The following is a 57,671-nucleotide window of genomic DNA, read 5'->3' as shown; positions in this document are numbered from 1 at the left end:
TTACTTCGGAAAATTCGGTTTCAGTCACCTTTTTGCCTGCCTTCAGGGCAGTCATTCCCTCACCGATTTCAACGTTTACGTTCGGCATGATTCTGATGATTTTGGCTGCCGGAAAATGCAGTGCATCAGCCAGCTCTGCAATGCTGACGCCCGTAACCATCGAAACGAGCACTGGATTTTTTCTTTCAAATTCAGTGCTTACTTCTTCCAAAACGTCTTTGGAAACGATTGGTTTGACTGCCAAAAAAACAATCTCTGCGTTTTTGACGACGTCTGAGTTGCTTTCGCAAGGATTGAGCCCTTTTTCTTTCGCATAGCTTTCATAGCTGCTTTTGTGAGCACTGTGTATGTACACGTCCTCACCGGAAATCTTTTGTTCAGCAATCAAGCCGTTGATAATCGCCCTGGCCATGTTGCCTGCACCAATAAAGCCTAATTTCATCTAAATCACCTCTTGCTTACATTTTACAACCTTTTGCGAAACTATACCAGTGAACAAGCTCTTCATGATTTTTCAAAACACATAAGCCGTGTCTTTTGAGAAATTGAAACCGAAACAGAATTTTACTTTGATATGGAAAAAAAGACAAGGGTCATAAAACCCTTGTCTCAAAGCGATATATAATTGGGGTAACTGGATTCGAACCAGTGCATGACGGTACCAAAAACCGTTGCCTTACCGCTTGGCTATACCCCAATGGTGGTGGAAGGGAGTGGATTCGAACCACCGAACCCGAAGGAGCGGATTTACAGTCCGCCGCGTTTAGCCAGACTTCGCTACCCTTCCATTACCTTGAACATCTGATGCCTTATCGCACCCGACTTAAATATAATAACGTGTTTGAAAGCTTAATGCAAGTCTTTTTTCGATTTTTTTGAATATTATTTTAAAAAAACGCCTGAAAACGTGAGATAACCGACTTTTTCGCCCCAAACTCTTTTTTGAAAAAGCCGTTTCTTTACTGAATTTAGCAAAAAAGCCGGGAAAATTCCCGGCTGAAAACTAGTTTATTTTACATCCAGCATCAATTTCCTGATTCTTGGTGCAAGAATCAGCAGCAAGATTCCAAAGACAATCGTAATGATGCCGACAACGCCGAAGTACATGACTTCCGTTTCGTGAGAATATAAACGCACGATCTGCGCGTTAAGTGCTTGCGCAACTGCATCGCTTAAGAACCAGATGCTCATCATTTGTGCCTTGAATGCATTCGGAGCAAGTTTTGAAGTTACCGAAAGCCCGATCGGTGAAATCAGCATTTCACCACAAATTACGAGTGCCCAGCTCATGATCAGCCAAAACGGACTGACCTTTGCGGACGTCCCGAAAGCCATTCCCGGAATCATCATCCAAACAAACGAAATTCCGGCAAAGAACAGTCCATATGCAAACTTGACCGGAGATGACGGTTGTCTTTTGCCGAGTTTCGTCCACAGTTTGGCAAAGAACGGAACATAAATCATGATGAACAAAGGATTCATGCTTTGGAACAAACTTGAAGGAAAAGCATGTCCGAAAATCGTCAGACGAGTTTGTTCGTTTGCAAATAATGCCAAAACGACCGATCCTTGTTCTTCAATTGACCAAAAGAGAATCGAAGCCAAGAAAAGAGGAATGTAGGCGAAAACACGCGAACGTTCTGCTTTGGTCGTTTTCTTGCTTCCAAGCATCATGATGAAGTAGTAGACCGGAATAAGAACAGCGATAACGGTAATCAAGTTGATGATGTTCGTGATATTCAAAGCATCAAAAAGTTGCATTATGATCAGGATCAAGATAAGCAAAACGACACCCGAACCTGATTTGACTGCGACTTTTTTCAACTCTTCGCCTTCAATCGGATCGCTTGGGTAAAGACTGTTGTTTGAAAGATACTTCTTGCCGTCCATCACGTATTGAACAAGCCCAAAAAACATTCCGATTGCTGCAAGCGAAAATCCAAGGTGGAAGTTGACGTTTTGTCCTAAATATCCGACTGCAATCGGCGCAATGAAAGCGCCCATATTAATGCCGAAGACAAAAATACTGAAGCCGGCATCGCGTCTCGGATCGGTATCGCTGTATAAGTCGCCGACCATTCCTGAAACGTTTGGCTTGAGCAGCCCCGTACCGATAACGATCAATGCGATCGAAACAAACAGCGCAACTCTGCCAAAAGGCGTTGCTAAAGCAATATGGCCAAACATGATCAAAACTCCACCGATAAAGACCGTTTTTCTGCTTCCCAAGACACGGTCGCTCAAAAAACCTCCAATAACGCTTGAAAGATAAACAAGCGATCCGTAAATCGACATGATTGACGCAGCCGTGGTCTTGTCAAATCCAAGTCCGCCTTCTGCGACCGAGTAGTACATGTAGAACAAAAGGATGGCGCGCATTCCATAGTAACTGAATCTTTCCCACATTTCCGTGAAAAAAAGCGTGGCCAATCCACGTGGGTGACCAAAGAATGAGACATCCTGTGGTTTATTATCCATAAAAATTCCTCCAGACGAATAACTGCTGTCTAAAACCACTTTAAATGATTGAGTTTTTACTCAATGCTTATAATTATATTAATCATACAACATAGGGTCAAGCTAATTCATATTTTATCTTTTATAAATTGAGTCTTATTTAACGTTTTTTTCATTTCAATTTAACCGCAATTAACGCGGATGCAATTTTTTATTGCTCGATTTAACGTTCATTTAATTCCAAAGGTTGATTTTAATCATTTTGACTTCATCGTCTGAATTTAATAAAAATCTTCTAAATTATTACTAATTTTGCATTATAGAAGACATCATTTAAGGTAATATGAGTAAGGTAATATGAGATTGTTAAGAATCAAACCAGTCGATGATCACTATCTCAAGACAAGGTTCATCCATGTTATCTCATCGACCGACAAGAAAGGAGAAGGCGAGGTATTGTGAAATGATGCCACAATATTCGAAAATATTGGAAACTCGCCCAAAAGCAAATGAAAAAATTATCGTAATTGCTACCGGTGGCACGATTGCCGGAAGCGGAGAAGATGGTCGCACAACAGAATATCGTGCAGGTACGATTGACGTCAGCGATATTCTGGAAACCATTCCTCAGATTAATAATCTGGCTGAAATTGAAATGGTTCCGCTCATTTCGGTCGATTCAAACGAAATGAACGAACGATACTGGATAAAACTGCGCAATACCATCAACGAGCAGGCAAAACGTCCTGACGTTGACGGAATCGTCATTACTCACGGAACCGACACGATTGAAGAAACCGCTTATTTTCTTAATCTGACGATTGCGACTGAAAAACCCGTTGTTTTGACCGGGGCAATGCGTCCTGCCACCGCAACGAGTCCCGATGGTCCGTTCAATCTTTTTCAGGCAATTGCTCTTGCGGCAAATGAAAAGGCCCACGATTGCGGCGTCATGTGTCTGTTTTCAAGCACGATCTATTCTGCACGCAACATTGCAAAAACAAACAATCATAAAATAGATGCTTTTGGTCTGAATGAACAGGCAGCATTGGGATATATGCGCGATGCCGATGTCTTCATCACGAATCATCCAACGACAAAACACACGCTGCGTTCCAAGTTTTGCAACCAACAATTTGACGCTTTTCCTAAAGTTAAGATGGCAACGTATTATGCAGGAGCCGACACCGATATTCTGGATGCGCTAAAACACGATTGCGACGGGATTGTCGTCATCGGAACCGGCAGCGGCAATTATTCTCAGGCATGGATGCAAAAACTTGATGAATTAGCGGAAAGCGGCATAGTCATCGTCAGAAGTTCCCGCGTTCCGCACTCGATCGTTTTTGATGAGCAAATTTTTGACCCGAAGAACCACTTTATCGGCTCCAATACTTTAACCCCGTTTAAAGCCAGAATCTTACTGATGCTTTGTCTGACTCAAACACGCAACATCGAAGAAATACGCAATACTTTTTTCAGATATTGATTATTGAAGGATTGCGCATTGAGTCGTCCAAGCAATCTGATGACAAATTTGATTTACCTGATTTGTCTTTTTCTTAAAAATATCATCAAAAATAGCGATGCATGGCACGCCAACCTGAAACAAGAATAAATGCCTCAGGTTATTCGTGTACGCATCGCTATTTTAATAATCGGTTGCCAAAAATGCAAAATGATATCTGTTGTCAACCGCCACCGACTAAAGTCAGCGGCTTGTGAGCTATGAACCCTAACGGATTTCAGACCACAATTTACATAGATACAAAAAACTTGCCTGACCGTCCGAAGCCGTAATCAAGCAGCGGTCGTCTAATTACCAATGTCTTTTATGTCCACTATGTCCACAGGTTGCCATAGGGACGATACAGTCATAGATAAACTTGTACATGATGCAATTGCCTGCCTTGATTCTCAACAATGCAATTGCTAAGCTGTTCGCTGTCTATAATTAAACAAAAAAAGCCTGTAGTGATACAGACTCAAAGTACTTTGGATGCCGGTTGCTGGACTCGAACCAGTGACCCTCGGTTTACGATACCGATGCTCTACCAACTGAGCTAAACCGGCAAAATGACCCGTACGGGATTTGAACCCATGTTACCGCCGTGAAAGGGCGGTGTCTTAACCACTTGACCAACGGGCCATAAACTAATGCTCTTAGTTTAAAAAACTCCGGCAGGCGGACTCGAACCGTCGACAGCCTGATTAACAGTCAGGTGCTCTACCAACTGAGCTATGCCGGAATAATAAAGCATGGCAACGTCCTACCCTCACAGGGGGCGATCCCCCAACTACTCTCGGCGCTATGGAGCTTGACTTCTGTGTTCGGAATGGGAACAGGTATATCCTCCATGCCATCATCACCACACTATTTTCCTTGAGAAAACCTTGTTCTCTCAAAACTAGACAATATTCACTTCTCTTTTCAAGAACCTGCGTTTTTTTGGTTAAGTCCTCGACCGATTAGTAATGGTCCGCTCCATGCGTCGCCGCACTTCCACTTCCATCCTATCTACCTGATCATCTCTCAGGGGTCTTAACTCCATAAAGGAGTGGGAAATCTTATCTCGAGGTGAGTTTCGCACTTAGATGCTTTCAGCGTTTATCTCATCCATACATAGCTACCCAGCGATGCCCTTGGCAGAACAACTGGTACACCAGCGGTATGTCCATCCCGGTCCTCTCGTACTAAGGACAGATCCTCTCAAATTTCCTGCGCCCGCGACGGATAGGGACCGAACTGTCTCACGACGTTCTGAACCCAGCTCGCGTACCGCTTTAATGGGCGAACAGCCCAACCCTTGGGACCGACTACAGCCCCAGGATGCGATGAGCCGACATCGAGGTGCCAAACCTCCCCGTCGATGTGGACTCTTGGGGGAGATAAGCCTGTTATCCCCAGGGTAGCTTTTATCCGTTGAGCGATGGCCCTTCCATGCGGAACCACCGGATCACTAAGCCCGACTTTCGTCCCTGCTCGACTTGTAGGTCTCGCAGTCAAGCTCCCTTATGCCTTTACACTCTGTGAATGATTTCCAACCATTCTGAGGGAACCTTTGGGCGCCTCCGTTACCTTTTAGGAGGCGACCGCCCCAGTCAAACTGCCCACCTGACACTGTCTCCCGCCGTGATTGCCGGCGTGGGTTAGAGTGTTCATACAACGAGGGTAGTATCCCACCGATGCCTCCGTCGAAACTAGCGTCCCGACTTCTACGGCTCCTACCTATCCTGTACAAGTTGTACAAACACCCAATATCAAGCTACAGTAAAGCTCCATGGGGTCTTTCCGTCCTGTCGCGGGTAACCCGCATCTTCACGGGTATTATAATTTCACCGAGTCTCTCGTTGAGACAGTGCCCAGATCGTTACGCCTTTCGTGCGGGTCGGAACTTACCCGACAAGGAATTTCGCTACCTTAGGACCGTTATAGTTACGGCCGCCGTTTACTGGGGCTTCAATTCTGAGCTTCGCTTGCGCTAACCCATCCTCTTAACCTTCCAGCACCGGGCAGGCGTCAGCCCCTATACTTCATCTTACGATTTTGCAGAAACCTGTGTTTTTGATAAACAGTCGCCTGGGCCTATTCACTGCGGCTGATCTTGCGATCAGCACCCCTTCTCCCGAAGTTACGGGGTCATTTTGCCGAGTTCCTTAACGAGAGTTCTCTCGCTCACCTTGGTCTTCTCGACCCGACTACCTGTGTCGGTTTGCGGTACGGGCGGTCTGATTCTAACTAGAAGCTTTTCTTGGCAGTGTGACGTCACTCACTTAGAACGATAAATCGTTCATGCCCGTCACAGCTTGTCCTTGAGCCGGCAAGCATTTGACTCGCCGACAGACTTGCTGCTTGGACGCACATCCGATAGTGCGCATCGTTAGCCTCCTGCGTCCCTCCGTTGTTCAAACAAATCAGACCGGTACGGGAATATCAACCCGTTGTCCATCGCCTACGCCTCTCGGCCTCAGCTTAGGTCCCGACTAACCCTGGGAGGACGAGCCTTCCCCAGGAAACCTTAGTCATTCGGTGGACAGGATTCTCACCTGTCTTTCGCTACTCATACCGGCATTCTCACTTCTAAGCGCTCCACCGGTCCTTACGGTCCGGCTTCACCGCCCTTAGAACGCTCTCCTACCATGCAGCAAAGCTGCATCCACGATTTCGGTAATGTGTTTAGCCCCGTTACATTTTCGGCGCAGGATCACTCGACTAGTGAGCTATTACGCACTCTTTAAATGGTGGCTGCTTCTGAGCCAACATCCTAGTTGTCTGTGCAATTCCACATCCTTTTCCACTTAACACATATTTAGGGACCTTAATCGGTGGTCTGGGCTGTTTCCCTTTCGACTACGGATCTTATCACTCGCAGTCTGACTCCCGGATATAAATCAGTGGCATTCGGAGTTTATCTGAATTCAGTAACCCAAGACGGGCCCCTAGTCCAAACAGTGCTCTACCTCCACGATTCTCAACTCCGAGGCTAGCCCTAAAGCTATTTCGGAGAGAACCAGCTATCTCCAAGTTCGATTGGAATTTCACCGCTACCCACACCTCATCCCAGCATTTTTCAACATACACGGGTTCGGTCCTCCAGTGCGTTTTACCGCACCTTCAACCTGGACATGGGTAGGTCACCTGGTTTCGGGTTTACACCAACGTACTCGTTCGCCCTGTTCAGACTCGCTTTCGCTGCGGCTCCGGCCTTTCCGCCTTAACCTCGCACGTTAGCATAACTCGCCGGTTCATTCTACAAAAGGCACGCCATCACCCGTTAACGGGCTCTGACTACTTGTAGGCACATGGTTTCAGGTACTCTTTCACTCCCCTCCCGGGGTGCTTTTCACCTTTCCCTCACGGTAATGGTTCACTATCGGTCACTAGGGAGTATTTAGCCTTGGGAGATGGTCCTCCCGGATTCCGACGGAGTTTCACGTGTTCCGCCGTACTCAGGATCCTGGACTGAGGAAACAACGTTTCGTTTACAGGGCTGTTACCTTCTCTGGCTGATCTTCCCATATCATTCGACTACGTTATTTCTTGGTAACTCAGATGTCCAGTCCTACAACCCCAGAGAGCAAGCTCTCTGGTTTGGGCTGTTCCCCGTTCGCTCGCCGCTACTTAGGGAATCGAATTTTCTTTCTCTTCCTGCGGGTACTTAGATGTTTCAGTTCCCCGCGTCTACCTTCAGCTCAACTATGAATTCATTGAGCGATAACAGGCAAAGCGTGCTGGGTTTCCCCATTCGGAAATCTCCGGATCACAGTCTACTTACGACTCCCCGAAGCATATCGCAGTTAGTCACGTCCTTCATCGGCTCCTAGTGCCAAGGCATCCACCATGCGCCCTTAATAACTTAACCTATAATATTTATCTTGCGATAAACGGTTATGAGTTTTGCGATTAAGAACTAATTTCTTGTTTTAAACTCTTTAAAACGCGGTGTTCTCGGTTATAAAAATTAACAAAGAAATAAAATATTATCTAGTTTTCAAAGAACAAGTTTTGAGGAAACAAATCCCTCAAAACTAAACAAAGTTTCGAATCATGTGCAGATTCCGTAATTCATTCCTTAGAAAGGAGGTGATCCAGCCGCAGGTTCTCCTACGGCTACCTTGTTACGACTTCACCCCAATCATCTGTCCCACCTTAGGCGGCTGGCTCCAAAAGGTTACCCCACCGACTTTGGGTGTTACAAACTCTCATGGTGTGACGGGCGGTGTGTACAAGGCCCGGGAACGTATTCACCGCGACATGCTGATTCGCGATTACTAGCGATTCCGACTTCATGCAGGCGAGTTGCAGCCTGCAATCCGAACTGAGAACGGCTTTAAGAGATTAGCTTGCCCTCGCGAGTTAGCGACTCGTTGTACCGTCCATTGTAGCACGTGTGTAGCCCAGGTCATAAGGGGCATGATGATTTGACGTCATCCCCACCTTCCTCCGGTTTGTCACCGGCAGTCTCGCCAGAGTGCCCAACTTAATGATGGCAACTGACAATAAGGGTTGCGCTCGTTGCGGGACTTAACCCAACATCTCACGACACGAGCTGACGACAACCATGCACCACCTGTCATTCTGTCCCCGAAGGGAACGTTCCATCTCTGGAATTGTCAGAAGATGTCAAGACCTGGTAAGGTTCTTCGCGTTGCTTCGAATTAAACCACATGCTCCACCGCTTGTGCGGGCCCCCGTCAATTCCTTTGAGTTTCAGTCTTGCGACCGTACTCCCCAGGCGGAGTGCTTAATGCGTTAGCTGCAGCACTGAAGGGCGGAAACCCTCCAACACTTAGCACTCATCGTTTACGGCGTGGACTACCAGGGTATCTAATCCTGTTTGCTACCCACGCTTTCGAACCTCAGCGTCAGTTACAGACCAGAGAGCCGCTTTCGCCACTGGTGTTCTTCCATATATCTACGCATTTCACCGCTACACATGGAGTTCCACTCTCCTCTTCTGCACTCAAGTCTTCCAGTTTCCAATGCACTACTTCGGTTAAGCCGAAGGCTTTCACATCAGATTTAAAAGACCGCCTGCGTTCCCTTTACGCCCAATAAATCCGGACAACGCTTGCCACCTACGTATTACCGCGGCTGCTGGCACGTAGTTAGCCGTGGCTTTCTGGTCAGATACCGTCAATACGTGAACAGTTACTCTCACGCACGTTCTTCTCTGACAACAGAATTTTACGACCCGAAGGCCTTCTTCATTCACGCGGCGTTGCTCCATCAGACTTTCGTCCATTGTGGAAGATTCCCTACTGCTGCCTCCCGTAGGAGTTTGGGCCGTGTCTCAGTCCCAATGTGGCCGATCAACCTCTCAGTTCGGCTACGTATCATCACCTTGGTAGGCCATTACCCCACCAACAAGTTAATACGCCGCAGGCCCATCCAAAAGTGACAGCAAAAGCCGTCTTTTACATAAACATCATGCGGTGTTCATGGTTATGCGGTATTAGCACCTGTTTCCAAGTGTTATCCCCCTCTTTTGGGCAGGTTGCCTACGTGTTACTCACCCGTTCGCCACTAAGCTTCTTTCGGTGAATGCAAGCATTCGGTGAAAGAAAGCTTCGTTCGACTTGCATGTATTAGGCACGCCGCCAGCGTTCGTCCTGAGCCAGGATCAAACTCTCAATTTATAGTTTGTGACTCAAAATTTACTAGCGAATTGACTTCGCAAATATTGTTGCTCTCGTTTAAAACAAGAAGCCCTGCACATTTGCTTATCGAAACTTTGTTCAGTTTTCAAAGATCTGTTTCGCAAGTCACTCGTTGCGACTTCTTAAGTATATCATCAACAAATTATCTTGTCAATAACTTTTTAAAAGTTATTTTCGATTCGATTTAATAAAATCAATTTGCCGACCAAATTATTATCGCACCTTTCAAAAGGAATGTCAATAATAATTTTATTTTGTATTATCACCAAAAGTGACAACTTGATAATCATAACACGTAAAAATCAATGTGTCAACACCTTTTACGAATTTAAAATCAAGCACTCTTCATTAGCAACTCTTTAAGTATACCATGTCAAAATAAAATAGCAAGCACTTTTTTAAATGTTTTTTCCGTCAGCCACTCGACCTTTTTTTAATTGCACGCTATTTCAATAATCAACCGAACTTTATTTAAATCCGACAAAAAAACGATCATTTATTCCCCGGGAAATATTTTTGACGCAGTTTCAAAATTTCTTGGCAGCATCAACGAATGCTGCTAAAAGTTTCACCTGTTCTTCAGAATCAAACATCATTTCCGGATGCCATTGAACTGCCAGCACAAACGGATGATTCATCACCTCGATTGCCTCTGGGACTCCGTCTTCCGACTTTCCCTTGATTTCGCATCCTTTTCCCGGCAACCTGACTCCCTGATGATGATAGGAATTGACCATGACGCTGCTTTTTCCGAAGATATCCGCAAAGCGACTCCGCGGTTCAAAATCGACTCGATGCCAGCCCTCATTGCGCGGATACCTACTTCCGGAATGACTTTCAAAGCCTCCTTCCCTGACAAGATCCTGGTACAGAGTTCCGCCGCAGGCAACGTTGATGATCTGAATTTCCCGGCATATACCCAAAACCGGCCGCTTTTTTTCAAACAGAAAATAATTTGCGATCTCGATATCCTGCCTGTCTCTTTTCGGCATGACCCTGCCGCAGTATTCCTTGGGAAATTCGCCATAACAGACCGGATCAACGTCATGCCCGCCGGTGATGACGACTCCGTCCAGACAATCCAGAATCGACTTGACGTTTTGAGGATTTTCATACTGCGGAATTATGACCGGTACGGCACCGGCTTTTTCTAATATGTAAACATAGTCTCCGGCAACAAAATTCCAATCTTGCCCAGGAGTTCCTCCATTGTTTCTATCTTATGGGTCAGAAGATAATTGATAGATTTTGCAAACTCCTGTAAGTTGGAGAGATTCTTCCCTCTCCGTTTCATCTCCGCATAGAAATTTGGGAGCGGTAGTCTGTCGTGCGTTTTCCTGTCGCCTGCAGTCGTCTCAGACTGCATCTGCCTGCATACACAGGTCACTGATCATAAGGCTTTGATCAGCCGCCCATCATCGGGAGTGTCATTATGATTCCGCTTGCTTTCAGAAAAAGAAAGGTCATGGCAGAACTCCTGGTAGGCTTTCAGGGTGCACTTATCAAGTGTCAAGTTTCAGTGAAGGAACATTCCAAAACGTCCTCTAATTACTAAAGTCAAATGACTTGGCATGATGCAAAAAATTCGTGATATTTTTTACATTTTTATCATTTTTTCTTTTACTTTCGTTAGTCCCTTCATATACTCTGTATTGGGGGTGACAAAATCGGACATGATTTTGGGAATTTTTGAAAAATAACTATTCCTCTACCTATAAAGCGTTGGAAATGGTATTTACCACCCCCTTTTTGCAAGTTTTTTATGCGTAAACGAAATATTTCTTCACTAATTGCAAGTTTCAAATGGTATTTGGACGGTGCTTGTCTAAAAGAATTTATTTTTCCACTAACCACATGTGGCAGGGTGTACAATGTCAGATGCTTTTTGAAAAAAGTCAAAAAAAGAAGCATTAACTTTTTACGATTAATGCTCTTTGGGTTAATCATTAAAAATTTATTTCGTCTGCAAGATCAGATACATGTTGAAAATGCTGTTGTTTAGGTTTTTCCTCTTGCTCTTTCAAACGATTTTCTCTTTCTTTAATTTCTTGTTCTTTTTTATTTGCTTCCTCAACACACAATAGCAAAGTATCTCTATGGTAATTTTTCACTTCATCAATTGTTGTTCCGTTTAAAATAATTTTTGATCCTATAACTGAAGCAATCCCTGGTCTATGCATAGTGGTAAATCTAGGTGGACTGTTCCATATTGCGACAAATATTTGTCCCCATAATCCACTAGGTGTTTTTGATAATTGAAATGGAACTGAATACAAAGCACTTCCTCGGCTTCCGTCCATTTTCGGAATAGTCACTTCATTTGTAATTATACCTAAGATATGAATTGCTTCTTCCTGATCTAAATTTTTTTGAAAATTCCCTACTGTAGATGGTTTTTTCCCAATAGCCGGCTTCTTCTTTTTTCCAAAGATAGTAGTCAGCAAGTCATGATATTGTTCTTGAGAAAATGGTGTTTCTGACAAGTCAATACTCAATTTTCCTGCACAAAATTTAGGCAATGCCGTCTCAAAAGTACCTCTTCTTAATACAGGAATAAACTTTCTTTCGTTATGATGATTGAATAATTCATCAGAAATTATATGCCCCTCATACCCTACACCACCAGTTCTTTTATCAGCTTTTTCCTTATACAATGGTGTACAGATAATCAAAACATAATCTGCATCCGTAATAGATTGTTCCATAAATTGTGGTAAACGATCACCTAATGATAAATCATATTGATCAACTACAACATTTATCCCATCAGATAATAATTGATCAGCAAAATCTTTTACCCATCTTTTATGCTCATCACCATCCCATGAATATGATATAAACACAGTTGGACAACTGGCATCCACGGTATATCTTTGTTCCATCTTTTTATCCTCTGTTACGATATCTGAATATGAACTGTATCTTTCTAGCAAAAATTTATGTAATTCTTTTGCTTCTGGATTATTTGCAAAAAACGGAAGTTCCGCTATCTCTTTTATAATGGAGAATTGTTGTTCTCCTGAAAATGAAGATAAATTTTGGTACATAGCAGTTCTTTTATTTTTTACTTTTTTCCCAAAATCTCCCCAATCTGTTGTAGCTATCGGAATATCTACCCCATATTTAATTGCATATTTATTGCATTGTTTAACCAATTCAGCTCGATTCAATCCTTGTGTAGTATCGGCCAAAACATCAGCGGCATATGATATAAATACATCCGGTAATTTATTTGTACTAATAACGGTTCACTCCCTTATTTATTGTCAGTTCCATAGCTGTTTTTCAGAATCATTTTTACATATGTTGAAATTCTGTCGCTCGTCTGCATCTATTTTACCATTTCCGGTGTCAACATCGAATTGAAACCTGCATATGAAGAAAAGCCCAGTATATAAATAGCCATCGCAAAAGTAAGATCAGTACCTTCAATAGAACTCTCTTTTGCAATTTCACGCAATTCATCAATAACTGTATCATGCGGAACAAGATTTTCTCCTTCCGTTTCAACTTGGATTACTTCTGGTAAGGGCATGCATATCTGATAGAAAGCATCGTCCTGTCCAGTTACCAATGCGTAAAATTTATCCATACTCACACGACGAATCAGCATATGTCCCACTTTCTGATTGTCCACTGAAGTTTCCCATTTAATGTTCTGAGATTTTTTTGCAATTGCCTCAACTAAAAAAACATGCACAGTCATCATCTTTTAATCACTGGCTCTGCATTTTTATAAACGTTTTTCCAGCTGCTGCTGAGTTCATCGTATTGTGCTTATTTTTCATTTCTACATATACTCGGTGAACTACTGATCCATCTGGTAATTTAATTCCATATGGTTTTGTATGTCTTTCCTTTATCATGCGATAATAGACCTCTTACATTTTCAAATAAAAACATCTTAGACTGTAACTTTTCCAAAAATATTGCATATAGAACTCATTCAGATCACTACATTTATTTGAGATTTCTGTCATATAGTCAAAAACAACTTTTCCCTGTTTTGGCGATAACTTCCGAATTACCTTTTGCACTTTCAGTTCCAGTTCTTCATTGAATGGATCATACTGCTCTCCATCTTTTTCCTGATAAACCTGTTCCATTCTTTTTCCGATCAGATCATTCAGGAACTCTTCCATATTTTCCGTTAATTCCATCTTTTTAATCTCCCATTAATCTGATTTTGATTGTTTCCGGACATATCACCGCCCAGCCAGAAAGTACGGACAGGATATAAAGTATAAAACCTGCCAAAAGCATTTTGCCTGCTTCTGTGCCTGTTTCCTGTCCGAATCCATAGCCTAAGATTGCTGTAATGCAGATGATTCCCGACAGGGCATGAAATACAGTTGCAGACAGCTATATGCTGAACATAGGCATCAGTTGTATCAACGTCAGCATATCCGCTGACTTTAGGTAAGCAATCTGCGACTTTTGAGCATAAAAAAACACCGGTTGCATTTCTACAACCGATGTTCTAGGAAACGCCTTTTTACTCTGAAAACTGTGTTTCTATGTTTTTCTTCGCTTCCTCAAGAGAGATTTTTCCAAGCAGTAGACCAAATATCCCGATGCTTAACCTATTAAGATAGTCCGGGCAAACTATTGTCAGAAAGTCTGCTGTTTCGATAGGCGTAAGTTCATAAAAGTCATACGGGATAACCATTGTATATGTGAGATCGTCATAACCATCTTCTGTTTTATATAATCTTCCCAAATACAGATACTGTGAATCATATAGCCCCTGCCCGACTCCATCTCCGGTACGCGGAAAGAACGTTGCATTGATATAGTTCAATAGCTCATAGATCTCCATCTGTTCACTACCCTTTATGATCTTAGATGCTGACTTCGTATAATAAACCCTTGCTTCTGCACTACCATCATAAAACCAGATGCAGGATTCTACAGCCCGTTCAGGAGCGTTCTCCATTCCTTCATATCTCATAGTTAGTCTCACTGTTTCTTCATCAATATCCTACTGATACTTGATGTTGTATGAATTCAGATACTCTTTAAACTTTCTGCAAGCTTCATTCTTATTCATGTCCATAACCGCCTTCCTCACAAAACTCAAGATAATTCAAATTCGGCAATGAGTGTTGCATGATCCGGATATCCATGAAGGTAAGACCAATCAGAAAAATCCGTTCCAGCTTTTTTATAAATACCCGATGTGTCCCATTTGATAAATTTTCTGTCATAGCGGTAATTTGAGACTTCTATACCTCTACTTACGATATGATCTTCCGGGAATTCGTAGTCATCGCTCATTGCATCCTCTTTATAAATACTCTGTCCGTTAGGTGTATACACAGTGTAATCCTGCTTACCACAGTTTATACATCCAACATTCCATTCTTCAAGATCTACACCTCTTCTGTAATTATTAAAATCGCCTACAATAAGGACATGCTCACATTTATCAGTGACAGAAAGTACATACTCCATCTGTTCTCTACGCAAAGCAGCCTGCTGTTTGTATTGCTTCTGTTGCTCTGCTTTACTTGCATTGTTATCAATGCATCTTGCCATTGTGATTCTTAACCCGCAGAATAGAAATTCTTTCTCCGTATCTTTCTCCTTTAAAATCACACTGGTAAAGTTAGGCATGTTATTTTCCCATGTCACTTCTGTAGTCTGGGCACTATCTAAAACTGCTTCAAACTTTTCTTTCTTCCAAAATAAAAGTAATTCGTTTTGCTTATTATCAGTGTTGGCTGTGGGTTCCTTTGGATAATAATCGTATTCATCGCCAAATGCGTCGTCGAAGAATTGCATATAATTTTTGCAAAAAGCAAACTCTGGCAATGAGCCGAGATCAGGCTTTTCTTCGTGAATCTCTGTGACAATTACAGCTGGCAGAGAATTTTTTCCATCTTTATTTGTTGCCTGATTTACGTTGTGTTCTAAAACTTTATACTTCATCATGTTGCATCCCCTTTCAAAAGATTCATTAAGTACCTTCCTTATTTTGTATAATGTCATAACATCCGTCGTATCTGTATCTGCTATTTTTTTGATTATCTGAAGACGAATAGAATCTATACTATCTTCCGTCTCCATGAAATCTTTAGATTCAATAGAAAGGGCACAGATCAAAAGAATATCTATTATTTGAGCTGGAAAAAATGATCTTCCAGTCATCTTATCTATTATTCTTTTCATAGATTCAAGATTTGTATTGGCTTGTGCAGTTATATTAAAGTTCACGGGAGTTCCTGATCCTTCCTGCTTGACATCAGATTCTTTAATTGCTTTCTTAAGAACTTCTTCGTTATTAACGTACTGCTTATATCCTTCCAATAAAGCAGTAAGAACATATCCCTTTGTCACTCGTAGATCAGGATAGTTATTTTTGGTAATCACTTGTAAATTGTCCAGTGTTCTCTGCTGCGCCTTTATTCTAAGATACATATATACACTCTCTTTCTATACACTCTAACATTATCTATTGCACTTTATTATTATCTTTAATGTATATTATAAACTATTTTTTCTACATGTCAACACTTTAATATGCACTTTTACGCTTTGATCGCTATTCCTCCATCATCGCCACCAGCTTGATATGTTCAAGGGCAGCCTTTCTGGCTTTGTCTGTCTTCAATTCCTTCAGCAAAGCAATAGCTGCTGAGATATACGGATCTTCCTCCGCAGGATTCGTGCTTTTAATGCCTCTGTTACACCTTCCACACTTCTCATTTGTGCTTCAATCAGCTCATACCGTTCCTGTGCCTGTTCGTTAAGATCTGCCAGATAGCTGTCCAGTTTTCCGGTCAACAAAAGATAAGAATACATTCCCGATTTATGTTTTTTCAGATATTCTTTCCGAAGCATTCCCCAGTACCCAATCGGTCTGGTTTCTTCCGGTAATGATAGCACTGGCAGGTAATAATCTCCTATCAACACATAATCTAATCCATTCCTGTCATCATGTAGTATTTTCCTCTGATTGCTCATGTCCTTCTCCTCCATCAAATCTTTCTCTGCTCTCGCAAATATGCTTCAAATATACTTCTTCGAATCAGCACTTTTTTTCTGATTTTATATACCGCCCCTGCTTCATGTGCCATACAGACAACGGGTTTGATTCCCAGTCTGTAGTATTCGCACGCCATGTTATAGGTCACGTAGTCATGACTCATAAATTCCAGATCTTCATCATCAATTTCATCTGAAAACATCCATACATTACCGCTCATCTTTTATCTCCTTACCCTTTCCTGTCGCTGGTTCATGGAATCGTTCCAGATAGGCGTCAAAAATATCCCGGTTGATCAATACGGTTCCATCTATTCTGTAAATCACACCTGCATCACTGGCGAGTTCAAAAAGTTTCTTATGAGAAATGCTGTAAATAATCTCTGCCTGTTGATAACGCAGATACTGTCGGCGCAATTTTCTAAGCTGCTCCGGTACTTCTTTCATACTTTTGATTGGTTTATAATTTTTATCCATGATGTTTTCCTCCAAAATTAGATTTACTGTTTTACAGAAGTTGACTGCCGGGATATATTTTTGTACGAAAAAAAGCACTTCTCAGATTAACTCTAAGAAGTGCTCTTGTTGTCATGCATATCAATCATTGATTCAGTGAATCAATTTTGATTTCATTCTCAAACCTGTGGCCTTTCACCTGAAATTCGTCATGCTTCATAACGATTCATTATTATCCCAAATTTTGTTGTCAACTGTGGCCTGACATCATGGTTTTAAAGATTTTACATTTGATTTTAATAGAGCTTTGCACCTGCTGGGATTCTGTCATTTACCATCAGAAAGTTCCGTCCTTCGTGACCGTCTTCCTCGTGCACTGCTGAAATCAGCATACCTTCGGAATCAATTTCCATCATCCGATGGTCTTCATTGTCGGGAACAACAAGACGTCGCGAATCGACTCTGCATTTGTCAACAGCATGACCAAACGGTCGATTCCGATGCCAAGACCGCCTGTCGGAGGCATGCCGTATTCCATTGCCTCGATATAGTCTTCATCGATGCCTTCTGCTTCATCGTTTCCGGCCTTGCGCTCTTCGACCTGGGCTTCAAAACGCTGACGCTGATCGATTGGATCGTTCAATTCCGTGAAAGCATTGGCATATTCGCCGCCAAGAATATAGAGTTCGAAACGATCCGTGAAACGCGGATCATCGGCATTCTTCTTGGCAAGCGGAGAAATTTCGACAGGATGACCATAAACGAACGTCGGATCAACGATCTTGTCTTCACAGAATTCTTCAAAGAATTCGTTGATGATGTGACCGACTTTCCAATAGGATTCGTAATGAACGCCATGTTCGTCCGCAATCTTGCGAGCTTCTTCAACGGTCATTTCCTTCCAGAAATCAACACCGGTATATTCTTTGATCAGGTCAACCATATGTGCGCGCTTGAACGGCTTGTCAAAGTTGACTTCCGTTCCTTGATACGTCACGATGCTGTTATCGGAAACGACCTTTGCGGCAGCCTTGAAGATTCCTTCGGTTTCATCCATGACGTCCTTGAAGTCGAAATAAGCAGCATATGTTTCGAGCATGGTAAATTCAGGGTTGTGATGAGTATCGATGCCTTCATTACGGAAAACGCGTCCGATTTCATAAACGCGTTCCATTCCGCCGACGATCAGGCGTTTCAAATGCAGTTCAAGAGCGATGCGCAAATAAAGCTCAATATCGAGCGCATTGTGGTGAGTGATGAACGGACGAGCAGAAGCACCGCCGGCCTGTGTATGCAGGACGGGCGTTTCAACTTCAAGGAATCCGTTTCCGTCAAGATAGCGACGAATTGCCGTCACGATGCGACTGCGATTAACGAAACGATTGTAGCTTTCGCGATTCGTAATCAAATCCAGATAGCGCTGACGATAAATTTGTTCAATGTCTTGCAAACCATGATATTTGTCAGGAAGCGGACGCAACGCCTTCGAAAGGAAAGTAAGCTTTGTTACCTTTACGGTCAGTTCGCCCATGTCAGTCTTGATGACCTGACCTGTAATTCCCAGGAAATCACCGAGATCAGAACGCTTAAAGATGTGGTACATGTCTTCTCCGACTTCATCTTTGCGGATATAAAGCTGCATTCTGCCGGTTTTATCCTGAAGATCTGCAAAACCGACTTTTCCTTTGCCGCGTTTGGCAACCATGCGCCCTGCAATCGTTACGATAATGTCCTTGTCGTTCAATTCTTCCTTGTCCATGTCGCCATACTTCTCATGAAGTTCCTGGTTCATGGAATCACGTTCAAAACGATGGCCGAATGGATCAATGCTTGCGTCGCGCAATTCTTGCATCTTTTCGCGACGAACGCGCATTTGATCGTTCATGGTTTGTTCATTAGCCATTATTAGTCCTCACTTTCTTTTATTCACACTTTTTTAATTATATCACATGTTTTGCTTGCAAAGCTATGCTACTTGCTGTTCCTTGCCTGATAGTCAGCCAAAAAGCCGTCAAAAATTTCATGCATTTCTTCTTCAGTATCTGCACTGTTCAAAGCTGCTTTAGCTCTTGCAGAACGAGGGATGCCCTTTAAATAATACGCCGCCTGGGAACGAAATTCTTTTGGCCCCATTTTCTCGCCTTTGGCCAGAACAAGTCTGTGCAAATGTTCTTTTGCAACGATGATTTTTTGATCCGGCGTTGGTTCTTCCAAAAGTTCCCCCGTTTCGAGATAATGTACGGTCTGCTTTAAAATCCAGGGATTGCCCAATGCTGCGCGCCCGATCATGACGGCGTCGCATCCGACCTCATCAAGCATTTTTTTTGCATCCTGAGGCGTTCTGACGTCACCGTTTCCCATGAAAGGAATCGTCAATTTGTCGGCAACCTCATGCAGAATGTTCCAGTCCGCATGTCCTGAATATAATTGCTTTCTCGTTCTGCCGTGCATTGCTAATGCTTTGGCGCCGCCTTCTTGAGCTGCCAAGGCATTTTCAATTGCGTAAATATGATCTTCATCCCATCCGGTTCTCATTTTAACGGTTACGGGTTTGTCAATCGAGTGCGTTACCGCATCCACCATTTCATAAACCTTGTCCGGATCAAGCAGCCATCTTGAGCCGGCATCAGTTTTCGTAACCTTTGTAACCGGACATCCCATGTTGATGTCAATAATATCGGCACTTGTATTTTCAGCCACGAATTGAGCAGCTTCAACCAAGGATTCTTTGCTTCCGCCAAAAATTTGAACGCTGACGGGATGTTCCGTCGGATCGACAAACAACATCCCAAGCGTTTTTTTGTTCCTGAAGTGGATTCCCTTGTCAGAAATCATTTCACAAACAACAAGACCTGCGCCAAACTCCTTGCAGATCAGCCTGAATGCAACGTTCGTCACTCCGGCCATTGGAGCCACGACGACCTGATTAGGAATCGTGACGTCACCGATTTTCCACTCCATTTTTTCACCTCATCAGCTTTCTCTTGCTTCTTTTTCGATTTCGCGCAATTCATCTTCCGTAAAATGATATTCATCGCAGCAAAAATGACAAATTGCAGTGGCACCATGATCTTTTTCAATCATTTCATCAATGTCTTTTTTAGGAAGACTTGCCATTGCTTCGGCAAAGCGTTCCTTTGAACAGTCGCATTCAAAGGAAACAGGCATTTTTTCAAGAATTTCAAGCTCATCCCCATCAAACAGACGCTTGAGAATGTCTTCCGGTTTCAATCCGTTTTGCATCATTGTCGAAATCGGTGCGATCGTTTGAAGCGTATGTTCAAGCTTGTCCAAAATTTCATCAGGACATCCTGGCATGACTTGAATCATGAATCCGCCGGCCGTTCCGATCGTATTATCGGAATTTACAAAAACGGACAATCCGACTGATGAAGGAATCTGTTCTGATTTCGCTAAATAATAAGTGAAGTCTTCGGCAATTTCGCCGGAAACAAGCGGCACCTGCCCAGTGAACGGTTCCTTAAAGCCGTAATCTTTCGTAACGGCCAAAAAACCTTCCGTTCCGACGGCACCTTTGACGTCAATTTTGCCTTTGTCGTTTAACGGCAGATGGACGTGCGGGTTTTGAACGTAGCCCTTGACCGTTCCCTTTGAATTTCCGTCAATTACGATTCCGCCAACGGGGCCGTTGCCATTGATTTTGACGGTCATCTTCTCATCACCCTTAAGTGACGACGTTGCCAGAAGCAGCGTTCCGACCATGCTTCTGCCGAGTGCTGCCGATGCGGCACTCCATGTATCCTGACGCTTTTGAGCTTCTCTGATCGTTTCTGTCGCATCAATTGCATATGCGCGCAAATGACCGTCGCAAGCCAAGCTTTTAACTAAATAATCAGACATTCAGTATCTTCCTTTCAATGTATCCAATCAGTTATTCTAACATATAACTTATCCTCAAAACAAGATAAGCACTCATTGCTGTTTCTAACCATGATTTCCACCGATCCACATAACAAAGAGTCTGAGAAAAAAGTCCCGGCTTCCTTTTGAAATAAATTAAATGCAGTACTGCTCAACTAATTTATCCAAAATCTCATTCAAATTTACGGACAAACCCGCATTTTCCAGTGATTTGTCCGTAAATTTTTGCCCATTATCATTATGATGAGGATTTACGGACAGAAGCCTCTTTTTGGAGCATTTGTCCGTAAAACCGAGGTCTAAAACTCTAAAATCTTACGGACAATCGCCGATTTTGGTTATGCCCGTATAATGGTGTAAATTGATAAAAAAAAGAGAGCCAAGTGCTCAGCTCCCAGGTATAATTAAATCAACTAACAACAATAACACTACGAGGAGGATGAACAAATGGCCCAATTAAATATTACCTTAAATCAAGAGGAAATTCTACAACTTCTTTCAAAGGATCACAATCAGGCATTTCGCTAACTGCTGCGTAAAAGTCTCAATAGTATTCTGATGGCGGAATCCACTGCTCAACTCAAGGCTGAGCCTTACGAACGATCAGAAGAACGCACGGACAGCCGCAACGGCACTCGAGAACGCGAGCTCAAGACACGGATAGGCAAAATCACCTTAACCGTGCTGAGACATCGCAATGTTCCTTTTAAGACTCTTGTTTTCGAGAATTATTCCCGAAGCGAAGCTGCCTTGATCGTCAGTATGGCGGAGATGGTTGTCAGCGGAGTAGCGACCCGTAAAGTGTCGAATATCATGGAAACTTTGTGCGGAACGACATTTTCTAAGTCCTCAGTTTCAGAAGTATGCAAGGATCTGATTGAAAAGGTCAACGAGTTCAAGGACAGACCCTTGACCGGAGACTACCCTTTTTTAATAGTGGATGCAACCTACTTCAAGGTCAGGGACAAACACATAATTGTTTCCCAAGCGTTTATGATCGCTTATGGTACGAATCAGGAAGGACATCGCGAAATCCTTGGATTTGAAGTATATGACAACGAATCCAAAGAAACTTGGAATTCCTTTCTCCAAAAACTGAAAAAACGTGTCCTCCAAGGGCTTTTGATGATCACTTCTGATGCTCATGAAGGTATTCAGGATGCCGTCAGTAATGTATTTCCTGAGGTTCCATGGCAAAGGTGCCAGTTTCATTTTGCCAGAAACATTTTCGGGAAAATCACCAAAAAAATATCAGGCAGGCCTCAGAGCCGAACTTCAGGAAATGTGGAACTGCGAAACTATAGAAGACGCACGGAAAAAGCGGGACGAAATCATCGCTGATTACAGAGACGTTGCTGAAGCTGCCATGTCATGCCTCGATGAAGGCTTTGAAAGTTCCATGACCGTCATGGCGCTTCCTAAGAATTTGCGGAGATATTTCAGAACATCGAACCATATAGAACGACTAAACAAAGAGCTGAAGCGACGTTCTTCCGTCATTGGAATCTTCCCAAATAAAAACTCGCTGATGCGGCTGATGGGTTCCGTTCTGTTGGAAAGAAACGATGTCGTGATCTCCAAGAAAGCCATATTCAGTCCGGTAACCTACGCAAAAATGATCAAGTCCGAGACAGTTGCTGAACTCAAAAAATTGGCAGAGGAACAACAAAAACTAAGAGCTGCGTAAGGTGTATCACTCTTTCCGGAGCTGTCAAGGGAACCTCTTCGAGGTGCGCAGATGGCGCACCCTTGACAGCTCCTTCAAGAGTGATAGTGGACAGACATGGATGCATTCGCATCCCCTGCACAACTTGTGCCTGGGAAAAATATTTTACACACAAATTAGGACTTGACTGATATTTTTGTCCATTTTGTCCGTAATCGCCATTTTTCAAGCAAGCTTATTACGGACAAAGCATCCATTTTTCCCGATGTGTCCGTAAACGGCAGTCATTTTGCCAAATGCAGCGCTTGATAAATCAGCGCGCCGAGCTCTCAGTAAAATTTACCGCCAAACTTTTTTTGGTTATTTCCATCATGGAAGGCAATCGTCATGCATAAGAAAAAACCGGATCAGATTTGCAACTGATTGCAAATCATCCGGTTCTTCAATTTGAGGCAGAGTTTTTTCCAAGCCTCTTCATTTAAAGACTCAACAGACTATTCGTCCTTATCATCGTCATTCTTTGGTTCATTCGTTTCATTCTCAGATTTGTTCGAATCTTCAGAATCAGCTTGCTTAAGGTTTTCTTCTGAAGGGAACTCGTCCTCGAGTTCATCACGATGGCTTTCTTCTTGCTTGACCGCATCTTTTCTGATGAGCGCTTCTTTAGCCTCTTCAAAAGTTGCAGCTTTTTCAGAAGGAAATTCGTCTTCCGCTTGCGCAGGCATCTTGCCCGTCTTATACAAACTGAGGATTTGTCTTTCATCAAGCGTTTCATATTCAAGCAAAGCTTCCGCAATAATGCGATGCTGTTCTTTGTGTTCTTCGATGATCTTCTTGGCAGTTGCCATTCCCTCTTCACAAAGTGCTTTGACTTCAGAATCGATGGCGTTTGAAGTATCGATTGAGAACGGCTGTTGTCCCGGAACATAATCTCCGGCGAACATGCCGCTTTGCCCTTCATATTGAACAGGTCCAAGCTTTTCGCTCATTCCGTATTCAGTCACCATTGAGCGTGCAAGCTGCGTTGCTTGCTGGAAGTCGTTTGACGCACCGGAAGATTGCTGATTGAAAATCAGTTCTTCGGCTGCGCGACCGCCCATGAGCCCTGCTATTTGTTCTTTGAGATCCTTCTTTGAAAGAAGCATCTGATCTTCTTTTGGAAGCATGATTGCATAACCGCCGGCACGCCCGCGAGGAACGATCGTAACTTTGTGAACGACACGCGCATCATTCAGCACCAAGCCGACAATCGTATGTCCGGCTTCGTGGAAGGCAACCGTTTCGCGTTCTTTTTTGCTGATAACGCGATCACGTTTGGCAGGTCCTGCAATAACGCGATCTTCAGCTTCATCAACATCGGAAGCATCGATTTCTTTTTTATTTCGACGAGCGGCAAGCAAAGCTGCTTCATTCAGCAAGTTGGCAAGGTCGGCCCCGACAAATCCAGGGGTCTGCTTGGCAATGATTTTCAAATCGACATCCTTGGCCAAAGGCTTGTTCTTCGCATGCACCTTAAGAATTGCTTCACGCCCTTTAACGTCAGGACGACCAACCAAAATCTTGCGATCAAAACGTCCGGGACGAAGCAAAGCAGGATCCAAAACATCAGAACGGTTCGTGGCAGCCATGACGATAACGCCTTCGTCGCCTTCAAAACCGTCCATTTCGACCAGCAACTGATTCAAAGTCTGTTCACGTTCATCATGTCCGCCGCCCATGCCGTTTCCGCGCCGACGACCAACGGCATCGATTTCATCGATGAAAATGATTGACGGGGCGTTCTTCTTGGCATTTTCAAAAAGATCACGAACGCGACTGGCACCAACACCGACAAACATTTCAACGAAGTCAGAACCTGAAATCGAAAAGAACGGCACGCCCGCTTCACCCGCAACGGCTTTGGCCAACAAAGTCTTACCTGTTCCGGGAGGTCCTTCAAGCAAAACACCGGACGGAATCTTCGCACCCAAAGCCAAGAATTTATGCGGATCACGCAAGAATTCAACGACTTCGACCAATTCCTGTTTTTCTTCTTCGGCACCGGCAACATCAGAAAAACGTACTTTATTGTTCTTTTTGTCAACCGGTTTTGCCTTGGCCTTGCCAAAGTTCATTACGCGGCCGTTGCCGCCACCTTGACCGGCTTGTCCCATCATCATATAGAAGAAAATGATGAAGAAGAAAAGCGGGACCACATATATGAGCAACTGAATCCAGATACTGCTTGACTCTTCTTCTTTTGCCCCGTACTTGACGTTGTTTTTCTCTGCGTACTTTTTGATCTGAGCAACGGAAGAATCATTCGTCAAAACGTTCGTTGAGAAGTGATCAACCTTTGATTCAGAGCTTGGGAAACCAACCAGGCCGCTGGTTCCTTTAGATTTTTGAGCTTTTTTATAAACACCGGTAACTTTATACGTGCTGCCTGACGGCTGCATCGTAAAGCTCTTGACGTTGCCTTTCTTAAGTTCAGTAATAAACTGACTTGACTGAATCTGCTGGGATTGGGAATTGGAATGATTTCCAAACACATAGTAAAGTGCCCCCATTATCCCAAGGAAGATTACGATATAAAAAAGGCTGTTGCGGAAAAGCCCATTTTTATTGTTATTATTCTTCAAGCGACTTCCTCCTTCATCCTGTTGGATATCCAAATAAACAGATATCGTAACAGTCTCATAATATCATATTTGACCTTTGTTAACCCAAAAAAGCTTTAAATATTTTCGTAAATTTCAGGCTTTAAAATTCCAACGTAAGGAAGATTGCGATAATGCCCTTGAAAATCGAGTCCATAGCCCACGACAAACTCATTCGGAACCTCAAATCCGACGTAATCCGGTTTGACCGTCTTGACGCGACGGTCGGGCTTATCAAGCAGCGTGCAGATCTTAACCGAAGCCGCATCCCTGCCCTTCAGCAATTCGACAAGGCTTGCCAAAGTCCGCCCCGTGTCAATGATGTCTTCAACTATCAAAACGTTTCTTCCCTTGACGGAAACGTCCAGATCCTTGATGATTTTGACTTCTCCTGAAGAAACGGTATTGTTTCCGTAGCTTGAGACGTCCATGAAATCAAGTTCGCAATAAGTGTCGATTTGACGAACGATATCCGCCATAAACAGAACGGCTCCTTTTAAAACGCAAATAACAAGCGGATTTTTGCCTTCAAAATCTTTCGTGATTCGTTCACCCAAATTTCGTGCAACTTCATCAATTTGTTCCTTGCTGTACAAAACAGCTTTGATATCATTATTCATTTGAAAATTCAAACCTCTTTCCTACTCTCATTTTCGAAAGACTGCTATGTATTGAATTTTAGCATTTACACAACCTCGTGACAAATCGGATTTTTTGACTCCAATAACCCATATTGCTTGGTTTTCGCCGTTTACGACAAGCCACAGTTTTTTTCTTTCATCTAGAGCAATTTTTTTATCTATCAAAATTTTTTTAATTTTTTGCGAACCGTTTTTCGTCTTCAAGACGTCTCCGCAATGTCTGTGACGAAGCATCAAATCATTTGGAGATGCAATCTCAAGGACATCATCTTCCGGCAAAAGATCGATTTTATCGCGTCTGAAAATGCCGATTTTCTCTCTTTCATTTAAACTATACCATTTTCCCGGTTCTAATTTAAAAATTTTATTCTCGCTTTCTTGATTGTTCTTTTCGGTTTTTTTGATTCCAAAAATCCCATAGGTTCTGAAAAATGCGCAGGAATTTCCCAACGCTAAGCTACCTTGCGGCTTTGCATCGTTTTCAAGCATTTTAACGCATTGCTCTTGTTTTTTGAGCGAAAAATTTCCCGCCTGCTTTAAAATATGCTTTAAAGTCAGTCTTTTCTGTGATTCATCCTGCTTGAGCCACTTTTCAAGGCTGTACCCGCCTTCAACCTTTAAAAGCAAGCAATCCTCAACAATCTTTTTATCGGAATAATCCAACAAGTCTTTCAGCTGAAGACTTAATTCTTCAACATGAGTCAAAAAATGCCGATTTTCCTTTTCAAGAAAAGGTACGACGTGATGTCGCAGACGATTCCTCAAAACGTCATCGAGAGCATTCGTTTCGTCTTCAAAATACTTGATCTGATTTCTTTCGGCGTACTCTTTCAGCGTTTCCTTTGAAAAATGCAGCAAAGGTCTCAAAAGCTTTCCGGTGCCAAAAGTTCTTGCAGACTTGATTCCGACCAATTGTTCCAGATCACCGCCTCTGACGGCTTTCATCAAAATCGTTTCAGCCTGATCGTTTGAATGATGAGCCGTCAGCAAATATTCGATGCCTGTTTCTTCCATGATTTTCTCGAAGAAGCGGTATCTGAATTCTCTTGCTGATTCCTCGATGCCTTTTTTCGGGTGAAACTCTTTTTCCCAAACGTTCTTAAATAAGACAAGCCCGTTTTTTTGACAATACTTCGTAATAAAGTCAGTTTCCTTTTTGCTCTGCTCACGCAACTGATGATCAACGTAAGCGACTTGAACGGTCGGCCTCATTTTTTCAGGCAGTCTTTGCAAGAGACTCAAGAGAGTCATTGAATCACACCCTGTCGAAACGGCAACAAGCACCGTTTCATTTGCAGGAACGCCCATTTTTTTCCATTCGGCCTGAAACTCAACTTCCGTTTTGTCTTTCATGATCATCACCTACCTTAAAAAGACAATCAAGGAGTCTGTGAAAAACTCTGTTTCAAATTAAAAACCCGGATAATTTGCAATCAACTGCAAATCTGATCCGGTTTTTTGCGTATGCATGACAACTGCCTGCTATGATGGAAATAGCCGAAAATAGTTCAGCGGTAAATTTGACTGAGAGTCCGGCGCGCTGATTTATCAGTCGCTGCATTTGTCAAAATCACTGTCGTTTACGGCCACATCGATGAAAATAGGTGCTTTGTCCGTAATTATCTTGCTCGAAAAATGGCGATTACGGACAAAATTGTCAAAAACAACCTTTGGTCCGTAAAACCTCATCATAATAGCCAAAAATTTACGGACAAATCTGCCAAAAAGAGCACTTTGTCCGTAAATCTGGATGAAATTTTGACTGAATTGGGTAATCATTTTTAAAAAGATAATTTTTCATACGCGCAAAATTAAAAAACGCCTTACGAATTCAAGCGAAAACAGACCGCCTTCGTTCGGTACTTCATTTAATTCAAGCAAGAAACGGGACTTTTTCCCAGCCTCCTGTTTTTATGAGCGACGGCCGCCGCGGCCGCCACGTTTGCCTTCCTTATTGCGTTTCAAAGATGTCAAACGTTCGTCGCTTTCCTTTAAAAATCCTGCAAGCAATGAATCGAAGTCTTTTCTTTTAGGTTCCTGGCGGTGAGATTGCTGTGGAAATTTTCTGTTCTGCATCGGACGATTACCGTTTCCGCGTTCATGAGAGCGACCGTCATTATGTCTGTCGCCTTCTGATTTGCGATGATGGTCCTTCTTGTTTCCCTCTGGCTTGTCCTGGGCCTTGCGAATCGACAAGCTGATCTTTCCGTCATCACCAACGGAAAGCACCTTGACGGTAACCGTGTCGCCAACCGTCAAAACATCATGAATATCCTTGACGAAACCATCGGAAACTTCGCTGATGTGTACAAGTCCGGTTTTCTTGTCTCCTAAATCAACAAAAGCACCAAAATTTGTGATTCCTGAAATCTTGCCGCTAACCTTTGAACCAACTTCAATTGACATAAAAAAATTTTTCCTCCTAGAAATTCTTGTGTCCCTAGTATAACATGATTTTACTTATATTTATACACTATCGATGATTAAAGCATCATTTTAGTCATTCTGATCAGTTTGAGAATTATCTTCTGGCAAACTGAAAATAATCTCATTATTCTTTGAATACAGATATTTTTTTCTGATCAATTTTTGAACATAATCCTCATCGTTCAGCTGCTTAATTTTAAAATTCAAAAAAGAATTAGTCTGTTGAGCATTTTTCAATGCCTCTTGCGCAACCTCTTTTTGAGCTTCAAGCCGATTTTTGTAAGCTATTCCGCGGCCGATCACCAGTGACGAAAAAACGGCACACAAAACCAGAATGCCTGCACAAGTCCTTTTAAAAAGGCGATACTTGTGTACTTTTTTTCTTTTGCGTTCGTCCCTTTGTTTAATTGCCATCTGTTTTTGATAATACTCGTTATCTAAAACAGTCACTTTTCTGCTTTTCATATCGCTGCCTCACTAACCGCATTTTGAGTAGATTATATCAAAAAAACGCTTTTTTATCCATCAAAAAAACGGTTACATCCTGTAATCTTCCTTATATTCTTCGGAAACAACCTCATACATTCCTTCTGCTTCATCTTTTTTAGTCGTTTCTTTCAGTTCATTGACTCTGATCGTCAGCGTCTTGTTTCCGAAATTAATCACCAATTCGTCGCCAACGCTGACATCCGTTGATGATTTGGCAATCTTGCCGTTAATCGAAATCCTTCCTTTGTCGGCAATTTCCTTGGCAACACTGCGTCTTTTAATAACGCGTGATACTTTCAAATACTTATCTAATCTCATTTCATTTCCTCATTTCTTTAATTTTTGAATCAGTTCATATATTTTCCTTCCCTTGGGGAAGGCAAGCCACTCATCTTTTTCGAACAATTCAAGCGCCACGATGCTCAAAAAAAACACGAAGCACCCCAAGACGATGCCTGCACTTGTCGCAACAACGGCATCAAATCGAGTTCCTGCACTGAATTTTTCAAACAGAATCATCAGCGTTTTGACCGATCCGCCCATCAAAAGACATGCCGCACCAAGCTTTGTCATGAACGAATCACCCGTAAAGACGCTGCCGACGCTCTTTGGCTTGAAAAATACGATCAATGCCAACGAAACGGCCAACGCAAGCACCGTTGAAATGCTGGCCCCGATAATTCCGAATTGTTCAATCAGCCAAACGTTCGTGCAAGCCTTGACAAAAATACCGCACAAAAGCGAAAATGCCGCCTTTGAGAAAAGATTCATGCTCTGCAAAATCGAATTGTAGGTACTGATCAAAGCAATAAACACGATGCTGACTACGTATGCGGAAATCGTCGAACTTAAAAAAGCATCCCCGAACAGAAGAGTATTCAGTTCAGGCATGATCGAAATCATTCCGACCGTTGCTGCCAAAGCAATCACCGTGCTGATCCGCAAGATAATTTTTGTCGTTTCCTTGAACTCGGCAACCTTTTTTTCAGCCAATTCGCTTGAAAGAGCCGGCAGAAGCGATGCTGAAAAGCCGGTCGCAAGCGCCATTCCGAGTTGAACGAGCGGTTGCGCCCTGTCATATGCTCCCTTAAGATTTTGAGCTTTTGACAGACTCATGCCGGATAATCTCAAACCGTTCATAACGGTAAACGAATCAACCAGCTGCAGCAAGACCATCATTGCAGCAAACAGACATAATACCAAGCCTTCCGTAAACATTTTCTTGAATAAAACGCTGTAGTCTTCATGAAAATCGCCTTGTCGGGCCTTGAAAAACTTTTTAAAATAAAAAGAACTCATGCAGATCATCGCAAAAAATGCACCAAAGGTCGAGCCGAGCATCGCATTTGCGCCCATGGAATAAAGATTCCAGTCATATTTTACAAACATCGCTGCACAAACGATAATAACCAAAACTCTGACGAATTGTTCAGCTACTTGCGACAAAGCCGGAGGAATCATGTTAAAGGTTCCCTGATAATATCCTCTCGGAACGGCCAGCATCGGCATGAACAAAAACATCCAGGAAATGCTTTTGATCAACCAAAAAAGTTCTGAATCTCCCATTAAAAAAGCAATCTGTTTTGAAAAAAACTGCAGAAAGGCAAAAACGAAAATTCCAAAACAAGCCAGCACCAAAAAGATTTGGCGCGACAGCTGCAGTCTGTGAAGCTCGTTTTCCTGCTCAGCAATCAATTTTGAAATATAGACCGGGAATCCGCTTAGAGCAAACGTCATTCCGATTCCATAAATCGGGTAGACCTGCTGATAGACGTAAAAGCCGGTATTGCCGACAATGTTTTGAAACGGGATTCGGTAAAACGCGCTTAAAATTTTGGCAGCAAGACCTGCACAGGACAAAATGACTGCTCCCCGCATCGTCTTTTGTATTTGTTCATTTTTCATCTATGCTTCGGTTTCCTCTTTCTTTGGAAAATTGCCCAATGACTCGGCAATTTTTTTGGCAATCTGTTGCAATTCGTACAAAAGCTGCGTTTCCTTGGTTTTATCACCGCAAAGAAGCGTAATCAGCGTCTGATTGTTTTTCTCACCGAACGTCGACTTCAGATCGCAGTCGTCCAAACTTGCCACAAGCTCTCTCAAGCCAAGTTTTTCAGCCGTCTTCTTCGACAACAGAATTTCGATTTTCCTGTCATATTGCGTAATTCGTTCGATCATCGCATGGTCGGCATAAAACTTCAGCAGTCCGATTTCAAGCAGGTTGGCGCACTCGTCAGGATAATCACCAAAACGATCAGTCAGATCAGCCTGAACTTCTTCATATTCGGCATAGCTGTTAAGCTGATGAATTCGCTTATAGATTTCAATTTTTTGTCTCGAATCTTCAATGTATTCCGTCGGAACATATGCCTCAATATTTAGATTGATTTCGCAATCCGTTTTTTGCTCCGGCTTGATGCCGCGTTTTTTAGCCACCGCTTCGTTGAGCATTTTCGTATAAAGGTCATACCCGACGGATTCGATGAAGCCATGCTGTTGTTTTCCGAGCATGTTGCCGGCCCCGCGAATCGAAAGATCTCTCATCGCAATTTTAAATCCAGAGCCGAGCTCCGTGAAATCTTTAATGGCTTCCAAACGTTTTTCGCCGTCCTCGGTCAAAACTTTATCAGGCTGATACATGAAATATGCATATGCCACCCGATTCGAACGGCCAACTCGTCCTCTGAGCTGATACAACTGTGCCAGTCCCATCCGATCAGCATCTTCAACGAACAAAGTGTTGACGTTCGGAATGTCGACGCCTGTTTCAATGATCGTCGTCGTTACCAGAACATCGTATTCGCCGGCAATAAAGTCCGCCAATATTTTTTCCATCTGAGTTTCCGACATTTGTCCGTGAACATAGGCGATTCTTGCTTCCGGAACGATCGTATTCAATGTTTCGACAACCGTTTCAATGTCATGAACCCGGTTGTGAAGATAAAACACTTGCCCGCCCCGTGACATTTCGCGTCTGATTCCTGCTGCCACGACATCATAATTTTGTTCCATCGCATATGTTTGAATCGGATAGCGATTAAGCGGTGCAGTTTCAATTACGGACAGGTCTCTGACGCCAAGCATCGACATGTTGAGCGTCCTTGGAATCGGTGTTGCCGTCAGCGTCAAAACATCGACCGACGTTTTGAGTTCTTTGAGTTTTTCCTTGTGTTTGACCCCGAAACGCTGTTCTTCGTCAATAATCAGCAAACCTAAATCGGCAAATTTAACGTCCTTTGAAAGCAGCCTGTGAGTTCCGACGATAATGTCAATTTCACCGTTTTTCAGTTTCAAAAGCGTTTCTTTGGCTTGCTTTGGCGTGCTGAATCTTGACAAAACCCCGATTTCAACCGGAAATCCTTCAAAACGCGACAGCATCGTTTCGTAGTGCTGCTGCACCAAAAGCGTCGTTGGTGCGATAAAAGCCACCTGCTTGCCGTCTTCAACTGCTTTAAACGCTGCTCTGAGCGCAACTTCAGTTTTACCGTAGCCAACGTCTCCAATCAGCAATCGATCCATCGGCTTTTCTTTTTCCATATCAAGCTTGATTTCCTTGGCGCTCCTTAACTGGTCCGGTGTCTCGGTATAAGGAAAAGCATCTTCGAACTCTTTTTGATAGCTGTCGTCTTTAGGAAATGCATGACCTTTTTCAGACTCGCGCCTGGAGTACAGTTCAACCAGCTCATCTGCAATGTCTTCAAGCTTTGACGCAACTTTTCTCTTGGTCTTCTCCCATTCGCTGCTTCCGAGCTTGTTGACTTTAGGCACCTTGCCTTCTGAAGAAACGTACTTTTGAATGCGGTCAAGCTGAGAGACGGGAATGAAAAGCTTCGCATCGTCTCGATAAATGATCGTCATGTAGTCTTGGTGCCTTCCTGCAACTTCAAGCGTCTCCATCCCCATGAAGCGGCCAATGCCATGGTTGACATGCACGACAAAATCTCCGGGCTTCAAATCGGCATAACTCTTCAGACGCTCCGTATTTCTCATGGTCTGATGTCTTGGCTGGCGTTTTTTGACTTTTGCGAAAAGTTCATTTTCCGTCAGCACGACCAGATGGCTTAAAGGCAATTCAAAACCTTTTTGAAGGGTTCCGTTGACAATTTGAAAAGCACCTTGTTCAATTCTGTCTTTGTTGGTTTCAATTGCTTTGATTCCCAAATCATCAAGCAGCTGCAGCATCTTTTTTGCGCGCTCCGTTTCAGAAATCAAAAAAACGACCGTTTCATTCGTTTTTTTATAGCGCAGCGTTTCGACCTTGAGAAGCGGCAGCTGTCCGAAGAATTGCTGCACGCTCCGCGATTTGATATCCGTCAAGGAAACAAACCTCATACGGCCCATTCCTTTTTGAAGGAGCGACATGAAAATTCTTTCATGCTGCTCTTTTTTCTCGAGTTCGGAAATTTTAAAACCGAGCGTTTCCTTGACATAGAGCTTGCGTTCTTCGATTTTTTCCAAGATCCACTGCGCATCGCTTTTTTCAAGCTCGTGATCTTTTTCTTTCAAGCGTTTGTAATCGTCAAAAACGATCATTCCGCTTTCTGAAAGGTAGTCAAAAAGCGAAGTCTTGCTTTTCCCGTAAAGTTCTTCTGAAAAAACAACGTGTTCGGGTTCCAAAATCCCGCGATGCCAATCGTCGGCGACCGTCCTCAGATTATCCGCCAACAGTTTCTTATCTTCTTCATCGTCGAGTTTTGCCAAGTAGTCCTTGACGTTTTTTTGCAGCACCGCGGCTCCTTTTTCAAGCATAGAGTCTGATGCGATAAAATCCGTTGCCGGCAAAATTTCGACTTCATCGATTTTTTTCAGACTTCTTTGATCCGTTGAATCGAAAAGTCTGAGAGAGTCGATTTCCGTATCAAACAAATCGATGCGCACTGGATTTTCCAAATTGAGCGCATAAATATCGAAAATCGAGCCTCTGACGGCAAAATCTCCAGGTCTTTCAACCATTTTAACCGCCCGGTACCCCATCGTGCAAAGCTCTTGTTTTAATTTTTCAGGAATGATCTCTTCGCCGAGCTTGAACTTAATGGTGCTCTTGAGCCAAAAATCCTTCGGACAAAGCATGCGTCTTATCCCTGACACGGAAGTCACGACGATTTTTGAGCTCCCGTCAGCCATTTTCTGCAAAGTTTTGACTCGCTGAGCCTTATATTCCGGCGAACTTGCGGAAATTGCCGCAGCAAAGTTTTCTTCAACCGGAAACAAATCAACGTCTTCTTCAGCAAAAACGTTTGTCAAGTCCTCTTCAAGCGATTGCGCATGAAACAGATCATCGCAAACGACGATCAACGGAACTTGAAATTTTTCTTCAAGGTCCGCCAAAAGAAGCGTGCGCACCGAGCCGCTCACGCCGGTTATCATATGGCGTCCCTTTTCCTTTAAAGAATCATGGAATCCGGTCATTTCGGCCGTATTCGACAGTAGCTCATTAAGCTGCATGGATACCTCCTCTTTAGCGTTTGTTGAATCTGTTCATCGTCTTCATGAAATCATCGTTTTCAAGCCAGTCATCAATCGCATCGACGGCTTCGTTCATTCCAACGTCAAATTCAGTGCGCTGATCCGAAGAAAAACGCGTCAAAACCCAATCAACGACCTTTTGTTTTGCCGGATGATCGATTCCGATCCGAAGGCGCTTGAATTTTTCAGTACCCAGATGCGCAATAATGCTCTTGATGCCATTGTGTCCTCCGGCAGAACCTTTTTGGCGTAGTCGAAGTCTTCCTGTTGCAAGATCCATGTCATCATGCACGATCAGGACGTCTTCCGGATCCAGTTTGTAAAAATCAACGATCTGTCGCACGGAGCGGCCGGACTCATTCATATATGTCGTTGGTTTTGCCAAAATAACCTTTTCGCCGTTAATAATTCCGTCAGCAATCATTGCGTCAAATTTTTGCTTGTTAAATTCAAAGGCGTGCTTTTCGGCAAAACGATCGATCGTCATAAAGCCCGCATTGTGTCTTGTTTCATCATACTCTTTGCCGATATTGCCCAATCCAACGATTAATTTCATTTTTTATCCTCTCAACAAGTAATTTGAAAAATAATGTAAGCGCTGTCTGAATTTTGAATGATTTCATTTCAATCTCAAACCGAAATATGCCGCAACACTTTGCCCAAATTCCGGATGACGAATTATAAAAAGGCTCAACGATGCGGTTAAGATACATTATTTTCTAACATTTAAAAATCAAAAATAAAAATTATTTTTATCAAGTATAACATAATTTGAAGAAATAGCATGAAAAAAAATCTTTCCCTTTGAAAACATTCACCAATTTACTGAAATCCATGTTATAATGTGAATGTATCAATTTAGTTACTTTTTAAGGAAAGGATGTATTACTGTGTCAAAAACACAAAATCATCAAAAAGTTATGTTAGTCGGCGATGGCGCCGTTGGTTCTAGTTACGCATATGCAATGGCATTGCAAGGTATCGCTGAAGAATTCGGTATCATTGACGTTGTCAAGGAACGTACCGAAGGCGATGCATTGGATCTTCTCGATGCTACGGGTTACACATATCCTAAGAAGATCTATTCTGCAGAATACTCAGACTGCAAGGATGCCGACTTGGTTGTTATCACGGCCGGTGCTCCTCAAAAGCCAGGCGAAACACGCCTTGACCTTGTAAACAAGAACCTTCGTATCTTGTCAACAATCGTTAAGCCAGTTGTTGACTCAGGCTTCCAAGGCATCTTCCTGGTTGCCGCAAACCCTGTTGATATCTTGACATACGCAACATGGAAGTTCTCAGGCTTCCCTAAGGAACGCGTTCTTGGTTCAGGCACATCCTTGGATACGGCACGTCTTCGCGTTGCTATGGCTGATTTGACAGGCATCAAAGATCCTCGTTCAATGCACGCATATATCATGGGTGAACACGGTGATTCAGAATTTGCTGCATACTCTTCAGCATCAATCGGTTCACTTCCATTCTTGGATTGGGCTAAGGAACATGACGTTTCTAAGGAAACGCTCGACAAGATTGAAGACGACGTTCGTAACAAGGCTTACGAAATCATCAACAAGAAGGGCGCAACATTCTACGGTGTTGCTGCTGCTTTGGCTCGTATTTCCAAGGCTATTCTCCGTGATGAAGATACGGTTCTTCCTGTTTCTGCATACATGGATGGCCAATACGGCATCAACGACGTATACATTGGTACACCAGCTGTTGTTTGCGCAGACGGCATCAAGCAAGTTATCGAAGTTCCTTTGAACGAAGAAGAACAAACAAAGATGACTGAATCTGCTAAGACATTGAAGAAAGTTCTTAACGACGGTTTGAAGAACTTGGAAGAAAGCCAAAAGTAATTTTGCTTCCTTAACAGCTGATTCTAAAGAGTCTCGCTTTGGCGAGGCTCTTTTTTTAAATGAGCGTTTTTCAGATAATTTTTTACTGTTAATCAGCCGCAAATTCCGTGACTTTAGTCAGTGACGACTGACCTTGACGGTATGAAGCAAAAAGAAATTTCAAATATCTAAATGACAATGTTCTTTTTTGGAGAAAGTTCTGCTGAATCAGCGTATCTTTTTTCATTAAGCAATTTGTCAAGGGCGGATTTAATTTGTCGTTTTATGGCGGTTTAAAAATGTATGATTTGGGCGGTTTAAGAACTGACCGATGTTAAACGGTATGACTTTCCCTTAAGCTTAATCACGTGTGAGTGATAGACAAGGCGGTCTAAAATGGCCTCGGCGGTTGCCGTGCTATTAAGGACGATTCCCCAACTTGATAATGGCACATTGGTCGTTATGATCGTTGATTTGCGTTCATAACGGCCATTTATTAATTGAAACAGCATCTTGGATTCATTCGCCGATATCGGCAAATACCCAAGTTCATCAATGATTAACAGATCATACCTTTCGTATCGACGCATTACTCGTTCCAGATGTTGCTTTTCTTGAGCTGACTTCAATCTGAGAATTAATTCGTGACAGTTTATGAATAATGTTCGCACGCCTTGCCGGCATGCTTCGATGCCAATTCCGATGGATAGGTGTGTTTTGCCCACGCCAGGACTGCCAATAAAGATAATGTTCTCTTGATTATCCAGAAATGACATGGTCGCAAACTCGTCGATTTGCTGCCGATTAACCGAAGGCTGAAATTGATAATTAAAATCACTGAGCCGTTTGACAATCGGAAAACGGGCCCGCTTTATTCTTCGCTTTAAGCTTTCTTGTCGCTGATAGTCAATCTCCTTATCCGTTAACTCTAATAGTGCCTCGCTGAAGCTGATTTGACTGTCATTGACTTGCTGCCGATAATCCGCAATTGATTCGGCCATATTATTTAAATTCAGCTTCGTTAAATTGTCGATTAGTCTTTGATATTGATTCATTTTATTCCCCTATCTGATCATAAATGCTGAGATTATTAAGCATATACTGATCGATTTCTTCATCCGTTTTGCCTTCCATCAAATTACTTTTAAGAATGGCATGTTTATCACGAGGATCGTAATTAAACTGTTTATTGGTTAAATCGTGTTTCTTGATTTCAGATCCTTGATAGAAGATACGAATAGATTTACCATCAGTATCCGGTTTGATTTCAACCTCTTTTCCGATATAATTAGGGGAGACAGAGTATTGATGGTTTTGAAATCTAATCATTGAGTCTTGCGATACTTTTCTGGTTTGGACGCTGTCGAAGTATCTTGTGAGATCGTAATTGAGAGGCCGGAAATGCTCTTTTTCTTTTGCCCATAATTCAACCGGCTTCCGGTTATTGCTTTGTGACTTCTCGTGATTTAGGCGTTTGGCTAATCGATTAACGATATCATTCAAGTCATTAATGGTACAGAACTCTCCATCGTAAGGCTTCAGTCGTCCCATCGTTCTTGCCAATGCTTCAACGCAGCCTTTGGTCTGCGGCCTAAATGGCCGACAAGCGATTGGATGAAATCCCGCATCATGACTAAATGATAAAAATCGTTCGTTAAATCGATGATGGTGAAAGTCAATTAATTTATGGTCAACGACAGTCGACATATTATCAAACCAAATCTCTTTGGGAATTCCACCGGTAGCCTTAAAGGCTTCAAATAAACATTTGAATAAAGTATCCTGTTTCTGATCCAGGGTTAGTTTTAAAAACTTGAATTTGGAATAAGGCAAGACATATAAGAAAATACTGAAGGTATGTGAAACACCGTTCCGATCGGTCATTGTGACCTGTTCTTTCCAATCAACTTGAGCACTTAATCCAATTGTATGCTCAACTCTAATCGTTGCCTTTTTTGTTTGTGCTTTACGAAAATGACGACAATAATCTTTAACGATTGTGTACTTGCCGGTAAAGCCTTTTTCAACGATAAAGTCATAAATCGATCTGGCAGAACAACCTGCAGCGTATTTGTCTTCAATGATGTCTTGATATCCGTCCAGCTTACTGCGACGGCTACGACGCTTCCTGACAACTGATGTTTTATCGCTCTGAGCTTTTAAATATGCCGCTTTGACGGTTCTTGGATCAACATCATATTGTCGTGCAACAGCGGAGTAATTTGGTTTTATCTTCTCTAACACAAAATAGATCATACCTTTCGTAAACGTCTTTTCGCATACTCACCACTTCCTCAAAAGATTAATAAAGTGAGTATACAAAAAATGCAGGAAAACCGACAATTTTAAACCGCCGATTTCCTACATTTTACAACCGCCCTTTACAATTGGTTTTATTCTTCAAAACGTGCACTTTCACGAGCGTTTATGTTAAAATGGATTAAGATATTCTGATAATAAAATGAAAGACTTGAATAAGAGGTTTTCTGCTATGCTACTTAAAACTTTAATTAAACCCAAAAAAAAATTAACCACGGTCAAAGAAGACTGCACGCTTGAAGAAGCATTGCATATTTTGGAAGATTCAGGCTATCGCTGCGTTCCGATTTTGGATGAATCAGGAAAAATTTTCCGCGGCAACATCTACAAGATGCACATCTATCGTCACAAATCACGCGGTGGCGACATGAACCTTCCTGTTACGTATCTTTTGAAAAATGCCACGAAATTCGTTTCAATCAATTCAGCATTTTTCAACGTTTTCTTCTCGATCAAAGACTTGCCGTACATTACGGTTCTTGATGAAAACAATTATTTTTACGGCATCTTGACGCACACGAGCCTGCTCGACATGTTGTCACAGTCATGGAACGTCAATGTCGGAAGCTACGTTTTGACGGTCGTTTCGGCAGGTGATCGCGGTGACCTTGTTGAAATGTCAAAAATAATTACTAAGTATACGTCAATCGCCAGCTGCATAACCCTTGACGTCCAACAAGGAGAATTCGTTCGTCGGACAATGTTCACTCTTCCGGCAGACGTTTCGCGCGAAAAGCTTGAAACAATCGTCAAGGCGCTCGAAAAGAAAAACTTCAAGGTCCCTGAGATTGAAGATCTGCAAATATAAAAACTTTTGAGAAATTTTTGCGTCAAAAAGAGAATGGTAAAAAGGTCCGTTTTCCTCTTGAATTAAACGAAAAGCCGAACGAAGGCGGTCGGATTGCGACTGACTTTGGCCGGCTTTTTTAATTTTCAATGAATAAAAACTATTTTTTTCAAGCAGCAGTACTGCTCAGCCAATTCAGCCAAGCTCCCAGTCAAATTTACCGCCAAACTATTTGGGGTTGTTTCCATCATAACAAGCGTCATGCATACAAAAAACCGGATCAGATTTGCAATTGATTGCAAATCATCCGGTTTTTTGATTTGAGACAGAATTTTTTCAGTCTCTTTTAATTTGAGACATGTTTTTTATGCGTTTCATCTAATCATTACTTGGTCACGTCAAGCACCAAATCGACATATTCTTTTTTCGGATGAAATTCATCATGAACGATCAACGTGCTTTCTTTTACGCGCCACCTCGTTTCGGTATCTCCGACCATCAAATAATCGCCAGCATGCAAAATATCCGGCAAATCAACGATTATTTGACCTGAACCGTTTTGAATCGGCACGTTCGCATTGATTTGTGTTCGATACATAAAAAATCACTCCCTGAAATTATGCTTTAGCATAAGTAATTGCCAATGTGAAAATAAGCAGTAAAACCTTTTCTGAAGTAGTAAGTACGAGAATAATTAAAAGCGATGTCGTTTTTTAGATAATTGACCTCTTCAATCGACATCACAGCTTGACCGACATTGCTTTCCGATGCCTGTGCCTCAGCTTGCGTCAATTCGTGCACGCTGATGTACTCGTCACCGCTTCTTATGTCAATCTCGTAAGCTTCTTCAATAAATTTGAAAATTGATTGTTCACAGGCTTCTTTGAAAAGATACGGCACGATGCTTTTCAAGTAATACGCATCTTCCAGACTAAACACTTCGTCTTCATTGAATCTGAGACGTTGTACCCGATATACCAAATCCTCTTCCGAACATCCAAGATATCTGCTGATTTCTTCTCCTGCAGGAATCACTTCAAGCTTGAGAACCCTGGATTTTAACGAAAAATTATCTCCAAGTGCCTTAAAACCAACTTTGTTTGCCATATTGATCACATTTTTTCGACCGTGCAGCGGACGATTGACGAAACATCCGCTGCCTTGAACGCGCTTGATGACACCCTGATTGTACAAAGCATCAAGCGCGTTTCTGATCGTATTGCGACTGGTGGCATATTTTTCCATCAGATCTGCCTCGCTTGGCAGCCTGTCCGTGTAAAAACCATTATTAATCTTGCTTGCCATATCTTTGGCGATTTCTTGATATTTCATTGACACATTTTCTCATAAAAAGACCGGAGAATCCCCGATCTTAATTGTCTAATTCATAAACATTCAACGGCTGAGAGGAATCCCCCTCAACTCCTTCTCCATCATTTGTTTCCTTTAATATTAATCAATCCCACGCTGATCTGCAAAGCATGATCAACATCACCCAATTTTTTTTTGCTAAGACAACAAATCTTGTCCCTTAATCTTTGCTTGTCAATCGTCCTTAACTGTTCCAATAGAATCACGGAATCTTTTTCCAAACCTCGTTTGCCCGGCTCAGAAGCCTTAACAGCTACATGGGTCGGCATTTTAGGCTTCGAAATTTTGGACGTGATTGCTGCAACGATTATCGTCGGACTGAACCTGTTGCCGATATTATTTTGAATAACGACAACGGGTCTCAATCCGCCCTGTTCCGATCCAACGACCGGCGACAAGTCCGCATAGAAGATGTCTCCTCTACGCACATCCAAAGTGCTGCCCATGGAATCAACTCTTTTCTATATCATACAACTGTCGTCAAATTCTTGTCGCACACGCATAATAGAAATCATTACAGATATCCCGGTTGATTTCACCCATTTCGACATAGCCACTGATCAAGTTTTGAAGATCTGAGTGATGATCCGCAATGTATCTAGCATAGCAAGGATTATCAGAAATTTCTCCAGGACTAACATCATAGAAGTCGCAAATTTCATATAAATCGCTATATTTCAAAACAACTGCAACCTGATTATCATTGTTAAACATCGCAAATCACTTCCTGCATCTTAAATATTAAGAAAATTTTAACATGAAGATATGAATAATCTGCAAAAAATAGATAGTCATTTTAATATTTCTTAATAAATTCCCTTGGAACCCTTTCTGAAACGGAGCAAAGAATTTCATAATGTATCGTGTCGGCATAATCGGCAACGTCCTGCGCGGTAATGCGCTTGCCTCCGTTTTCGCCGATCAGCGTCACCTTCGTTCCTTTTTCCATCTCATAGGGTAATCTTACCATAAATTGGTCCATACATACACGTCCGACACTTTGACAATATTCGCCATTGATCAAAACCTTGAACCCTTGCATGCGTCTTAGCCAACCATCGGCATACCCGAGCGGAACGGTCCCGATCCATTGCGGCTCGTCAACGGTGTATGTTTTGCCGTACCCAATGCCTGTTCCCGGTTCAAGCAGCCTTACCGAAACAAGCTCGCTTTCAAGCGTAAAAGCAGGCTTGATTTCACAAGGAAGTTCCAACTCTCTCCCGGACGGATTGAGGCCATACATCGTAATCCCGTAACGAACGGCATTTCCGCCGCAATCATCATGCCACATCGAGGCTGCGGAATTTGCAACATGAACGTAAGGCGGCAAATCATCCAACGCATCCTTCAACTCATTGAATTTTTCAAGCTGCTTTTTATAATACGAATCATCTTTCGTATCTGCACAGGCGAAGTGCGTAAAAATTCCCTCAAATTCGAACTGATCGCTGTTTTCCTTCATGAATGCTTCTGCTTCATGAACTTTTTCTCCATTGACGAATCCGATTCTTCCCATCCCGGTATCAAATGCCAGATGAACTTTAAGCTTCAGCCCTTGCGCTTTTAACAGCGGTTTTGCATTTTCAAGAAAATCCAGATCTCCGACGGCAACCGAAAGATTGTTTGCAGCAATCACATTTGACTGTTCAGCCGGACAAACGCCAAGAATCAAAACCAAATCATCAAACCCTGCATTTCTGAGTTCGATGCCCTCATCGATGATTGCCACGCAAAAGCCGTTTGCACCAGCTTCTTTGGCCGTCCTGGCAACCTCAATCATTCCATGTCCGTAAGCATTTGCTTTCACCACGGCAAACAGCTTCTGATCGTCACGCATCCGCTTCTTTTCAATTTCAATATTGTGTTTTATAGCATCAAGGTCAATCACGGCCTTGGCATTGCGATGAATTCCAACAACCATTATTTCATCTTCCCTCAAAAATTATTTTTTCGATTCCAAGATTACCTCAGTCATTACGCACGTATCCGTATGCGAAATCGAAACGTGCGCAATCAACTCATCTTGTTTAGGATGAGAATTAACGTAAGGATTTCCCAAAGCGTCATTTAGGATCTCGATTCCTTGAAACGAAACCTCTTTGCCGATTCCGGTTCCAAGCGCCTTGCCGTAAGACTCTTTGGCCGAGAATCGTCCAGCCAAATATTCAAAACGTCTTTTATCATTCAACCGCTCAAAAACCTCAAGCTCGCCAGGAGTCAAGACCTTGCCGGCAAACGTTTGTCGCTTTTCTTGAGCTTGGCGAATTCGGTCGATATCGGTCAGATCAATTCCAAGACCATAAATCATTTTTTCCCTCCAAAACAATCATGTGTCAATTTTACAAAAGCATACCGGATAAAATCAAGAAACCTTAAAGAAAATTCAGAAAAAGCGGTCACTTTTGTCAAATCTGCGATTCCGACCTGCTTAGTCCTTCTTGTTTCTTATCGTAAAGTTGCGTTTGCCTGTTTCTTGACGCTTGCTTCGATCATATTTTTTGTCCCGACCGTTTTTCCGATCATTATAGTATCCCTTGCGCTTTGATCCCTTGACGTTTCTGTTTCGAGGACCATAAAACTTCTTGTTTGAACTCTTTCTTCTCGGAAGAGGACGCTCAGGCGTAATCTTGACAGGAACAGAACTGGCATCATCTTTGGTCATTTCATTCAGCAATGCCGCGACAAGTTCGACCGCATCATACTGTTCCAAAAGCTCATTTGCTTGTTTTTCATACTTTTCGGTCTCAGTTTTTTCAACCAGATCCTTGATGTCTCCCAAAGCACTGGAAATTTGTCCGATGAAAGCTTCCTTTTCTGTCGGTGGACGCAACGGCTCCATGCGCTTTTTGGTCAAACGTTCAATCACGCGCAGATATTCCATTTCATTTGGCGTGACGAACGTTACGGAAATGCCGTGATGCCCGGCGCGACCGGTACGTCCAATGCGGTGAACGTAACTTTCAGGGTCTTGGGGAATATCATAGTTATAAACGTGAGTAACGCCGGAAATGTCCAACCCCCTGGCCGCAACGTCTGTCGCAACCAAGATGTCCAAACGTCCTTCTTTAAACTTCTTCAAAATGTTCATGCGACGTTGTTGTGTCAGATCACCATGAATACCGGCAGCGTTGTATCCTCTGGCTTCCAATCCCTTGGAAAGCTCATCGACGCGGCGCTTCGTTCGACCAAAAACGATCGTCAATTCAGGAGCCTGTACGTCCAAAATACGCGTCATGATATCGAATTTTTCATATTCGCGCGCTTTGACGAAATACTGATCGACCAAATCGGTCGTAAGCTCTTTTGCCTTGATCTTGACAACTTGCGGTTCATGCATGAATTTTTCGCCGATTGAGCGGATTGTCTTTGGCATCGTTGCGGAAAAAAGCAGCGTCTGTCTTTCTTCCGGAACGTTTTTGATAATTGCTTCAATATCTTCCAAAAAGCCCATGTCGAGCATTTCGTCGGCTTCATCCAAAACAAGCGTCTTAACATGCGACAAATCGACAGTCTTACGATTAATATGGTCAAGCAGTCTCCCCGGCGTTCCGACCAAAATCTGCGGAACGTGCTTTAAAAGCTTGATTTGGCGTCGAATATCTGCTCCGCCATAGACAACCTGAACTTTGGCACGTTTGTCTTTGCCTAAACGATACAGTTCCTCTTGCGTCTGAATCGCCAATTCACGTGTCGGCGATATGACGATTGCCTGAATGTGTTCTTCTTTAACGTCGACATGCTGCAAAATCGGCAAACCAAACGCAGCCGTTTTGCCCGTCCCGGTTTGAGCCTGACCAATAACGTCGATACCGGCCAAGACAAGCGGAATGGTTGCTTCCTGGATCGGTGTTGCTTCTTCAAATCCGCTCCGCTTGATTGCCTTTAAAAGGTCTTCTTCAAGACCAAGTTCATTAAATTTCAAAAAAATAATTCCTCCTATGCCGCACAAAAAAATGCAGCCACCTACACAAAACTACAGAATCACGCTCTGTATTTGCACAAATCAGATGCATCAAAAAAATCCGATGTCTGACAATAAAAAGACAGCTCTCCTTTTTAAAGTGAAAACTGCCTCTTCCACAATTATCTACCTGAGTTCGGCCAAAACATCTTCAAGATGAATGCCGTGGCTTCCCTTCAGCATCACCATATCTTCTGAGCGGAGCCGCTCTTTCAAATCAGAAACAAGTTGTTCTTTTTCCCCCGTCGCATAATGATGAATCTTACCTTGATCAAACTTGTCAGTCAATGCTTCAGCGAGATTTTTCATCAGCGGTCCGCACAAAAAGACCTCATCAACCTTTTTCGGGTCTATTTTGTCAGCAAGGCCTGCATGCATTTTCGGTCCCTGCTCGCCAAGTTCAAGCATATCACCTAAAACTGCGTAACGCCTGCCGGTTGTTTCAGCATTTTGAAAAGCCGTCAAAACCTCCGCGCAAGCAGTCGGATTGGAATTATAAACATCGCTTAAGACATCCGCTCCATTTGATGCCTTGACCCACTCTGTTCTGTTCCTGGTCAAATCAAAATGTTCAAGCGCTTTGACCATGCTGCGCGGATCAATTTGAAATTCGGAGCCGACGCAAAGCGCAGCCAATGCGTTCTTGACGTTGTATGCTCCGATCATCGGAATCGTAAAATTCAGTTCCGGCCACTGCTTAACCCTGAAACTCGTCTTTTCAGCATCGCTTACGATATTTTGAGCCTGCAAATCGACATTTGCTCCCGTCCCGAACGTTTTGGTTTCAAAATCAAGCTTTTCAGCACGTTCGATTAAAAGCGGCTCATCGCCGTTATAGACCAGTACGCCGTCTTCTTTTAATGCATGGGTGATTTCCATCTTGGCATCGGCAATTCGATCACGCGTTTTGAAAAACTCAATATGCGCTTCACCAATCATCGTAATTACGGCAACGTCAGGATCAACCAAATGAACCAGATGGTCAAGTTCTCCGAAATGATCCATCCCGATTTCAACGACAAGAATTTCGGTATTCGGTTCCATCGACAGCACAGTCATTGGAACGCCGATGTGATTGTTAAAATTGTCGCGCGTTTTGGCCACGTTAAACTGTGTGGACAAAACGGCAGCAATCATGTCCTTGGTCGTCGTTTTGCCATTGCTGCCGGTGATTGCAACGACTTTCGGATTAATTTTCTGAAGATAATACTTGCCAATCTTTTGTAATGCTTCCAAAGTATCGTCGACAATCAGCAACGGAATTCCTTGCGGACGGTTTTCATGATCTTTCTGCCATAATGCAGCACAGGCACCATTTTGCTTAGCAGCTTCAACGAATTCGTGTCCGTCATTGGAAGCAATAAGCGGAACAAACAATGCTCCTTGTTCAAGGCTGCGGCTATCGAAACTTACGCTCGTAATCGTAATCTGATCATACTGATCCTCAGATTCAATGCCTAATGCACGCGCAACCTCTGATAATTGCATCTTCATGCGTATTTCTTCCTTTCTAGCCAATCTGGCCGTGCGCAAATTCAGCGCAGTTTGCAAATACAGTCCAATGTTATTGTAACATAGTTAATTAGCGCTTTGAAACAAAAAATCCCTTCTTCCTCGCTGACTGCTCAGAAAAAGGATTTTATGCTACATTTTTCTCAAACGTTCGATCCGCTTTTCGGTTGACGGATGCGTATCAAAAAGGTGCGTCCATGACTGATCCTTGAACGGATTCGCAATGTAAAGCGAGGCGCTTGACGCGTCTGCTTCATGCATCGGCTCGCTGTTCGTGATCTTTTCGAGGGCGCTGATCAGGCCCTGAGGATTTCTCGTCAGTTCAACAGCAGATGCATCCGCCAAATATTCACGATTTCTGGACAAGGCCATTTGCGCCAACGAAGCTGCAAGCGGCCCCAGGACAATCGCCAAGATCGACAAGACCATCATAACAAGGTCAAGCACCCCGTTTCCTTCACGATCATCATCATCTCTTCTTGGCCCCCACCATATCGCATGCGAACCAAGGTTTGCCAAAAAAACGATTGCAGATGACAACGCCAAAGCGGTCGTTTGAAGCCTGATGTCATAGTTTCTGATATGTGAAATCTCATGTGCGATCACGCCCTCGATTTCTTCGCGATTCAGCCGCTCCATCAGTCCTCTGGTGACCGCAACCGCTGCATTTTCGGGATTGGGACCGGTCGCAAAGGCGTTCGGGCTTTGATCGTCGATAATAAAAACTCTCGGCATCGGAACTCGACCAACCATTGCCATGTCTTCAACTATATGCCAGATTTCAGGAGCTTGCGACACGTCGGTAATCTCTTGCGCATTGTTCATCCCCATTACGATTGCAGTCGACTGCATCATCGTAATAAACATATAGATGCCGCAGACAACCAGCGCGACGATGATTCCGGTAGCCATACTCGACATATAGACATAGCCGATTGCTGCTCCGATCAACCCGAACAGCGCAATGAAAAATGTCATTACCAAAATCGTCTTGCGCTTATTTGAAGCAATCTGCTGATATAACATTAAAAATCACTCACTTCTTTTAAAACGAAACTTTCGGTGCTTCTTTGGCACCTTCAGGCGTCTTCAAGTAATCAACCGGCTTCATTCCATGAATTGAAGCCACGATATTTGAAGGAATCACTTTGAGCTTTTGGTTGTATGCAGCAACTGATGAATTGTAAAGCTGACGAGAATATGAAATTTTGTTTTCAGTATTCGAAAGTTCTTCCATCAGCTTGGTAAATTCGGTATTTGCCTTCAAATCAGGATATGCTTCCTTCAAAGCAAAAATGCTTTTCAATGCGCCTGAAATCTGATTGGATACTTCCATCTTTTCAGCATGAGCATCTTCAGGCAATTGCGTCAATTGGTTGCGAAGTTCGACGACTTGCGACAACGTTTCGCGTTCGTGTTTTGCATAACCTTTCGTAACTTCGACGAGGTTAGGAATCAAGTCGTTTCGACGCTGCAGCTGAACGTCGATTTGACTCCAGGATTCGTCCGTATAAATCTTTGACTTTTGTAATCCGTTGTAAATTGCAATATATGCAATGACCAACAGAACGATTACTGCGATAATAATAACTGCCATATTTTTTCCTCCTTTACCTGAATAACAATATATCAAATAAAACCAATTTTTTATATAGTTAAACTGGATATTTCATAAATATTTAAGAATTTATCAAACGAATCATTTGCCACCAGCAAAAAAGTCCCCGTCAAGCGACGAGGACCAATTGACAACTACATTAATTTGGCATCATGAAGCAATTCTTCGAGCCATGTTCCCTTAACTTTCTTCAAAGCACCTTTTAAAACGAACTTCGGAACCGGCAGCTCCATCTTGTCCAATGGCTGCTTATCGTTCAAATAGTACGTTGCCTTGAGCAATTCGCGAATATCATAAACGGAATTAAAGACTTCCGGAACGCCGCGGTCAACGTTGAGCAGACTGTAAACTGCTTCCATTGCCGTTCTGACCGAGTATTCCGTCGTGAATACAGTATCTCTTGTCGGTGATTCGGCAAAGTTTCCGATGAATGCCAGATTCTTTGAACCGACAGGCACAACGTCGGGCCGATCGCCCTTCTTTCTCATCTGGAAATATGAAGTTATATACGGCATATAAACGGGAATCGTATTAACGTGCTTTTCTCCTGAATATTCCTTGATCAAATCATCAGGAACGCCCAGATGATAAAGAAGCTCCTGGGTAATCTCTTCGCCCGTGCATTCAACGACCGGCTTTTTGATATAATTGCCAGGCGTGTCTGAGAACAAAGCATAGATCCAAACGACGGTCTCGTTTTCCTTTTGATCCTTGAAGTGCGGCTGACGATGAATCGTAAAGCTCAAAACCCAGCCAGAATCAGTGACGGTAATGATTCCGCCGGTATTTACGCGGTGCTGATGGATGCTGCGCTTGGTCAAACGTTCAAAGTATGGTTCAAGCTGCGCGTCTTTGATCGTCATCGTTGCCGAAACATACCATGCGCGCTCCGGAATGTTTTCGCAAAATACTTCAGGATGACCGAAAGCTTCGTCTTGAGCCGCTAAATTCTTCCACAATGTCCAGCTTCCGCCAAGCTTGTGCGTTACGGGCGCTTTTTTATGATGCGTGCCGTAAGTTGAGCTTTCGACGATTGAGCCGTTCGTGACGTACACAAGGTCGTCTTCCGTCAAATCCAGATTTTTCTTCTCTCCGGCCTGCTTGTAGACAAGTTTTTTTGCAACCTTTTGTTCACCGTCTTTTTCAACGATGACGTTTTCAACTTGCGTATCGTACCAAAAGTCAACGCCATGATCTTTGAGATATGCCAAAAGAGGTTTTGTCATCGATTCGTATTGATTGTACTTGTTGAATTTGAGTGCCGAAAGATCAGGCAATCCATCGATATGATGAATGAACCGCATCGCATAACGCCGCATTTCAATTACCGAATGCCAACGTTCAAACGCAAACATCGTTGCCCAATAGTACCAGAAATTCGTCTTGAAGAACTCTTCAGAAAAGTAATCTTCAATGCTGATTCCTTCAAGCTTGTCTTCAGGAGTCATCACAAGTTTGACAATTTCGTTTGCGCATTTGCCCAAGCCGTACTGCCCGTCCGTTGGAACGCGATCACCGCGATTATGAATCAGACGACAGTTCGAAGAATTTGGATCATCCTTATCAAGCCAGGCATACTCATCGAGATAAGATGCTCCGGGAATCTCCAACGAAGGAATCGACCGATACATGTCCCACAGACATTCAAAGTGATTTTCCATTTCGCGCCCACCGCGAATGATATAGCCGTATTCCGGACGATTGATTCCGTCAAGAGAACCTCCCGCCACGGGTTCTTCTTCTAAAACATGAATCTTTTTTCCTTCCATATGCGCGTCACGAACCATGAAAACTGCTGCTGCAAGTCCGGCAAGACCGCCGCCAACGATATATGCGCTCTTTTTTTCTGCGCCTTCGGGTTTCCTGGCATCCATAAATGCCTCATAATTTCCGTTTGAATGATACATGTTGTTCACCTCGTTTACGAAAACTGTACTTCATTAACACATGCTCATTATAGCATTATTTTTAAGCGCTTTCATTGGAAAAGAATTATATCGCCCAAAATGTCGCATTCAAAGATACTGGACATAATTAAAAATGAGGTTCGAAATTACGAACCTCATCAGCAGTGGATGCAACGCTACTAGTATCCGCGTAAGTTCTTGGCGTCTGAATCAAGTTTTGCAAAGCCGGAGCCAGATGCCTTCTTAGGTTGCTTAGCGCGGTCTTCCAAAGCTTTACGAGCCATTGCCTTGCGTTCTTCCTTGCTTAACTTCTTAGCCAATATCTTTCGCCTCTTTTCGCGATTTCCACTTGTGAATCAACTTCACGCCTTCTATTATAATCATGCAAATCGCAATCGCAAGCAAAAACGCTCGTCAATCGAACAAAAAATTATTGACGAGTCGATCGACCTGTTTGTTTTCATGAAGCTTAGAATGCTGTGCCATCGGTCCCTTGATCATTTTTTCATCATAGTATTTGACACGATCTTTAATCAGCCATCTCAAAGATCTGGCTGAAGCATTCGTCACCAGATAGTCAGAATTGGTTCCGTCTTCCAAATTGCCATAAATGTTCAGGACAGAAACTCCTCTTGGAAAATCGTCTCTTTTTTCATAATAGCTTTGATACGCTGCATTTTGCCAGACCGGCTCCCCGTTTTCCCTGATCCTGTTTTGGTTCGGCACGTCATCCGTGAAGATTACGCCGTCAAACGGTCCCGCAATCGGAACGAATTTCTGCAGTCTCGGGCTGTTTTTGTCGCGCAAATTCAGTGCCCAGAATAACGTTACGGGTCCTCCCATCGAATGACTGACGATATTAATGCGAGAAATTCCGTAACGCTGCCTTAACTCTTCGGTGATCGTCTTCAGCCAACCGGCTTCATCCGGAATTTCGGCTTCGTTGTTTTCAAAGACGACCTGTATCAAAGGATGTTTGACGTCTGAATTCCACTTTCCCGAATAAGTCGTTGCTCCTTGCGGGGAAACCTTGACTTTAAGCACCTTCTTTGCGCCCTTTTCATCTTCTGCAGATTCGATCAGCTGATCGGTCGACCTTTCATTTCCGTGCCAACCGTGAATATAAAGCGTCGGCACCGGCATTTCCGAATACTTCTTCTCGACTGCTTGTCCGGCCTTGATTACGGGACTTTGAATTTTTTGATACGTGAAAAGGATTATTGCAAGGCACCCCGCCGCCATTGTCACAACGTACAATAAAATATTTTTTCTTTTTTTCTTCAGATGTTTCGCCATTTTCCGCCTCTTTGTTATTGAATAAAATTCAGATTGCGCTTAAAATATTAACAATATTAAGCCTATCACTTATTTAAGACTTTTTGAACCTTGAGGTGAACAAAATGATCGTCAAAGAAACAACTTCAACCAACAGCCCCACCTATGAGGATGCATTGTCGATTCGTCATGAAGTCTTTATCACCGAACAGAACATTCCGTTCGAACGTGAAATCGAAGGTGAGGAGGGCAAACATTATTTTGTCGGATACGTTGGAACGACTGCCGCCGTCTGCGCCAGAACTTTTCTGGAATCTCCCGGAATCTGGCACGTTCAGCGCGTTGCATGCCGCAAGGAATATCGCGGCATGCATCTTGCGAGCGAATTGATGCGCTTTATAGAAGAAAAAGCTTCTGATTCAGGCATCAAGCTGATCACGCTCGGAGCACAGGATCAGGCTGCTCCCTTTTATGAACGACTCGGTTTTAAAACGATCGGCGAAGGTTTTTTTGATGTCGGCATCCCCCATCATCGCATGGACAAGGAAATCTGACTTGCAAAAAATCCGTCAGTGCGTTATGATGGTTTCATGCGATGAGTCGAGAGGGACCAGGCAACTTCGGTTGTTCCGCTGCGGCGGCTGGTGGTCATTTTTCGAAGCGGGGTACAATGTTGCCGGATTGCAACGTGCCTGGTCGGATGCATTGTGGAGTGCTGCCGGCCCTCCGTCATCGATGGAGCGCATGGGACTTTTGCGGCAATGATTGTCGCAGAAGTCCTTTTTTGTTTTAAATGACGTTTTACGGGCAAATTTCCAAAATCGCTGTTTTGCCCGTAACCGAGGGCTGGCTTTTACGGGCATATCCCAAAAATCGCCATTTTGCCCGTAACCGAGAGCTGGCTTTTACGGGCAAATCTCAATAATCGCCGTTTTGCCCGTAACCGAGGGCTGCATTTTACGGGCAAATTTCCAAAATCGCCGTTTTGCCCGTAACCGGGGGCTGCATTTTACGGGCAAATTTCCAAAATCGCTGTTTTGCCCGTAACCGAGGGCTGGCTTTTACGGGCAGATTTCAAAAATCGCCATTTTGCCCGTAACCGAGAGCTGGGTTTTACGGGCAAATCCCAAGAATCGCCGTTTTGCCCGTAACCGAGGGCTGGCTTTTACGGGCAAATCTCAATAATCGCCGTTTTGCCCGTAACCGAGGGCTGGCTTTTACGGGCAAATCTCAATAATCGCCGTTTTGCCCGTAACCGAGGGCTGCATTTTACGGGCAAATTTCCAAAATCGGCTTTTTGCCCGTAACCGAGGGCTGGCTTTTACGGGCAAATTTCAAAAATCGCCATTTTGCCCGTAACCGAGGGCTGGCTTTTACGGGCAAATCCCAAGAATCGCCGTTTTGCCCGTAATCCCGACTTCACGCGCTGATCAAGCAGGCGATGCGCAACATTACATTTGGCAAAAAGAACCCTATAAGAAAAATAAATCGGTTTCCATAATATCAAAATCAAAAAAATGCCGGACAGAGTCAGTCTCAATCAGACCGCCCCTGTTCGGCATTTCATTTAATTCAAGAGATTCACGGGACTTTTTCCGTCATCGCGTCATTACACGGTTGCCGGTTCATCACCCAAATTTTCCGTTTGATTGAACTGACTGTTGTACAAATCTGCATAAAATCCGTTCTTTTCCATCAAACTCTCATGATTTCCGGTTTCAACGATTGAGCCGTGATTCATCACGATGATCTTGTCGGCATCCCGAATCGTTGACAAGCGGTGCGCAACGACGAAACTCGTGCGCCCGGCAAGCAGCTTGTTCATGGCACGCTGAATGAGCACTTCGGTTCTGGTATCGACGGAACTCGTTGCTTCATCCAGGATAAGCACCTCAGGATTTGCCAGGAAAGCACGCGCAATCGTCAACAACTGGCGTTGACCTTGTGAAATGTTTGAAGCTTCTTCATTTAAAATCGTATCATAGCCTTTCGGCAATTGACGCACGAAAGTGTCAACGTGCGCTGCTTTTGCCGCTGCCATGATTTCTTCATCGGTCGCATCTTCACGGCCATACTTGATGTTTTCATAAATCGTGCCCGTAAACAGCCAAGTGTCCTGAAGAACCATCGCAAAGTGTGAACGCAATTCGTCGCGAGACATCTTGCGCGTATCGATTCCGTCCATTCTGATTACGCCGCCATTGATTTCGTAAAAGCGTTCCAAAAGGTTGATCAAAGTCGTTTTTCCGGCGCCGGTCGGTCCGACGATCGCGACCATCTTGCCCGGATTGGCTTCAAAATTAAAATCTTTCATCAGGATTTCCTTGTTGGAATAACCGAATTTGACGTGTTCAAACTTGATTTTGGCATCGGTTCTTTCATCAGGCAGAACTTCCGTCGGCTCTTTCATCTCATCTTCATCAAGCACTTCAAAAATTCTTTCAGCAGACACGATTGTTGCCTGAATCGTATTGGCAAGGTTTGCCAATTGCGTGATCGGCTGCGTGAACTGATTGACGTACTGCAAGAACGCCTGAACGTCGCCAAGTGCCATCGTCTTATGCGCAACGGCGATTCCGCCGGCGATCGCAACGAAAACATAGCCGATATTTTTGATCAGGTTCATAAACGGCATGATCAGTCCGGAGATGAACTGGGCTTTCCAAGAAGCCTGATAATAGCGTTCGTTTTCTTCCTCAAACTGCTCGATCATGTCGTCTTCTTTATTAAACGTCTTCAAAACCGTGTGTCCGGCATAGTTTTCTTCAACCTGGTTGTTTAAAATACCAAGACTCTTTTGTTGTGCCGCAAAGTGTTTTTGGGACTTTGGAGCAACGACCATTACGATAAACAAGCTCAAAGGAATCGTGACACACGCAATCAGCGTCATCTTCCAACTGATTGAAAGCATCATGAAGAAGACACCGACGAAAGTGACGACGCTCGTTACCAGCTGCGCCAAACTTTGCTGCAACGTACCGCCAATGTTGTCCATATCGTTGACCGCACGCGACATGATGTCACCGTTTGAGTGCATGTCGTAATATTTGATTGGAAGTCTTTGCATCTTCTCTTTCATGTCGCGGCGCAGATTATAAACGATTTTTTGCGAAATGTTGGCCATGATCAGCTGTTGCGCAACGGACAACACCCCAGAGACGACATAGCAGACAGCCACGGTAATCAAAATATGCGTGATCTTCGTGAAATCGATTGGAAATTTCGAAACGGCGTGTCCCAGCTTCATCTGCATATAGCCGCTCATTACGCCCTTATAGATTTCAGTCGTCGCCTTCCCTAAAATCTTCGGAGTGACAATTTGGAAAATAACGGACCCGATTGCAAAGACAATGACTGCAATGATGCCCCATTTCCATGGATTCATATAGGCCAGCAAGCGCCTGGTCGTCCCCCAGAAATTCTTGGCTTTTTCCGGTTTTCCTTTCATTTTTGGACCTCTTGGCATCTACATGTCCCCCTTTCTGATTTGCGAGTTGACGATTTCTCGATATGTTTCATTCGTTTTCAAAAGTTCTTCGTGCGTGCCTTTGCCGACGACTTCGCCGCCGTCCAGGACAATGATCACGTCGGCTGAAAGTACGGTCGAAACGCGTTGCGCAACGATCACGACGACGCTGTTTTTGATTTCAGGATCTTGTTGCAGTGACTGACGAAGCTTGGCATCCGTTTTAAAATCCAGAGCCGAAAACGAATCATCGAATACATAAACGGAAGCCTTTTTCATCAGCGCGCGCGCAATCGCCAAACGTTGTCTTTGACCACCGGAGAAGTTGCCGCCACCCTGTTCGACGACGGAGTCCAACCCGTCTTCAAGTTCTGAAACGAAGTCTTTTGCCTGAGCAATTTCCAATGCGTGCCAAATGTCTTCATCGGTCGCATTCGGGTTGCCGAAAAGCATGTTGCTTCTGATCGTTCCCTTGAACAGAACTGCTTTTTGCTGCACGAAAGAGATTTTGTCATGCAAATCCTTTTGCGCGACTTTTTTGACGTCCTTGCCGTTGACTTTGACCGTTCCGTCCGTCGCATCATACAAACGCGGAATCATGTTGATCAAAGTTGATTTACCGCAGCCCGTGCCACCGATAATCGCAACCGTCTGACCAGCGACAGCTTTAAAATCCGTTTTGGCCAAAGCAGGCTTTTCAGCACCTTCGTAGTAAAAATCGACATTGTCGAATTCAAGCTCGGAAGGAGCATCTGCCGTGAATCTTTCAGGGGCATCGGGATCCGTTATCGTATACTTAGTATCAAGGACTTCGTTCAAACGTTCAGCTGCAGCCTGTGCACGCGGAATGAAGACGAAAACCATCGAAAGCATCATGAAACTGAACAAAATCATGTTGGCATACGTCATAAACGAAACAAGGTTGCCGACTTCCATCGTCTTATCGCCGATCAGCTTGGCACCGAACCAGACGATTGTCATGTTCGTTCCGTTCAAAATCAGATTCATGATCGGAAACATCAATGAAACGATGCTGAAAACCTTGATCCCTGTTTCAGTGTAGTCTTTGTTGGCTTCTTTGAAACGATCCTGTTCGAACTTGTCCTGACGGAATGCCCGGATAACGCGCACGCCCGTCAGTCCTTCACGGAAAGTCAAATTGATTCTGTCGATTTTGCCTTGCAGACTCTTGAACAACGGAACGGAAAAACGCATGACGATACCGATGGCAATCGCAAGCAGCGGAACGGAAACCAAAAAGACCATCGTCAGTCTTTTTTCGCTTTGATATGCCATAATGCTTGCGCCGATGACCATCAAAGGCGACATCAGCATCATGCGAAGAAGCATCAAAACGACATTTTGAATCTGCAAAACGTCGTTTGTCGTTCTGGTAATCAAAGAAGATGTGCTGAAGCCGTCAATTTCCTGATTCCCGAAACCGAGCACGCGTTTAAAAACGTCGCCGCGAAGGCTCGAACCGGCCTTTTGAGCAACCTTGGCCGCAATGTAGACGTTGCCGATCGAACCAATCATTCCAATCGCGGCAACCACGAGCATCTTAAAACCCACCGACCAGATATAATCAATATCGCCTTTGGCAACGCCGTTATTAATCATATCCGAAGTGAGGGACGGAAGGTTCATGTCACAGATTACCTGAACCGTTAAAAAGGCTACGGAAGCCGCAATCGCAGGCCACGAGACTCTTTTCTTAAGTAATTTATACATCCTGCTATTCCTCTCTTTTCAAGCGAACGCTCATTATTTATCAGAATTTGTCATCAAATTCATTAAACTTACCATGATATACTACTCTCTATCTTTTTTGTTGTCAACTTTTTTAACAAACTTGAACAAAAAATTATCAATTTTCTTCATAAACGCAAAAAAAAGAACTTCGGAAAACTCCAAAGCTCATTGAATTACGCTCCAAATTCTTTTTTGAATGCCGCAAGAGCGGGCTTGTTATCAATAATGTCAAAATAAACATTATCAAAGCATCCGCCAAATTCTTTGAGTTTCAAAGCATTGTCGAACGCCAAAGATACCATCTTCGCATCATTGCCAAAAATTCCGCAGCCAAATGCTCCAAGAATAAGATTGCGATCTTCGTGAATCTTGAAAACACGCAAAACACGAACAATTTTTTCAAAAATATCGCTGTACAACGTTGCTGAATTAAACTCTACGCCATTTTGTCTGATCAAATTCACGTTCGGAGCCGCAATCGAGACAAAATCGACGTAGCGAGGATCCGGCAAAATTCTGTCTTCTTTTTCATCACGCAAAACCTTGACATAACGCGAATAAATCAATGACGGGCTGATGTAGCCGTTTTTTGGATCAAGTTTATTCTTGTAATAGTACGTTCTTCTGAACTTGCGCAGCTCGGGAAACAAGTAGCTGTTTCGGCAGATCCATTGCTCTTGTGCGTTTTCTCCATCCATAAAATGTCCGCCCGGAACGAACGGATTGGCAAAATTCAGCACGCCGATTTTGTCGTCTTCGCCGAACTGTCGGATTCTGTATAATAAATTCTCTTCATTTACGAAGATCCTTGCTTTCCGCGTACCGGTACCCGGCGATTCTTTCGGAGACGTTTCGAACAATTCGGAATCTTGATCGATGCGAAACATCTCGATTTGAAACAAGTTCATCGCCTTGTGACCAAGTGCCCTTCTTTTTTCTTTTTCCATTACAAACTTCACCTTTAACAAATATATTCAAGTATGACCATATTTTTGCCGTATATCATTATATTCAAAACTCGGAACTGCAAAAATAGCGTACATTTTCAATTTTAACACATTAATTGCTATTATTTATCATAACTTGCGAGTTTTCTTATGATTGATTTAATCACAATGTTTTCCTATTTTTTGTTTTCTGATACAATTCACTTAAAGGAATGATTACAGTGAAAATAAAGTCAATCGGCGTTCGGGAACTCGTTGAGTTTTCCTTGAAATCAGGAGACTTGAAATCAAGCGGAGCCGGACGCCAGAATACCGCACTTGACGGTTCACGAATCCATCGAATGATTCAGGCATCATGGGATGACGACGTTTCAGTCGAAACAGACCTGCAGATGCAGATCACTGCAGGAAAAACGCCCCTTTTGATCCACGGACGTGCCGACGGACTTCATCAAACGGGCGGCATCGTCGATGAAGTTTTGGAAATAAAGACTTCATCCTTTGATTTCTCAGAACTTCCTAATAACATTTTAACTCTTTATTTTGCTCAAGCAAAGATTTATTCGCATATTTTAATGAAAGAATCTAATTTGGCACAAATGAAGGTTACTTTGCTGTATTTTCAAACGACAACGGAACAATTG

At 43.2% G+C, this 57,671-nt stretch carries 47 protein-coding genes, 5 tRNA genes, 3 rRNA genes and 3 pseudogenes (2 of these 58 only partly in view); 7 read left to right on the top strand and 51 right to left on the bottom strand.

The features are described from left to right. The 4 genes from proC to LRC_RS01990 all read right to left on the bottom strand — a co-directional run. On the bottom strand, nucleotides 1-442 hold the 5' portion of the coding sequence (gene proC, locus LRC_RS02005) for a pyrroline-5-carboxylate reductase (RefSeq protein ID WP_003696840.1). The gene continues 356 nt to the left of window position 1, outside the view; 442 of the gene's 798 nt are visible here — the first part of the coding sequence; its start codon is at nucleotides 440-442; the stop codon falls past the left edge of the window. 183 nt (nucleotides 443-625) lie between these two features. After that, nucleotides 626-697, bottom strand: a tRNA-Gln gene (locus LRC_RS02000). Nucleotides 698-701: 4 nt separating this feature from the next. After that, nucleotides 702-787 (bottom strand) — tRNA-Tyr (locus tag LRC_RS01995). Between the two features lie 221 nt (nucleotides 788-1,008). Then, entirely contained in the window at nucleotides 1,009-2,478 is a 1,470-nt protein-coding gene (locus LRC_RS01990; protein ID WP_014072938.1) for a peptide MFS transporter, read from the bottom strand. A 442-nt stretch (nucleotides 2,479-2,920) separates the two neighbouring features. On the opposite strand from LRC_RS01990, the gene LRC_RS01985 reads away from it, so the two are divergent. Further along, the gene (locus LRC_RS01985) at nucleotides 2,921-3,946 is read left to right on the top strand and encodes an asparaginase (RefSeq protein WP_258414453.1); all 1,026 of its coding nucleotides are present in this window, start codon (nucleotides 2,921-2,923) and stop codon (nucleotides 3,944-3,946) included. 511 nt (nucleotides 3,947-4,457) lie between these two features. Here LRC_RS01985 and LRC_RS01980 read toward each other — a convergent pair. The 19 genes and pseudogenes from LRC_RS01980 to hslO all read right to left on the bottom strand — a co-directional run bounded on the left by LRC_RS01980 (nucleotide 4,458) and on the right by hslO (nucleotide 20,922). After that, nucleotides 4,458-4,530 (bottom strand) — tRNA-Thr (locus LRC_RS01980). 4 nt (nucleotides 4,531-4,534) lie between these two features. After that, nucleotides 4,535-4,606: transfer RNA gene (locus LRC_RS01975), tRNA-Glu, on the bottom strand. A 27-nt stretch (nucleotides 4,607-4,633) separates the two neighbouring features. Continuing rightward, a tRNA-Asn gene (locus tag LRC_RS01970) sits at nucleotides 4,634-4,706 on the bottom strand. 8 nt (nucleotides 4,707-4,714) lie between these two features. Beyond that, nucleotides 4,715-4,831: ribosomal RNA gene (gene rrf / locus LRC_RS01965) — 5S ribosomal RNA — on the bottom strand. A 75-nt stretch (nucleotides 4,832-4,906) separates the two neighbouring features. After that, nucleotides 4,907-7,820, bottom strand: a 23S ribosomal RNA gene (locus LRC_RS01960). A 214-nt stretch (nucleotides 7,821-8,034) separates the two neighbouring features. Further along, nucleotides 8,035-9,597, bottom strand: a 16S ribosomal RNA gene (locus LRC_RS01955). The 16S, 23S and 5S rRNA genes sit together here with 3 tRNA genes alongside, the layout of an rRNA operon. Nucleotides 9,598-10,145: 548 nt before the next feature. Further along, nucleotides 10,146-10,802 (bottom strand): annotated as a pseudogene (locus tag LRC_RS01950) (gamma-glutamyl-gamma-aminobutyrate hydrolase family protein); the annotation flags it as partial. Nucleotides 10,803-11,564: 762 nt separating this feature from the next. Beyond that, the gene (locus LRC_RS01940) at nucleotides 11,565-12,809 is read right to left on the bottom strand and encodes a toll/interleukin-1 receptor domain-containing protein (RefSeq protein ID WP_080876943.1); all 1,245 of its coding nucleotides are present in this window, start codon (nucleotides 12,807-12,809) and stop codon (nucleotides 11,565-11,567) included. Nucleotides 12,810-12,949: 140 nt separating this feature from the next. Beyond that, complete coding sequence (locus LRC_RS01935; protein WP_455768901.1) at nucleotides 12,950-13,327, bottom strand: Eco47II family restriction endonuclease; 378 nt, start codon at nucleotides 13,325-13,327, stop codon at nucleotides 12,950-12,952. Nucleotides 13,328-13,334: 7 nt separating this feature from the next. Further along, nucleotides 13,335-13,406: an Eco47II family restriction endonuclease gene (locus LRC_RS12340; RefSeq protein WP_455768902.1), complete on the bottom strand. Its 72-nt coding sequence runs from the start codon at nucleotides 13,404-13,406 to the stop codon at nucleotides 13,335-13,337. Between the two features lie 43 nt (nucleotides 13,407-13,449). After that, a pseudogene (locus tag LRC_RS11665) lies at nucleotides 13,450-13,554 on the bottom strand (DNA cytosine methyltransferase); the annotation flags it as partial. A 559-nt stretch (nucleotides 13,555-14,113) separates the two neighbouring features. Beyond that, nucleotides 14,114-14,569, bottom strand: a complete 456-nt coding sequence (locus LRC_RS01925) for a hypothetical protein (protein WP_014072932.1) — start codon at nucleotides 14,567-14,569, stop codon at nucleotides 14,114-14,116. A gap of 125 nt (nucleotides 14,570-14,694) precedes the next feature. Continuing rightward, nucleotides 14,695-16,038 carry an exonuclease/endonuclease/phosphatase family protein gene (locus LRC_RS01920; protein WP_014072931.1) on the bottom strand — a complete coding sequence of 448 codons (1,344 nt, stop codon included), beginning with the start codon at nucleotides 16,036-16,038 and terminating at the stop codon, nucleotides 14,695-14,697. Between the two features lie 198 nt (nucleotides 16,039-16,236). Then, complete coding sequence (locus tag LRC_RS01915; protein WP_035172174.1) at nucleotides 16,237-16,584, bottom strand: TnpV protein; 348 nt, start codon at nucleotides 16,582-16,584, stop codon at nucleotides 16,237-16,239. Between the two features lie 14 nt (nucleotides 16,585-16,598). Next, a complete protein-coding gene (locus tag LRC_RS01910; protein ID WP_014072930.1) occupies nucleotides 16,599-16,826 on the bottom strand; it encodes a DUF6462 family protein in 228 nt (75 codons plus the stop codon). Continuing rightward, nucleotides 16,816-17,082 (bottom strand): DUF6462 family protein, encoded by a 267-nt coding sequence (locus LRC_RS01905; protein ID WP_014072929.1) that lies wholly within the window; start codon nucleotides 17,080-17,082, stop codon nucleotides 16,816-16,818. Before LRC_RS01905 ends, LRC_RS01910 begins: the two co-directional genes overlap by 11 nt. 391 nt (nucleotides 17,083-17,473) lie before the next feature. Further along, on the bottom strand, nucleotides 17,474-18,964 hold the full coding sequence (lysS, locus tag LRC_RS01900) for a lysine--tRNA ligase (RefSeq protein WP_014072927.1): 1,491 nt from the start codon (nucleotides 18,962-18,964) through the stop codon (nucleotides 17,474-17,476). Nucleotides 18,965-19,032: 68 nt separating this feature from the next. Continuing rightward, nucleotides 19,033-20,022 carry a tRNA dihydrouridine synthase DusB gene (gene dusB, locus LRC_RS01895; RefSeq protein ID WP_014072926.1) on the bottom strand — a complete coding sequence of 330 codons (990 nt, stop codon included), beginning with the start codon at nucleotides 20,020-20,022 and terminating at the stop codon, nucleotides 19,033-19,035. Between the two features lie 12 nt (nucleotides 20,023-20,034). Then, a complete protein-coding gene (gene hslO, locus LRC_RS01890; RefSeq protein WP_014072925.1) occupies nucleotides 20,035-20,922 on the bottom strand; it encodes an Hsp33 family molecular chaperone HslO in 888 nt (295 codons plus the stop codon). A gap of 579 nt (nucleotides 20,923-21,501) precedes the next feature. Between hslO and LRC_RS12335 the strand changes: the two genes are divergently transcribed. Both LRC_RS12335 and LRC_RS12330 read left to right on the top strand, forming a co-directional pair. Further along, nucleotides 21,502-22,284, top strand: coding sequence for an IS256 family transposase (locus LRC_RS12335; protein ID WP_258414450.1), 783 nt, complete (start codon nucleotides 21,502-21,504; stop codon nucleotides 22,282-22,284). Further along, entirely contained in the window at nucleotides 22,226-22,630 is a 405-nt protein-coding gene (locus LRC_RS12330) for a transposase (RefSeq protein WP_258414449.1), read from the top strand. The genes LRC_RS12335 and LRC_RS12330 overlap by 59 nt, the downstream gene beginning before the upstream one ends. 473 nt (nucleotides 22,631-23,103) lie before the next feature. Here the strand turns inward: LRC_RS12330 and ftsH are convergent, their stop codons facing one another. The 10 genes from ftsH to pth all read right to left on the bottom strand — a co-directional run bounded on the left by ftsH (nucleotide 23,104) and on the right by pth (nucleotide 34,827). Continuing rightward, the gene (gene ftsH / locus LRC_RS01880) at nucleotides 23,104-25,230 is read right to left on the bottom strand and encodes an ATP-dependent zinc metalloprotease FtsH (RefSeq protein WP_014072923.1); all 2,127 of its coding nucleotides are present in this window, start codon (nucleotides 25,228-25,230) and stop codon (nucleotides 23,104-23,106) included. Nucleotides 25,231-25,325: 95 nt separating this feature from the next. After that, a complete protein-coding gene (gene hpt, locus LRC_RS01875) occupies nucleotides 25,326-25,868 on the bottom strand; it encodes a hypoxanthine phosphoribosyltransferase (RefSeq protein WP_014072922.1) in 543 nt (180 codons plus the stop codon). Between the two features lie 27 nt (nucleotides 25,869-25,895). Continuing rightward, on the bottom strand, nucleotides 25,896-27,242 hold the full coding sequence (tilS, locus tag LRC_RS01870) for a tRNA lysidine(34) synthetase TilS (RefSeq protein ID WP_241531312.1): 1,347 nt from the start codon (nucleotides 27,240-27,242) through the stop codon (nucleotides 25,896-25,898). 195 nt (nucleotides 27,243-27,437) lie between these two features. Then, nucleotides 27,438-27,581: a hypothetical protein gene (locus tag LRC_RS11495; RefSeq protein WP_167317008.1), complete on the bottom strand. Its 144-nt coding sequence runs from the start codon at nucleotides 27,579-27,581 to the stop codon at nucleotides 27,438-27,440. Between the two features lie 219 nt (nucleotides 27,582-27,800). Further along, complete coding sequence (locus LRC_RS01860) at nucleotides 27,801-28,295, bottom strand: S1 domain-containing RNA-binding protein (protein ID WP_014072919.1); 495 nt, start codon at nucleotides 28,293-28,295, stop codon at nucleotides 27,801-27,803. Nucleotides 28,296-28,385: 90 nt separating this feature from the next. Continuing rightward, on the bottom strand, nucleotides 28,386-28,781 hold the full coding sequence (locus tag LRC_RS01855) for an FtsB family cell division protein (RefSeq protein ID WP_014072918.1): 396 nt from the start codon (nucleotides 28,779-28,781) through the stop codon (nucleotides 28,386-28,388). A gap of 72 nt (nucleotides 28,782-28,853) precedes the next feature. Further along, a complete protein-coding gene (locus LRC_RS01850; protein ID WP_014072917.1) occupies nucleotides 28,854-29,123 on the bottom strand; it encodes an RNA-binding S4 domain-containing protein in 270 nt (89 codons plus the stop codon). A 9-nt stretch (nucleotides 29,124-29,132) separates the two neighbouring features. After that, on the bottom strand, nucleotides 29,133-30,710 hold the full coding sequence (locus LRC_RS01845; protein WP_014072916.1) for a putative polysaccharide biosynthesis protein: 1,578 nt from the start codon (nucleotides 30,708-30,710) through the stop codon (nucleotides 29,133-29,135). Continuing rightward, on the bottom strand, nucleotides 30,711-34,250 hold the full coding sequence (gene mfd, locus LRC_RS01840) for a transcription-repair coupling factor (RefSeq protein ID WP_014072915.1): 3,540 nt from the start codon (nucleotides 34,248-34,250) through the stop codon (nucleotides 30,711-30,713). Between the two features lie 13 nt (nucleotides 34,251-34,263). Continuing rightward, nucleotides 34,264-34,827 carry an aminoacyl-tRNA hydrolase gene (pth, locus tag LRC_RS01835; RefSeq protein WP_014072914.1) on the bottom strand — a complete coding sequence of 188 codons (564 nt, stop codon included), beginning with the start codon at nucleotides 34,825-34,827 and terminating at the stop codon, nucleotides 34,264-34,266. A gap of 334 nt (nucleotides 34,828-35,161) precedes the next feature. Between pth and LRC_RS01830 the strand changes: the two genes are divergently transcribed. Next, nucleotides 35,162-36,133, top strand: coding sequence for an L-lactate dehydrogenase (locus LRC_RS01830; RefSeq protein ID WP_014072913.1), 972 nt, complete (start codon nucleotides 35,162-35,164; stop codon nucleotides 36,131-36,133). Between the two features lie 296 nt (nucleotides 36,134-36,429). On the opposite strand, the gene istB is transcribed toward LRC_RS01830, so the two are convergent. Together istB and istA are read right to left on the bottom strand one after the other, a co-directional pair. After that, on the bottom strand, nucleotides 36,430-37,167 hold the full coding sequence (gene istB / locus LRC_RS01825) for an IS21-like element helper ATPase IstB (RefSeq protein WP_014072912.1): 738 nt from the start codon (nucleotides 37,165-37,167) through the stop codon (nucleotides 36,430-36,432). 1 nt (nucleotide 37,168) lies between these two features. After that, a pseudogene (gene istA / locus LRC_RS01820) lies at nucleotides 37,169-38,393 on the bottom strand (IS21 family transposase). 210 nt (nucleotides 38,394-38,603) lie between these two features. Between istA and cbpA the strand changes: the two are divergent. After that, entirely contained in the window at nucleotides 38,604-39,239 is a 636-nt protein-coding gene (cbpA, locus tag LRC_RS01815) for a cyclic di-AMP binding protein CbpA (RefSeq protein ID WP_014072910.1), read from the top strand. 364 nt (nucleotides 39,240-39,603) lie between these two features. On the opposite strand, the gene LRC_RS01810 is transcribed toward cbpA, so the two are convergent. The 13 genes from LRC_RS01810 to LRC_RS01755 form a co-directional block, all read right to left on the bottom strand. After that, on the bottom strand, nucleotides 39,604-39,816 hold the full coding sequence (locus tag LRC_RS01810; protein ID WP_014072909.1) for a hypothetical protein: 213 nt from the start codon (nucleotides 39,814-39,816) through the stop codon (nucleotides 39,604-39,606). Nucleotides 39,817-39,842: 26 nt separating this feature from the next. Then, nucleotides 39,843-40,550 carry a GntR family transcriptional regulator gene (locus LRC_RS01805; RefSeq protein ID WP_014072908.1) on the bottom strand — a complete coding sequence of 236 codons (708 nt, stop codon included), beginning with the start codon at nucleotides 40,548-40,550 and terminating at the stop codon, nucleotides 39,843-39,845. A gap of 101 nt (nucleotides 40,551-40,651) precedes the next feature. After that, complete coding sequence (locus tag LRC_RS01800) at nucleotides 40,652-41,035, bottom strand: type II toxin-antitoxin system PemK/MazF family toxin (protein ID WP_014072907.1); 384 nt, start codon at nucleotides 41,033-41,035, stop codon at nucleotides 40,652-40,654. A gap of 34 nt (nucleotides 41,036-41,069) precedes the next feature. Next, nucleotides 41,070-41,303: a hypothetical protein gene (locus LRC_RS01795; protein ID WP_014072906.1), complete on the bottom strand. Its 234-nt coding sequence runs from the start codon at nucleotides 41,301-41,303 to the stop codon at nucleotides 41,070-41,072. An 82-nt stretch (nucleotides 41,304-41,385) separates the two neighbouring features. Then, nucleotides 41,386-42,510: an alanine racemase gene (gene alr / locus LRC_RS01790; protein WP_014072905.1), complete on the bottom strand. Its 1,125-nt coding sequence runs from the start codon at nucleotides 42,508-42,510 to the stop codon at nucleotides 41,386-41,388. Between the two features lie 21 nt (nucleotides 42,511-42,531). Further along, nucleotides 42,532-42,897, bottom strand: a complete 366-nt coding sequence (gene acpS, locus LRC_RS01785) for a holo-ACP synthase (RefSeq protein ID WP_014072904.1) — start codon at nucleotides 42,895-42,897, stop codon at nucleotides 42,532-42,534. A gap of 120 nt (nucleotides 42,898-43,017) precedes the next feature. Then, nucleotides 43,018-44,511 (bottom strand): degradosome RNA helicase CshA, encoded by a 1,494-nt coding sequence (gene cshA / locus LRC_RS01780; RefSeq protein WP_014072903.1) that lies wholly within the window; start codon nucleotides 44,509-44,511, stop codon nucleotides 43,018-43,020. A 165-nt stretch (nucleotides 44,512-44,676) separates the two neighbouring features. Then, on the bottom strand, nucleotides 44,677-46,044 hold the full coding sequence (locus LRC_RS01775) for a UDP-N-acetylmuramoyl-tripeptide--D-alanyl-D-alanine ligase (RefSeq protein ID WP_014072902.1): 1,368 nt from the start codon (nucleotides 46,042-46,044) through the stop codon (nucleotides 44,677-44,679). A gap of 150 nt (nucleotides 46,045-46,194) precedes the next feature. Then, nucleotides 46,195-47,088, bottom strand: a complete 894-nt coding sequence (htpX, locus tag LRC_RS01770) for a zinc metalloprotease HtpX (RefSeq protein WP_014072901.1) — start codon at nucleotides 47,086-47,088, stop codon at nucleotides 46,195-46,197. Between the two features lie 19 nt (nucleotides 47,089-47,107). Then, entirely contained in the window at nucleotides 47,108-47,659 is a 552-nt protein-coding gene (locus tag LRC_RS01765; RefSeq protein WP_014072900.1) for a LemA family protein, read from the bottom strand. A 155-nt stretch (nucleotides 47,660-47,814) separates the two neighbouring features. Then, nucleotides 47,815-49,587 carry an oleate hydratase gene (locus tag LRC_RS01760; RefSeq protein WP_014072899.1) on the bottom strand — a complete coding sequence of 591 codons (1,773 nt, stop codon included), beginning with the start codon at nucleotides 49,585-49,587 and terminating at the stop codon, nucleotides 47,815-47,817. Nucleotides 49,588-49,766: 179 nt separating this feature from the next. Then, complete coding sequence (locus LRC_RS11490) at nucleotides 49,767-49,907, bottom strand: hypothetical protein (RefSeq protein WP_014072898.1); 141 nt, start codon at nucleotides 49,905-49,907, stop codon at nucleotides 49,767-49,769. Between the two features lie 94 nt (nucleotides 49,908-50,001). Continuing rightward, the gene (locus tag LRC_RS01755) at nucleotides 50,002-50,883 is read right to left on the bottom strand and encodes an alpha/beta hydrolase (protein WP_014072897.1); all 882 of its coding nucleotides are present in this window, start codon (nucleotides 50,881-50,883) and stop codon (nucleotides 50,002-50,004) included. A 104-nt stretch (nucleotides 50,884-50,987) separates the two neighbouring features. Here LRC_RS01755 and LRC_RS01750 point away from each other — a divergent pair, with 104 nt between their 5' ends. Further along, on the top strand, nucleotides 50,988-51,416 hold the full coding sequence (locus LRC_RS01750) for a GNAT family N-acetyltransferase (RefSeq protein ID WP_014072896.1): 429 nt from the start codon (nucleotides 50,988-50,990) through the stop codon (nucleotides 51,414-51,416). Nucleotides 51,417-52,471: 1,055 nt separating this feature from the next. On the opposite strand, the gene LRC_RS01735 is transcribed toward LRC_RS01750, so the two are convergent. The 3 genes from LRC_RS01735 to LRC_RS01725 form a co-directional block, all read right to left on the bottom strand. Continuing rightward, a complete protein-coding gene (locus tag LRC_RS01735) occupies nucleotides 52,472-54,328 on the bottom strand; it encodes an ABC transporter ATP-binding protein (protein WP_041819810.1) in 1,857 nt (618 codons plus the stop codon). Further along, complete coding sequence (locus tag LRC_RS01730; RefSeq protein ID WP_014072893.1) at nucleotides 54,329-56,059, bottom strand: ABC transporter ATP-binding protein; 1,731 nt, start codon at nucleotides 56,057-56,059, stop codon at nucleotides 54,329-54,331. It abuts the gene before it with no gap. 194 nt (nucleotides 56,060-56,253) lie between these two features. Next, entirely contained in the window at nucleotides 56,254-57,027 is a 774-nt protein-coding gene (locus LRC_RS01725; RefSeq protein ID WP_014072892.1) for a TIGR02452 family protein, read from the bottom strand. 221 nt (nucleotides 57,028-57,248) lie between these two features. Between LRC_RS01725 and LRC_RS01720 the strand changes: the two genes are divergently transcribed. Continuing rightward, a protein-coding gene (locus tag LRC_RS01720; protein ID WP_014072891.1) for an ATP-dependent DNA helicase crosses the window boundary here: on the top strand, nucleotides 57,249-57,671 show its 5' end (the start). Its footprint extends 1,932 nt past the window's final position; only the first 423 of its 2,355 coding nucleotides appear in the window; the start codon lies at nucleotides 57,249-57,251; its stop codon lies off the right edge, out of view.

Source organism: Ligilactobacillus ruminis ATCC 27782 (assembly GCF_000224985.1).
GTDB classification, from domain to species: Bacteria; Bacillota; Bacilli; order Lactobacillales; family Lactobacillaceae; genus Ligilactobacillus; species Ligilactobacillus ruminis.
This window is presented reverse-complemented; position numbering and strand designations above follow the sequence as displayed.

What these genes read in the sequence shown, in the direction of transcription:
- LRC_RS01795 (WP_014072906.1), bottom strand. Translation starts at nt 41,303, where the DNA reads ATGTTTAACAATGATAATCAGGTTGCAGTTGTTTTGAAATATAGCGAT.
- hpt (WP_014072922.1), bottom strand. Translation starts at nt 25,868, where the DNA reads ATGAATAATGATATCAAAGCTGTTTTGTACAGCAAGGAACAAATTGAT.
- tilS (WP_241531312.1), bottom strand. Translation starts at nt 27,242, where the DNA reads ATGAAAGACAAAACGGAAGTTGAGTTTCAGGCCGAATGGAAAAAAATG.
- LRC_RS01860 (WP_014072919.1), bottom strand. Translation starts at nt 28,295, where the DNA reads ATGTCAATTGAAGTTGGTTCAAAGGTTAGCGGCAAGATTTCAGGAATC.
- LRC_RS11495 (WP_167317008.1), bottom strand. Translation starts at nt 27,581, where the DNA reads ATGATGAGGTTTTACGGACCAAAGGTTGTTTTTGACAATTTTGTCCGT.
- LRC_RS01735 (WP_041819810.1), bottom strand. Translation starts at nt 54,328, where the DNA reads ATGCCAAGAGGTCCAAAAATGAAAGGAAAACCGGAAAAAGCCAAGAAT.
- LRC_RS12335 (WP_258414450.1), top strand. Translation starts at nt 21,502, where the DNA reads ATGGCGGAATCCACTGCTCAACTCAAGGCTGAGCCTTACGAACGATCA.
- alr (WP_014072905.1), bottom strand. Translation starts at nt 42,510, where the DNA reads ATGGTTGTTGGAATTCATCGCAATGCCAAGGCCGTGATTGACCTTGAT.
- LRC_RS01925 (WP_014072932.1), bottom strand. Translation starts at nt 14,569, where the DNA reads ATGAGATATGAAGGAATGGAGAACGCTCCTGAACGGGCTGTAGAATCC.
- LRC_RS01910 (WP_014072930.1), bottom strand. Translation starts at nt 16,826, where the DNA reads ATGAGCGGTAATGTATGGATGTTTTCAGATGAAATTGATGATGAAGAT.
- dusB (WP_014072926.1), bottom strand. Translation starts at nt 20,022, where the DNA reads ATGGAGTGGAAAATCGGTGACGTCACGATTCCTAATCAGGTCGTCGTG.
- acpS (WP_014072904.1), bottom strand. Translation starts at nt 42,897, where the DNA reads ATGATTTATGGTCTTGGAATTGATCTGACCGATATCGACCGAATTCGC.
- LRC_RS01730 (WP_014072893.1), bottom strand. Translation starts at nt 56,059, where the DNA reads ATGTATAAATTACTTAAGAAAAGAGTCTCGTGGCCTGCGATTGCGGCT.
- LRC_RS01800 (WP_014072907.1), bottom strand. Translation starts at nt 41,035, where the DNA reads ATGGGCAGCACTTTGGATGTGCGTAGAGGAGACATCTTCTATGCGGAC.
- LRC_RS01805 (WP_014072908.1), bottom strand. Translation starts at nt 40,550, where the DNA reads ATGAAATATCAAGAAATCGCCAAAGATATGGCAAGCAAGATTAATAAT.
- LRC_RS01915 (WP_035172174.1), bottom strand. Translation starts at nt 16,584, where the DNA reads ATGAGCAATCAGAGGAAAATACTACATGATGACAGGAATGGATTAGAT.
- LRC_RS01755 (WP_014072897.1), bottom strand. Translation starts at nt 50,883, where the DNA reads ATGGCGAAACATCTGAAGAAAAAAAGAAAAAATATTTTATTGTACGTT.
- pth (WP_014072914.1), bottom strand. Translation starts at nt 34,827, where the DNA reads ATGAAATTAATCGTTGGATTGGGCAATATCGGCAAAGAGTATGATGAA.
- LRC_RS01765 (WP_014072900.1), bottom strand. Translation starts at nt 47,659, where the DNA reads ATGGCAGTTATTATTATCGCAGTAATCGTTCTGTTGGTCATTGCATAT.
- LRC_RS01920 (WP_014072931.1), bottom strand. Translation starts at nt 16,038, where the DNA reads ATGTATCTTAGAATAAAGGCGCAGCAGAGAACACTGGACAATTTACAA.
- lysS (WP_014072927.1), bottom strand. Translation starts at nt 18,964, where the DNA reads ATGGCTAATGAACAAACCATGAACGATCAAATGCGCGTTCGTCGCGAA.
- LRC_RS01990 (WP_014072938.1), bottom strand. Translation starts at nt 2,478, where the DNA reads ATGGATAATAAACCACAGGATGTCTCATTCTTTGGTCACCCACGTGGA.
- istB (WP_014072912.1), bottom strand. Translation starts at nt 37,167, where the DNA reads ATGAATCAATATCAAAGACTAATCGACAATTTAACGAAGCTGAATTTA.
- LRC_RS01750 (WP_014072896.1), top strand. Translation starts at nt 50,988, where the DNA reads ATGATCGTCAAAGAAACAACTTCAACCAACAGCCCCACCTATGAGGAT.
- cbpA (WP_014072910.1), top strand. Translation starts at nt 38,604, where the DNA reads ATGCTACTTAAAACTTTAATTAAACCCAAAAAAAAATTAACCACGGTC.
- LRC_RS01845 (WP_014072916.1), bottom strand. Translation starts at nt 30,710, where the DNA reads ATGAAAAATGAACAAATACAAAAGACGATGCGGGGAGCAGTCATTTTG.
- hslO (WP_014072925.1), bottom strand. Translation starts at nt 20,922, where the DNA reads ATGTCTGATTATTTAGTTAAAAGCTTGGCTTGCGACGGTCATTTGCGC.
- LRC_RS01760 (WP_014072899.1), bottom strand. Translation starts at nt 49,587, where the DNA reads ATGTATCATTCAAACGGAAATTATGAGGCATTTATGGATGCCAGGAAA.
- LRC_RS01850 (WP_014072917.1), bottom strand. Translation starts at nt 29,123, where the DNA reads ATGAGATTAGATAAGTATTTGAAAGTATCACGCGTTATTAAAAGACGC.
- LRC_RS01985 (WP_258414453.1), top strand. Translation starts at nt 2,921, where the DNA reads ATGATGCCACAATATTCGAAAATATTGGAAACTCGCCCAAAAGCAAAT.
- LRC_RS01810 (WP_014072909.1), bottom strand. Translation starts at nt 39,816, where the DNA reads ATGTATCGAACACAAATCAATGCGAACGTGCCGATTCAAAACGGTTCA.
- LRC_RS01905 (WP_014072929.1), bottom strand. Translation starts at nt 17,082, where the DNA reads ATGGATAAAAATTATAAACCAATCAAAAGTATGAAAGAAGTACCGGAG.
- LRC_RS01855 (WP_014072918.1), bottom strand. Translation starts at nt 28,781, where the DNA reads ATGAAAAGCAGAAAAGTGACTGTTTTAGATAACGAGTATTATCAAAAA.
- mfd (WP_014072915.1), bottom strand. Translation starts at nt 34,250, where the DNA reads ATGCAGCTTAATGAGCTACTGTCGAATACGGCCGAAATGACCGGATTC.
- LRC_RS12330 (WP_258414449.1), top strand. Translation starts at nt 22,226, where the DNA reads ATGTGGAACTGCGAAACTATAGAAGACGCACGGAAAAAGCGGGACGAA.
- htpX (WP_014072901.1), bottom strand. Translation starts at nt 47,088, where the DNA reads ATGTTATATCAGCAGATTGCTTCAAATAAGCGCAAGACGATTTTGGTA.
- LRC_RS01725 (WP_014072892.1), bottom strand. Translation starts at nt 57,027, where the DNA reads ATGGAAAAAGAAAAAAGAAGGGCACTTGGTCACAAGGCGATGAACTTG.
- LRC_RS01935 (WP_455768901.1), bottom strand. Translation starts at nt 13,327, where the DNA reads ATGATGACTGTGCATGTTTTTTTAGTTGAGGCAATTGCAAAAAAATCT.
- LRC_RS01775 (WP_014072902.1), bottom strand. Translation starts at nt 46,044, where the DNA reads ATGAAGATGCAATTATCAGAGGTTGCGCGTGCATTAGGCATTGAATCT.